Origin of the sequence: Roseicyclus salinarum, from assembly GCF_029624655.1 — a bacterium.
Lineage (GTDB): Bacteria > Pseudomonadota > Alphaproteobacteria > Rhodobacterales > Rhodobacteraceae > Roseibacterium > Roseibacterium salinarum.
Genome location: NZ_JARRSA010000010.1, coordinates 56,506 through 112,422 on the forward strand (window position 1 = coordinate 56,506; position 55,917 = coordinate 112,422).

51 protein-coding genes (1 of these 51 only partly in view) are annotated in these 55,917 nt (G+C 69.6%); 28 read left to right on the forward strand and 23 right to left on the reverse strand.

The features are described from left to right. Both P6F26_RS08840 and P6F26_RS08845 read right to left on the reverse strand, forming a co-directional pair. A protein-coding gene (locus P6F26_RS08840) for an aspartate kinase (RefSeq protein WP_278028313.1) crosses the window boundary here: on the reverse strand, positions 1-664 show its 5' portion. Its footprint begins 575 nt before the window's first position; the window shows 664 of its 1,239 coding nt (coding positions 1-664); it begins with the start codon at positions 662-664; the stop codon falls past the left edge of the window. A gap of 179 nt (positions 665-843) precedes the next feature. Next, positions 844-1,485 carry an SDR family oxidoreductase gene (locus P6F26_RS08845; RefSeq protein WP_278028314.1) on the reverse strand — a complete coding sequence of 214 codons (642 nt, stop codon included), beginning with the start codon at positions 1,483-1,485 and terminating at the stop codon, positions 844-846. Between the two features lie 115 nt (positions 1,486-1,600). Here P6F26_RS08845 and P6F26_RS08850 point away from each other — a divergent pair, with 115 nt between their 5' ends. Then, the gene (locus tag P6F26_RS08850) at positions 1,601-2,572 is read left to right on the forward strand and encodes a threonine dehydratase (RefSeq protein WP_278028315.1); all 972 of its coding nucleotides are present in this window, start codon (positions 1,601-1,603) and stop codon (positions 2,570-2,572) included. Positions 2,573-2,575: 3 nt separating this feature from the next. Here the strand turns inward: P6F26_RS08850 and P6F26_RS08855 are convergent, their stop codons facing one another. Genes P6F26_RS08855 through glmU form a run of 4 tightly spaced genes read right to left on the reverse strand, consistent with a single transcriptional unit; the run spans position 2,576 to position 7,028 of the window. After that, positions 2,576-3,259, reverse strand: a complete 684-nt coding sequence (locus P6F26_RS08855) for a DNA alkylation repair protein (RefSeq protein WP_278028316.1) — start codon at positions 3,257-3,259, stop codon at positions 2,576-2,578. Further along, positions 3,256-3,852 (reverse strand): GNAT family N-acetyltransferase, encoded by a 597-nt coding sequence (locus tag P6F26_RS08860; RefSeq protein ID WP_278028317.1) that lies wholly within the window; start codon positions 3,850-3,852, stop codon positions 3,256-3,258. Before P6F26_RS08860 ends, P6F26_RS08855 begins: the two co-directional genes overlap by 4 nt. Then, a complete protein-coding gene (glmS, locus tag P6F26_RS08865; RefSeq protein ID WP_278028318.1) occupies positions 3,849-5,657 on the reverse strand; it encodes a glutamine--fructose-6-phosphate transaminase (isomerizing) in 1,809 nt (602 codons plus the stop codon). Before glmS ends, P6F26_RS08860 begins: the two co-directional genes overlap by 4 nt. A 3-nt stretch (positions 5,658-5,660) precedes the next feature. Continuing rightward, entirely contained in the window at positions 5,661-7,028 is a 1,368-nt protein-coding gene (gene glmU / locus P6F26_RS08870) for a bifunctional UDP-N-acetylglucosamine diphosphorylase/glucosamine-1-phosphate N-acetyltransferase GlmU (RefSeq protein ID WP_278028319.1), read from the reverse strand. A 136-nt stretch (positions 7,029-7,164) separates the two neighbouring features. Here glmU and P6F26_RS08875 point away from each other — a divergent pair, with 136 nt between their 5' ends. Both P6F26_RS08875 and P6F26_RS08880 read left to right on the forward strand, forming a co-directional pair. Continuing rightward, positions 7,165-7,833: an HAD-IA family hydrolase gene (locus P6F26_RS08875; RefSeq protein ID WP_278028320.1), complete on the forward strand. Its 669-nt coding sequence runs from the start codon at positions 7,165-7,167 to the stop codon at positions 7,831-7,833. Positions 7,834-7,876: 43 nt separating this feature from the next. Next, a complete protein-coding gene (locus tag P6F26_RS08880) occupies positions 7,877-9,085 on the forward strand; it encodes a DegT/DnrJ/EryC1/StrS family aminotransferase (protein WP_278028321.1) in 1,209 nt (402 codons plus the stop codon). 12 nt (positions 9,086-9,097) lie between these two features. Here the strand turns inward: P6F26_RS08880 and pyrG are convergent, their stop codons facing one another. Both pyrG and secG read right to left on the reverse strand, forming a co-directional pair. Beyond that, positions 9,098-10,741 (reverse strand): CTP synthase, encoded by a 1,644-nt coding sequence (pyrG, locus tag P6F26_RS08885; RefSeq protein ID WP_278028322.1) that lies wholly within the window; start codon positions 10,739-10,741, stop codon positions 9,098-9,100. A gap of 208 nt (positions 10,742-10,949) precedes the next feature. Next, positions 10,950-11,318 carry a preprotein translocase subunit SecG gene (gene secG / locus P6F26_RS08890; protein WP_278028323.1) on the reverse strand — a complete coding sequence of 123 codons (369 nt, stop codon included), beginning with the start codon at positions 11,316-11,318 and terminating at the stop codon, positions 10,950-10,952. A gap of 364 nt (positions 11,319-11,682) precedes the next feature. On the opposite strand from secG, the gene P6F26_RS08895 reads away from it, so the two are divergent. After that, on the forward strand, positions 11,683-12,975 hold the full coding sequence (locus P6F26_RS08895) for an adenylosuccinate synthase (protein WP_278028324.1): 1,293 nt from the start codon (positions 11,683-11,685) through the stop codon (positions 12,973-12,975). A 41-nt stretch (positions 12,976-13,016) separates the two neighbouring features. After that, entirely contained in the window at positions 13,017-13,280 is a 264-nt protein-coding gene (locus P6F26_RS08900) for a DUF2842 domain-containing protein (protein ID WP_278028325.1), read from the forward strand. A 27-nt stretch (positions 13,281-13,307) separates the two neighbouring features. On the opposite strand, the gene P6F26_RS08905 is transcribed toward P6F26_RS08900, so the two are convergent. After that, complete coding sequence (locus P6F26_RS08905) at positions 13,308-16,151, reverse strand: hypothetical protein (RefSeq protein WP_278028326.1); 2,844 nt, start codon at positions 16,149-16,151, stop codon at positions 13,308-13,310. Between the two features lie 131 nt (positions 16,152-16,282). Between P6F26_RS08905 and P6F26_RS08910 the strand changes: the two genes are divergently transcribed. The 7 genes from P6F26_RS08910 to P6F26_RS08940 all read left to right on the forward strand — a co-directional run bounded on the left by P6F26_RS08910 (position 16,283) and on the right by P6F26_RS08940 (position 23,622). Beyond that, entirely contained in the window at positions 16,283-16,990 is a 708-nt protein-coding gene (locus P6F26_RS08910) for a thiamine diphosphokinase (protein WP_347403036.1), read from the forward strand. A gap of 96 nt (positions 16,991-17,086) precedes the next feature. Beyond that, positions 17,087-17,875 (forward strand): ribose-5-phosphate isomerase RpiA, encoded by a 789-nt coding sequence (gene rpiA, locus P6F26_RS08915; RefSeq protein ID WP_278028327.1) that lies wholly within the window; start codon positions 17,087-17,089, stop codon positions 17,873-17,875. A gap of 41 nt (positions 17,876-17,916) precedes the next feature. Beyond that, positions 17,917-19,365, forward strand: coding sequence for an FAD-dependent oxidoreductase (locus tag P6F26_RS08920; protein ID WP_278028328.1), 1,449 nt, complete (start codon positions 17,917-17,919; stop codon positions 19,363-19,365). Positions 19,366-19,527: 162 nt separating this feature from the next. After that, positions 19,528-20,709, forward strand: a complete 1,182-nt coding sequence (gene hflK / locus P6F26_RS08925) for an FtsH protease activity modulator HflK (RefSeq protein ID WP_278028329.1) — start codon at positions 19,528-19,530, stop codon at positions 20,707-20,709. Then, a complete protein-coding gene (hflC, locus tag P6F26_RS08930) occupies positions 20,709-21,602 on the forward strand; it encodes a protease modulator HflC (RefSeq protein WP_278028330.1) in 894 nt (297 codons plus the stop codon). The genes hflK and hflC overlap by 1 nt, the downstream gene beginning before the upstream one ends. Before the next feature lie 57 nt (positions 21,603-21,659). Beyond that, positions 21,660-21,863 (forward strand): DUF2065 domain-containing protein, encoded by a 204-nt coding sequence (locus P6F26_RS08935; protein ID WP_278028331.1) that lies wholly within the window; start codon positions 21,660-21,662, stop codon positions 21,861-21,863. 286 nt (positions 21,864-22,149) lie between these two features. Next, positions 22,150-23,622: a DegQ family serine endoprotease gene (locus tag P6F26_RS08940; RefSeq protein WP_430736733.1), complete on the forward strand. Its 1,473-nt coding sequence runs from the start codon at positions 22,150-22,152 to the stop codon at positions 23,620-23,622. An 88-nt stretch (positions 23,623-23,710) separates the two neighbouring features. Here the strand turns inward: P6F26_RS08940 and P6F26_RS08945 are convergent, their stop codons facing one another. Next, the gene (locus P6F26_RS08945; protein ID WP_278028332.1) at positions 23,711-24,091 is read right to left on the reverse strand and encodes an OB-fold nucleic acid binding domain-containing protein; all 381 of its coding nucleotides are present in this window, start codon (positions 24,089-24,091) and stop codon (positions 23,711-23,713) included. Positions 24,092-24,253: 162 nt separating this feature from the next. Here P6F26_RS08945 and P6F26_RS08950 point away from each other — a divergent pair, with 162 nt between their 5' ends. The 3 genes from P6F26_RS08950 (at position 24,254) to aspS (ending at position 27,379) form a co-directional block, all read left to right on the forward strand. After that, complete coding sequence (locus tag P6F26_RS08950) at positions 24,254-24,577, forward strand: 2Fe-2S iron-sulfur cluster-binding protein (RefSeq protein ID WP_278028333.1); 324 nt, start codon at positions 24,254-24,256, stop codon at positions 24,575-24,577. A 71-nt stretch (positions 24,578-24,648) separates the two neighbouring features. After that, positions 24,649-25,431 carry an FG-GAP repeat domain-containing protein gene (locus P6F26_RS08955; protein ID WP_347403037.1) on the forward strand — a complete coding sequence of 261 codons (783 nt, stop codon included), beginning with the start codon at positions 24,649-24,651 and terminating at the stop codon, positions 25,429-25,431. 166 nt (positions 25,432-25,597) lie between these two features. Further along, entirely contained in the window at positions 25,598-27,379 is a 1,782-nt protein-coding gene (gene aspS / locus P6F26_RS08960) for an aspartate--tRNA ligase (RefSeq protein WP_278028334.1), read from the forward strand. Between the two features lie 604 nt (positions 27,380-27,983). On the opposite strand, the gene P6F26_RS08965 is transcribed toward aspS, so the two are convergent. Continuing rightward, positions 27,984-28,691: a response regulator gene (locus P6F26_RS08965; protein WP_278028383.1), complete on the reverse strand. Its 708-nt coding sequence runs from the start codon at positions 28,689-28,691 to the stop codon at positions 27,984-27,986. A 254-nt stretch (positions 28,692-28,945) separates the two neighbouring features. On the opposite strand from P6F26_RS08965, the gene mce reads away from it, so the two are divergent. Together mce and P6F26_RS08975 are read left to right on the forward strand one after the other, a co-directional pair. Further along, positions 28,946-29,350, forward strand: a complete 405-nt coding sequence (gene mce, locus P6F26_RS08970; RefSeq protein WP_278028335.1) for a methylmalonyl-CoA epimerase — start codon at positions 28,946-28,948, stop codon at positions 29,348-29,350. Continuing rightward, on the forward strand, positions 29,350-29,637 hold the full coding sequence (locus tag P6F26_RS08975) for a DUF1467 family protein (protein ID WP_278028336.1): 288 nt from the start codon (positions 29,350-29,352) through the stop codon (positions 29,635-29,637). The genes mce and P6F26_RS08975 overlap by 1 nt, the downstream gene beginning before the upstream one ends. Here the strand turns inward: P6F26_RS08975 and P6F26_RS08980 are convergent. The 6 genes from P6F26_RS08980 to tldD all read right to left on the reverse strand — a co-directional run bounded on the left by P6F26_RS08980 (position 29,600) and on the right by tldD (position 37,778). Beyond that, a complete protein-coding gene (locus P6F26_RS08980) occupies positions 29,600-30,313 on the reverse strand; it encodes an EI24 domain-containing protein (RefSeq protein WP_278028337.1) in 714 nt (237 codons plus the stop codon). The two genes, P6F26_RS08975 and P6F26_RS08980, sit on opposite strands and share 38 nt — an antisense overlap. After that, complete coding sequence (locus P6F26_RS08985; protein ID WP_278028338.1) at positions 30,310-30,918, reverse strand: nitroreductase family protein; 609 nt, start codon at positions 30,916-30,918, stop codon at positions 30,310-30,312. Before P6F26_RS08985 ends, P6F26_RS08980 begins: the two co-directional genes overlap by 4 nt. 126 nt (positions 30,919-31,044) lie before the next feature. Continuing rightward, positions 31,045-31,464: a hypothetical protein gene (locus P6F26_RS08990; protein WP_278028339.1), complete on the reverse strand. Its 420-nt coding sequence runs from the start codon at positions 31,462-31,464 to the stop codon at positions 31,045-31,047. A 242-nt stretch (positions 31,465-31,706) separates the two neighbouring features. Then, entirely contained in the window at positions 31,707-34,337 is a 2,631-nt protein-coding gene (topA, locus tag P6F26_RS08995) for a type I DNA topoisomerase (protein ID WP_278028340.1), read from the reverse strand. 760 nt (positions 34,338-35,097) lie between these two features. Continuing rightward, positions 35,098-36,255, reverse strand: a complete 1,158-nt coding sequence (gene dprA / locus P6F26_RS09000) for a DNA-processing protein DprA (protein ID WP_347403038.1) — start codon at positions 36,253-36,255, stop codon at positions 35,098-35,100. Between the two features lie 101 nt (positions 36,256-36,356). Then, complete coding sequence (gene tldD, locus P6F26_RS09005) at positions 36,357-37,778, reverse strand: metalloprotease TldD (RefSeq protein WP_278028341.1); 1,422 nt, start codon at positions 37,776-37,778, stop codon at positions 36,357-36,359. Between the two features lie 205 nt (positions 37,779-37,983). On the opposite strand from tldD, the gene coxB reads away from it, so the two are divergent. The 10 genes from coxB (at position 37,984) to P6F26_RS09055 (ending at position 47,068) form a co-directional block, all read left to right on the forward strand. After that, positions 37,984-38,874, forward strand: a complete 891-nt coding sequence (gene coxB / locus P6F26_RS09010; RefSeq protein WP_278028342.1) for a cytochrome c oxidase subunit II — start codon at positions 37,984-37,986, stop codon at positions 38,872-38,874. Between the two features lie 58 nt (positions 38,875-38,932). Next, positions 38,933-39,877 carry a heme o synthase gene (gene cyoE, locus P6F26_RS09015; protein WP_278028343.1) on the forward strand — a complete coding sequence of 315 codons (945 nt, stop codon included), beginning with the start codon at positions 38,933-38,935 and terminating at the stop codon, positions 39,875-39,877. 4 nt (positions 39,878-39,881) lie between these two features. After that, entirely contained in the window at positions 39,882-40,076 is a 195-nt protein-coding gene (locus tag P6F26_RS09020) for a hypothetical protein (RefSeq protein ID WP_278028344.1), read from the forward strand. Then, positions 40,073-40,639 carry a cytochrome c oxidase assembly protein gene (locus P6F26_RS09025; protein ID WP_278028345.1) on the forward strand — a complete coding sequence of 189 codons (567 nt, stop codon included), beginning with the start codon at positions 40,073-40,075 and terminating at the stop codon, positions 40,637-40,639. Before P6F26_RS09020 ends, P6F26_RS09025 begins: the two co-directional genes overlap by 4 nt. A gap of 22 nt (positions 40,640-40,661) precedes the next feature. Further along, complete coding sequence (locus tag P6F26_RS09030; protein ID WP_278028346.1) at positions 40,662-41,480, forward strand: cytochrome c oxidase subunit 3; 819 nt, start codon at positions 40,662-40,664, stop codon at positions 41,478-41,480. A 154-nt stretch (positions 41,481-41,634) separates the two neighbouring features. Beyond that, complete coding sequence (locus tag P6F26_RS09035; protein ID WP_278028347.1) at positions 41,635-42,306, forward strand: SURF1 family protein; 672 nt, start codon at positions 41,635-41,637, stop codon at positions 42,304-42,306. Positions 42,307-42,315: 9 nt separating this feature from the next. Further along, positions 42,316-43,713, forward strand: coding sequence for a threonine synthase (gene thrC / locus P6F26_RS09040; protein WP_278028348.1), 1,398 nt, complete (start codon positions 42,316-42,318; stop codon positions 43,711-43,713). Next, positions 43,710-44,972, forward strand: coding sequence for a M16 family metallopeptidase (locus tag P6F26_RS09045; RefSeq protein WP_278028349.1), 1,263 nt, complete (start codon positions 43,710-43,712; stop codon positions 44,970-44,972). Before thrC ends, P6F26_RS09045 begins: the two co-directional genes overlap by 4 nt. Then, entirely contained in the window at positions 44,972-45,556 is a 585-nt protein-coding gene (locus P6F26_RS09050) for a GNAT family N-acetyltransferase (protein ID WP_278028350.1), read from the forward strand. The genes P6F26_RS09045 and P6F26_RS09050 overlap by 1 nt, the downstream gene beginning before the upstream one ends. 111 nt (positions 45,557-45,667) lie before the next feature. Further along, positions 45,668-47,068, forward strand: a complete 1,401-nt coding sequence (locus P6F26_RS09055) for an FAD-binding oxidoreductase (RefSeq protein WP_278028351.1) — start codon at positions 45,668-45,670, stop codon at positions 47,066-47,068. Here P6F26_RS09055 and P6F26_RS09060 read toward each other — a convergent pair. From P6F26_RS09060 to P6F26_RS09085, 6 genes are all read right to left on the reverse strand, one after another. Next, a complete protein-coding gene (locus P6F26_RS09060; protein ID WP_278028352.1) occupies positions 47,065-47,877 on the reverse strand; it encodes an alpha/beta hydrolase in 813 nt (270 codons plus the stop codon). The genes P6F26_RS09055 and P6F26_RS09060 overlap by 4 nt on opposite strands. After that, a complete protein-coding gene (locus P6F26_RS09065) occupies positions 47,874-49,829 on the reverse strand; it encodes a 3-hydroxyacyl-CoA dehydrogenase NAD-binding domain-containing protein (RefSeq protein ID WP_278028353.1) in 1,956 nt (651 codons plus the stop codon). The genes P6F26_RS09060 and P6F26_RS09065 overlap by 4 nt, the downstream gene beginning before the upstream one ends. A 10-nt stretch (positions 49,830-49,839) precedes the next feature. After that, positions 49,840-51,561 carry a methionine--tRNA ligase gene (metG, locus tag P6F26_RS09070; RefSeq protein ID WP_278028354.1) on the reverse strand — a complete coding sequence of 574 codons (1,722 nt, stop codon included), beginning with the start codon at positions 51,559-51,561 and terminating at the stop codon, positions 49,840-49,842. 86 nt (positions 51,562-51,647) lie between these two features. Continuing rightward, positions 51,648-52,394 (reverse strand): SDR family NAD(P)-dependent oxidoreductase, encoded by a 747-nt coding sequence (locus P6F26_RS09075; RefSeq protein ID WP_278028355.1) that lies wholly within the window; start codon positions 52,392-52,394, stop codon positions 51,648-51,650. A gap of 97 nt (positions 52,395-52,491) precedes the next feature. Continuing rightward, positions 52,492-53,712 carry an MFS transporter gene (locus P6F26_RS09080; RefSeq protein ID WP_278028356.1) on the reverse strand — a complete coding sequence of 407 codons (1,221 nt, stop codon included), beginning with the start codon at positions 53,710-53,712 and terminating at the stop codon, positions 52,492-52,494. Positions 53,713-53,931: 219 nt separating this feature from the next. Beyond that, positions 53,932-54,561 (reverse strand): ImuA family protein, encoded by a 630-nt coding sequence (locus tag P6F26_RS09085; RefSeq protein ID WP_278028357.1) that lies wholly within the window; start codon positions 54,559-54,561, stop codon positions 53,932-53,934. A 104-nt stretch (positions 54,562-54,665) separates the two neighbouring features. Here P6F26_RS09085 and P6F26_RS09090 point away from each other — a divergent pair, with 104 nt between their 5' ends. Then, complete coding sequence (locus tag P6F26_RS09090; protein ID WP_278028358.1) at positions 54,666-55,712, forward strand: aldo/keto reductase; 1,047 nt, start codon at positions 54,666-54,668, stop codon at positions 55,710-55,712. The last annotated feature ends 205 nt before the right edge of the window (positions 55,713-55,917 follow it).

Sequence of the window (55,917 nt, forward strand, 5' to 3'; positions counted from 1 at the left end):
GCATGGCAAGCTCGACGGATCGCGTCTGCAAGACCTTGGCCCCGAGGGATGCCAGCTCCAGCATTTCCTCGAAGGCGATCCGGTCGAGCTTGCGCGCCTTGGACGTTATGCGCGGATCGGTCGTGTAGACGCCGTCCACATCGGTGTAGATGTCGCAGCGCTCCGCGCCGAAGGCCGCGGCGAAGGCCACCGCCGTCGTGTCCGATCCCCCGCGCCCGAGCGTCGTGATCCGCCCCTCGGGGCTAACGCCCTGGAAGCCCGCCACGACGGCGACGCGCATCCCCTCGGCGAACTTCGCCAAGATGTTCTCGGGCGGGATCTCCTCGATCCGGGCCGAGGCGTGGGCAGACGTGGTCTTCAGCGGGACCTGCCAGCCCTGCCAGCTCCGAGCGGGCACGTCCATTTCCTGGAGCGTCAGCGCCATCAGGCCTGCCGTCACGTTCTCGCCCGAGGACACGACGGCGTCGTATTCCCGCGCGTCGAACAGCGGCGAGGTCTCCTCGACCCACCCGACCAGCTCGTTCGTCCGGCCCGCCATCGCCGAGACGATGACGATCACGTCGTAGCCGTTGGCCACCTCGCGGCCCACGCGCTTGGCGGCCCGCCTGATCCGGTCGAGCGTGGCGACGGAGGTGCCGCCGAATTTCATCACGAGTATGGGCATCCGCCCCGTCCCCCGCATCCCGGCCACTTCAGGGCCCCGCTTGTCGATCGCCGCGCGTCTTACGGCCCGGCGCACGATGCCGCAAGGGCCACGCGCGTCACGGCCGGATAAGGGCCCGCTCCTTCATCTTTCTCCAAATACGCGTCTCCCGCGCGCCACAGGCCCCCGGGCCGCGCGTTTCAGTACGGGTGCTCCCGCCCGTCCCAGGTCAGGAAGGCCCCCGTCGTCTCGAGCGACAACGCGTCGAAGCGCGCCACGAGCCCCGCCACGCTTTCCTCCAGCGCGATGTCCGCGTCCGAGCCGCCCATGTCCGTCCGCACCCAGCCGGGATGGTAGATGCCGACGGCGATCCCGCGCGGGGCAAGGTCCCGCGCGAGGTTGCGTCCCAGGTTGGTCGCCGCCGCCTTCGACGCACGGTAGATGTAGCTCCCGCCGTTGGCGCGCATGTTGGATCCCATCTGGCTCGACACGATGGCGATGCGCGGCGCGGCGGCCCGCGCGAGGTGCGGCACCAGGGCCTGCACCGTCAGGAAGACGCCCGTGACGTTGACCGCGAACGTCTCGGCCCACATCTCGGGCGCGAACCCGTCCGCCAGGCGCTCGCCCTTGTCGGCATAGACGCCCGCGTTGCAGATCAGAAGCTCGACGGCCCTGTCGCCCAGCCCGTCGGCAAGCGCCGCGACCGAGGCCGGGTCCGTGACGTCCAGCGTCACGTCGCCCCCCGACCGCGCCGCCGCGATCACCGCCTCGCCGCGTGCGCGATACGCCTCGGCAAGCCCGGCTCCGATCCCGCGGTTCGCGCCCGTGATCACGATTGTCATGGAAGGCTTCCCCGGTGTCGTGGTGGCATGTTGCGCAATGGCTAGGCGGTCGCGGCGAGGCTTGCAACCTCCCGCCGCCCGCGCGAGGCTCGGTCCAGCCATCACGGAGCGCGCGATGCACTTCACGAAAGACGACCTCGAGGCCGCCCACCGCCTCGTCACGGCCGCAATGCCGCCGACCCCTCAGCACGCCTGGCCTCTCCTTGCCGGGCGCACCGGCGCGCAGGTCTTCGTCAAGCACGAGAACCATACGCCCACGGGCTCGTTCAAGGTGCGCGGCGCGCTGACCTTCATCGACTGGCTGACACGCACGCACCCGGAGGCGCGCGGCATCTGCACGGCGACCCGGGGAAATCACGGCCAGGGACAGGCCTGGGCCGCGACATCCGCGGGGCTCGCCGCGAAAGTCTACGTCCCGCGCGGCAACTCCACCGAGAAGAACGCGGCGATGCGCGCCTTCGGCGCCGAGCTGATCGAGTTCGGCGAGGATTTCGACACCGCCCGCGAGGAGGCCTACCGCGTGGCCGCCGAGGAGAACCTGTTCATCGTCCCGCCCTTCCACCAGGAGCTGGTGCGCGGCGTCGCGACCTATGGCTACGAGCTGTTCTCGGCCGTGCCCGACCTCGACGCCGTCTACGTTCCGATCGGCTGCGGCTCGGGCATCTGCGGCACGATCCTTGCCCGCGACGCGCTCGGCGCGAAGGCCGAGATCGTCGGCGTCGTCTCGGAACATGCGCCGACCGCTAAGCTTTCGGCCGAGGCGGGGCGGCTCATCGAGACCGACAGCGCGCGCACCTTCGCCGACGGAATGGCGGTCCGCGTGCCGATGGCCGAGGCCCTCGAGATCTACGGAAGGAAGGCCGCCCGCATCCTCGCCGTGTCTGATGCCGAGGTCGCCGAGGCGATCCGCATCTACCACACCGACACCCACAACCTCGCGGAGGGCGCGGGCGCGGCGCCGCTGGCCGCGCTCCTGCAGGAACGCGAGCGGATGCGGGGCAGGAAGGTCGCCGTCATACTGTGTGGCGGAAACATCGACCGGGAGTGGCTCGTGACCGTCCTGCAGGGCGGGGTGCCGCAGGTCTGACGCCTAGGCGGGGAGATGCCGCGCCGCCTCCTTGCGGGCCCAGGGCTTCATGCGTGCGCCATGCGCCTCGAGGAAGGCGCGGGCGCGCGCCTCGTCCTTCCTCGACAGATCGCGCACCCACCACGCGACGGCCTTCTGCACGAAGCGGTCCGGGTCATCGGCGAGCGACGCGCACCAGCCCAGCACGCGGTCCCGCGCGGCCTCCTCGTCGGGCCGGGGATGGCGCGACTTCGTGAAGGGCAGGGCGAAGACGAGGGCCGCGCGCCGCGTCCACATGTGGTCCGACGTCGTCCGGCCCTCGATCTCGTCCAGCCGCGCCGGCCGCGCGGCCACGCGCTTCTGGCCCGCCTGCGCGACGGCATCCGCGATGGCCCAGCTGTCGAAGTCCGGCACGAAGCCCGTCAGGCAGTCCCAGGCCGGGCCGTCGTCGGGGCGGATGCGCGCCTGCACAAACAGCTTCCCCGCCGCGATGCGCGCCTCGAAGATGTCGGTTTCCCAAAGGCCCCGGGCCAGCGCCACGCGCTCGGGAAGTCCGAGCGCGCGGCGCCACTCCGTCGCAAGGTCGGTCACGGCGGTGTTGGAAAGCCCCAGATAGACCCGGTCGGCCTTGTGGTAGGCCCGCATCCCGGCGGCGCGGTCAGGGTCGGCCTGCGCGCGAAGGGCCGCCAGTGCCTCGTCCAGGGTCATCGCGGCCGCGCGATCTGCCAGTCCAGATGCGCGCGCACCGCCGGCCATTCGGGCGCGGTGATCGAATAGACCGCAGTATCCCTGATCGTTCCGTTCGGCAGCCGCATGTGCGCGCGCAGGATGCCGTCGAACTGCGCGCCCAGCCGCTCGATCGCGCGCCGCGACTGAAGGTTCAGCCGGTGCGTCCTGAATTCCACGGCGGTGCAGCCCCAGACGTCGAAGGCATGGCCCAGCATCAGCCGCTTGGCCTCGGTGTTCAGCGGCCCGCGCTGCGCCGAGGGTGCGATCCAGGTCGAGCCGATCTCGACCCTCGGGGTGGCGTGGTCGATGTTCATGAAGGTCGTCATGCCGACCGGCCGGCCGCCCGCGTCGCAGGTCGCGAAGGGGATCATCGATCCGACCGCGCGCAGCCGAAGCCGCCTGTCGATCTCGGCGGCCATGCCCTCGCGGGACGGCACGCTGGTGTACCAAAGCTCCGACAGCCGCCCCTCGGCGCTCGCCTCCGACAGCGCTGGCGCATGGGCGGGGTCGAGCGGGACGAGGCGCACATGGCGCCCCGAAAGGGTCAGGTCGGGCGGCCCGAGGCGGCTCATTCCACCGTCACGGATTTCGCCAGGTTGCGCGGCTGGTCCACGTCAGTGCCCTTGTGCAGGGCCGTGTGATAGGCGATCAGCTGCGCCGGCACGGCATAGAGCATCGGGGCGAAGATCGGGTCCACGCTCGGCATCACGAGCGTCTCCCACGCGTCGGCGCCCGCCGCACCGATCCCGTCCGCGTCGCTCACCAGCCACACGCGCCCGTCCCGTGCGAGAACCTCCTGCATGTTCGACACCGTCTTGTCGAACAGCCCGTCGCGCGGGGCGAGGACGATCACCGGCACGGTCTTGTCGATCAGCGCGATGGGCCCGTGCTTGAGTTCGCCGCTGGCATAGCCCTCGGCGTGGATGTAGCTGATTTCCTTCAGTTTCAGCGCGCCCTCCAGCGCCATCGGATACATCGGGCCACGACCGAGGAACAGGACGGTCTGCGCCTCGGCGATGCGGCCGGTCTGCGTCTTGATGCGGTCCTCGAGCGCGAGCGCCTGGTTGATCAGCGCCGGCAGCGAGCGCAGTGTGGCGACCAGCTCCGCCTCCCGCTCGGCGGTGAGGTGCCCGCGCTGGCGGCCCGCCAGGATGGCGAGGTTCGCAAGCGCGCCGAGCTGGTTCATGAAGGCCTTGGTCGAGGCCACGCCGATCTCGACGCCGGCCATGATCGGCAGCGCGACGTCGCTGTCGCGCGCGATCGAGCTTTCGGCCACGTTCACCAGCGACATCACCGTCCGCGCCTTGCCGCGCACGTAGCGGAGCGCCGCGAGCGTGTCCGCCGTCTCGCCGGACTGGCTGACGAAAAGCGCGGTGGAACGGTCCGATACCGGCGGCTCGCGGTAGCGGAATTCGGATGCGATATCGACGTCGCAGGGCAGGCCCGCAAGCTGCTCGAACCAGTATTTCGCGACGAGACAGGCGTAGTGGGCGGTGCCGCAGGCCACCATCACCAGCCTGTCTGTCTGGCTGAAATCGACGTTCTCCTGGATCTCCACGCGGTCGCCGGGCGCGTAGTAGGACAGGCATTCCGACAGGACGGTCGGCTGCTCGAAGATCTCCTTGGCCATGAAATGCTTGTGTCCGGCCTTGTCGACCATGGCCGCCTGCGCGCGGATCGCGCGCGCCTCGCGGTTGGCGAGCTTGCCGTCGGCGTCGCGGATCTCGGCGCCGTCCCGGGTGACGAAGGCGTAGTCGCCCTCCTCGAGGTAGGTGATCGTATCGGTCAGCGGGGCGAGCGCGATGGCGTCCGAGCCCACGAACATCTCGCCGTCGCCATGCCCAATGGCGAGCGGCGAGCCCTTGCGCGCCGCAACGATCAGATCCTCCTCGCCCTCGAACAGGAAGGCCAGCGCGAAGGCGCCCTCGAGGTGCTTCAGCGTCTCGGCGGCCGCGGCCCGCGGAGACATCCCGGCGGCGATGAAGCTTTCGCACAGATGCGCGACCGTCTCGGTGTCGGTGTCGCTTTCGAAGCTGCGATCGCCGAGGCGGGCCTGAAGCGCCCGGTAGTTCTCGATGATGCCGTTATGGACGACGACGACGCTGCCCGCGCGGTGCGGATGGGCGTTCTTCACCGTCGGGCCGCCATGCGTCGCCCACCGCGTATGGCCGATCCCGACCCGTCCGGGCAGGGGATCGTAGACCAGAAGGTCGGACAGGTTGTGCAGCTTGCCGACCGCCCGGCGGCGGTCCAGCGCGCCGTTCTGCACCGTGGCGATGCCCGCGCTGTCGTAGCCGCGGTATTCCAGCCGTTTCAGCGCCTCCAGCAGGACCGGCGCGACCTCGTGGCTGGACAGGATTCCGACGATACCGCACATGGCTCAACCCTTCTTTTTACTTGCCTTGATCGCCCGGAGGCGGTCCATCAGCCGAATGGCGAAGCCCGGCTTGTTCACCTGTTTCGCGCGCGCCAGCGCCAGCGCGCCGTCGGGCACGTCCTGCGTGATCACCGACCCCGAGGCGGTCATCGCCCGGTCGCCCACGGTCACGGGCGCGACCAGCATCGTGTCCGAGCCGATGAAGGCGTTGCGGCCCACCACGGTGCGATGCTTCATCACGCCGTCGTAGTTGCAGGTGACGGTGCCCGCGCCCACGTTCGCGCCATCGCCGATCTTGGCGTCGCCGATGTAGCTGAGATGGTTGACCTTTGCGCCGTCGCCGATGGTGGCGGACTTCACCTCGACGAAGTTCCCGATCCGCGCGTCGTTGCCGATCTCGGCGTCGGGGCGCAGCCGGGCGTAGGGGCCGACCACCGCCCCCGCCGAGACGTGGCAGCCCTCGAGGTGCGAGAACGCGCGGATGCGCGCGCCGCTTTCGACGGTGACGCCGGGCCCGAAGACGACATGCGGCTCGACGATCGCGTCGCGGCCGACGATCGTGTCGGCGGCGAAGATCACGCTGTCGGGCCATGTCAGGGTCACGCCGCATTCCATCATCCCGGCGCGCATCGCCGCCTGAAGCCGCGCCTCGGCCTGCGCCAGCTCGGCGCGCGAGTTGATGCCGAGCGTCTCGGCCTCGGGACAGAGGATTGCGGTCGCCGAAAGCCCCTCGGCCACGGCCAGTTCCGCAAGATCGGTCAGGTAGTATTCGCCGGCCGCGTTGTGCGGCTCGATCCGCGCGAGAAGGTCCATCAGGACGCGCGCATCCGCGGCCAGAAGCCCCGAGTTGCAGCGCGTGATCGCGAGTTCGGCGGGCGTCGCGTCCTTCGCCTCGACGATGCGCAGAAGGCGCTCGCCCTCCATCACGAGGCGCCCGTAGCGGCCCGGATCGTCGGCCTCGAACCCCAGCACCACGACATCGTGCGCATCCCGTGCGGCGCGCATCCGCGACAGGGTCTCGGCGGTGACGAAGGGCGTATCGGCATAAAGGACGACGGCGTCGCCTTCGAAGCCCGCAAGCGCGGGGGCGGCCTGAAGCACCGCGTGCCCGGTGCCCAGCTGCTCGGTCTGGCGCACGCAGACGGCCTCGGGGGCGGTGTGCGCCACCATGGCCTCGACCGCATCGGCGCCGTGGCCCGTGACCACGACGGTGCGCGACGGCTCCAGCGCGAGGCCAGCGTTCAGGGCGTGTGCGAGGATCGGCAGGCCACCCAGCTCGTGCAGCGGCTTGGGAAGCTCGGAGTTCATTCGCGTGCCGGCACCCGCGGCCAGCACCACGAGGGCGGCGGGGCGGTCGGACGTGTCTGCCATGAAAGCTGCTTTCCCTCGTTTTCCAAGCGTCCTAACAAGGGGCCGGATGGCAGGCAATAAGCCCGCCGGTAACTTTGCCCGACAGGGTGTTTCAGAAATGCGCGAAAGGCCGCCTATGGCGGTCCGGCGAGGGACCATGCGGCGAACGGTGATCTTCGATCTCGACGGGACCCTGGCGGACACGGCGGGCGACCTCATCGCCTCGGCAAACGCCGCCCTCGGGGCGCTGGGCCATGCGCCGCAGCTGCTCGCGGGCCGGGACGACGCCACCGCCTTCCGGGGCGGGCGCGCGATGCTGGCGCTCGCCGCGCGTCGGCTGGCGCTGGCGGACGCCGAGGCGCTGGTCGAGCGCGGCTACCCGCTCCTGCTCGAGGCGTATGGCGCGGCGCTGAACGTCCACACCCGCCTCTATCCCGGCGCGGCCGAGGCGGTCGCCCGTCTGCGCGAGGCGGGCGTGGCGACGGGCATCTGCACCAACAAGCCCGAGGGCCTTGCGATCCGCCTTGTCGAGGCGCTGGGCCTCGCGCCGCTGTTCGACGCGCTCGTGGGCGCGGACACGCTGCCCGTGCGCAAGCCCGACCCCGCACCCTACCTCGCGGCGGTGGAGCGGGCGGGGGGCGTGCCAGAACGCTCGTTCCTCGTGGGCGATACCGAGACCGACCGCAACACCGCGCGCGCGGCCGGCGTTCCTTGCGCGCTCGTCACATTCGGGCCCGACGGCGAGGGCGTCCGCCAGTTCGGCGCCGAGGCCCTTCTCGGGCATTTCGACGAACTCGAAGCCCTTGTGGCCCGCCTTCTGCCCTGAGACGGGCTTGACCGCGCCGGTGCGCCTGCGGATTGTGCGGAGCATGGAAGAACCGGTCTTCAAAGGCAGCTTCACCCAGCAGGAGCCGATCCCGGACGCCGCCATCGAGGCGGCGGTCGCGGTCATGCGCTCGGGGCGGCTTCACCGCTACAACCTCGCGCCGGACGAAGCGGGCGAGACCGCGCTTCTGGAGGAGGAATTCGCGGCCTTGACGGGCGCGCGCTATTGCCTCGCCGTCGCCTCGGGCGGTTACGCGATGTCCTGCGCGTTGCGGGCGATGGGCGTCGGCCACGGCGACCGTGTTCTGTCAAACGGCTTCACGCTCGCCCCGGTGCCCGGCGCCATCGCGAGCGTCGGCGCCGAGCCCGTGTTCGTCGAGACGACCGGGGCGCTGACCATCGACATCGACGACCTCGCGGGCAAGGCGGCGGCGAGCGGGGCGAAGGTGCTCCTGCTCAGCCACATGCGTGGCCACATCTGCGACATGGATCGTCTCATGGAGCTGTGCACGAGGCTCGGCGTCGAGGTCGTTGAGGATTGCGCCCACACGATGGGCGCGACGTGGAACGGCGTGCCCTCCGGGCGGCACGGGCGGGTCGGGTGCTACTCGACCCAGACCTACAAGCACATCAATTCGGGCGAGGGCGGGCTGCTTGTCTCGGACGATGCGGAGCTGATGGCGAGAGCGATCATATTGTCGGGAAGCTACATGCTTTATGCCCGACATCGCGCCCGACCCCCTGTGGATACGTTCGAAAAGGTAAAGCTTGAAACGCCCAACGTATCTGGCCGGATGGACCATCTGAGGGCCGCGATCCTGCGCGTGCAGCTGCAAGGCCTGTCGGATCGGGTGGCGCGCTGGAACGCGCTTTATGCCACGGTCGAGGAGGGACTTCGCAACACGCCCGGCCTGCGCGTGATCGAGCGCGACCCCCGTGAGGGCATCGTCGGCTCTTCGATCCAGTTCCTTCTGCCCGGCTTCACCGAGGGCCGGATACGCGACATCCTTGCGGCCTGCGCCGCGCGCGGGGTCGAACTGAAGTGGTTCGGCGCGGCGGAGCCGGTGGCCTTCACCTCGCGCTACGACAGCTGGCGCTACGCCCCGCCGCAAAGGCTGCCGCGCACCGACGAGATCCTCGCGGGACTGATCGACATGCGCCTTCCGCTGACGTTCACGGTCGAGGACGCGGGCCTGATCGCCACGATCATCCGCGACGAGGTGCAGGCCTCGTTCCGCCACGCGGCCGAGTGACGCCCGCGCCGGTCAGACCAGACGCGAGTTTTCCTTGGCCGCGCGCACGAAGTCGCGGAACAGGGGATGAGGCTCGAAGGGTTTGGACTTCAGTTCGGGGTGGAACTGCACGCCGATGAACCAGGGGTGATCCTTCACCTCGACGATCTCGGGAAGGCGGCCGTCGGGCGACATCCCCGAGAAGACGAGGCCTTTATCCTCCAGCGCGTCGCGATACTTGATATCGACCTCGTAACGGTGGCGGTGGCGTTCCTCGATGGCGGTCGTCCCATAGACCTCGGCGACGCGCGAGCCCTCCGTCAGAACGGCGTCATAGGCGCCGAGGCGCATTGTCCCGCCCTTGTCGTCATCGGCCTTGCGCGTGACCTTGTAATTGCCCTGAACCCATTCCTTCAGGTGGTAGACCACTGGCGTGAAACGCTTTTTTCCGGCCTCGTGGTCGAATTCCTCGGATCCCGCGTCGCCCAGTTCCGCAAGGTTCCGCGCCGTCTCGATGACCGCCATCTGCATCCCGAGACAGATCCCGAGATAGGGCACCTTGCGCGTGCGCGCGAATTCAGCGGCCTTGATCTTGCCCTCGGTGCCGCGCTCGCCGAAGCCACCGGGCACGAGGATCGCGTCGAATTCCTCGAGATAGGGCGCGGGGTCCTCGCGCTCGAAGATCTCGGCGTCGATCCATTCCGAGATCACCTTGACGCGGTTGGCCATGCCGCCATGGGTCAGCGCCTCGGCGATCGACTTGTAGGCGTCCTCGAGCTGCGTGTACTTGCCGACGATGGCCACGCGCACCTCGCCCTCGGGGTTGTTGATACGGTCGGCCACGTCTTCCCACCGCGAAAGGTCGGGCCGGGGCGCGGGGCTGATCTGGAAGGCGTCGAGCACCGCCTGGTCCAGCCCCTCGCGGTGATAGGCAAGCGGCGCCTCGTAGATCGAGGCCAGGTCCTGCGCGGCGATCACGGCATCGGGCCGCACGTTGCAGAACAGAGCGAGCTTCTCGCGCTCCTTGGCGGGGATCACGCCTTCGGACCGGCAGACGAGGATGTCGGGCGCCAGTCCGATCGAGCGAAGTTCCTTGACCGAATGCTGCGTGGGCTTGGTCTTCAGCTCGCCCGAGGCCTTGATGTAGGGCAGGAGCGTGAGGTGCATGAACAGGCATTGGCCGCGCGGTTTTTCCTGCGCGAATTGCCGGATCGCCTCGAAGAAGGGCAGGCCCTCGATGTCGCCGACGGTGCCGCCGATCTCGCAGAGCATGAAATCGACCTCGTCCTCGCCGATGCGGATGAAGTCCTTGATTTCGTTGGTGACGTGCGGAATGACCTGGATCGTCTTTCCCAAATAGTCGCCGCGCCGCTCCTTCTCGAGCACGTTGGAGTAGATGCGCCCGGAACTGACGGAATCGGTCTTGCGCGCCGCGACGCCGGTGAAGCGTTCGTAATGGCCGAGGTCGAGGTCGGTCTCCGCGCCGTCGTCGGTCACGAAGACCTCGCCGTGCTCGAAGGGCGACATCGTGCCGGGATCGACGTTCAGGTAGGGATCGAGCTTGCGGAGGCGCACCGTATAGCCGCGCGCCTGCAGAAGGGCGCCAAGCGCCGCCGACGCCAGACCCTTGCCCAGAGAGGAAACCACCCCGCCGGTGATGAAGATGAAACGCGCCATGTCTTGTCTGGTCTCCCCGTGTCAGGCCGGTAGCAACTGTCTTCGGCCCGATTCAAGACCTTGTCCGAAATCGTCGACCACGGGATTTGAGAATATCAGGATTCGGACGAAGTCCGCAAGCCATCCCGCTACATGCTGTAAGGTAAACCCGGGCAAGCCCCAGATGTGTGATCTGTCGTGGCAGGGCCGCGACCTTGCAGGCCGTCGTCTAGTCCGCGCGGGGCGGCAGCACCGGGGCGTCGCTCGACGCGGGGGGCAGCAGGTCGCTTGCCGGGGGGAGGGCCGGCCCGTCGCCGCCATCCGTCGCGGGCAGGCTGTCGGCGCCGATCCGGTCCAGAACCGACTCGCCCGCCGAATTCTGCGCCGCGATGATCGTCAGGGTCACCGAGGTTGCGAGAAACGCGATCGCGAAGGCCCATGTCAGCTTGCCGAGCGCCGTGGCGGCCTGTCGGCCGGTCATCACGCCGCCGCCGCCGCCGCCCATTCCCAGCCCGCCGCCTTCGGAACGCTGCAATAGCACGACCCCGATGAGGCAGATCGCGAGGATCAGGTGGACGACGAGGATGACGTTTTCCATCTGCGGGTCCCTGTTCAGGTGCCGTGCGGTTCGCGGCTACTTATGAGATGCGACAGGCCGCCGCAAGGCCGGATCGCTCAACCATAAGGCGAAATGCGGGATACCTTTCAAGCATTTCCTCACGGCTGGCCGCAAAACGTAGGCCGCGCGGCATCCCATGGCATACACGGCTTCGTGACCCTCGGCGCGCCGGGCCGGTCAGTGCCGAATCACATCCGGGTCTTCCGGGCCGCTCCTTCACCGCCGGCAGGCGCCGCTGCGCGACGTCCCCGGGGCCGCGACGGACGCGGTTTCCCACGATTTCGGTTTCGCCCGCATTTGCCCTTGGATATACCCGCCTCGGTTTCAGACAGGAGACGGGTCAGTGGCGAACGTGGCGGTGATCGGCGCGCAGTGGGGCGACGAGGGCAAGGGCAAGATCGTCGATTGGCTCAGCGAGCGGGCGGACGTGATCTGCCGCTTCCAGGGCGGCCACAACGCGGGCCATACGCTGGTCATCGACGGCGAGGTCTACAAGCTGCACGCGCTGCCCTCGGGCGTGGTGCGTGGCGGCAAGCTGTCGGTCATCGGAAACGGAGTGGTGCTCGACCCGTGGCACCTCGTGCAGGAGATCGAGACGATCCGCGCGCAGGGTGTCGACATCACCCCCGAGACGCTGATGATCGCCGAGAACACGCCCCTCATCCTGCCTTTTCACGGCGAGCTGGATCGCGCCCGCGAGGGCCAGAACAGCGTCGCCAAGATCGGCACGACCGGCCGCGGGATCGGCCCGGCCTACGAGGACAAGGTGGGCCGTCGCGTCATCCGCGTGGCCGACCTCGGCGACGACGCCACGCTGATGCTGCGGGTGGACCGCGCGCTGGTGCATCACAACGCGCTGCGGGCGGGGCTCGGGCTCGAGCCCGTGGACCGCGACGGCCTGATCGCGCAGCTCAAGGAGATCGCGCCGAAGATCCTTCCCTACGCGGCGCCGGTCTGGAAGGTGTTGAACGAACGCCGCCGCGCGGGGCACCGCATTCTCTTCGAAGGGGCGCAGGGCGCGCTTCTGGACATCGATTTCGGCACGTATCCCTACGTCACCTCGTCGAACGTGATCGCGGGGCAGGCGGCGACGGGTGTAGGCATCGGTCCCGGCGCGGTCGACTACGTTCTTGGCATTGTGAAGGCCTACACGACCCGCGTGGGCGAGGGGCCCTTCCCGACCGAACTGCACGACGGGGATGGCCAGCGCCTCGGCGAGCGGGGGCACGAGTTCGGCACCACCACGGGCCGCAAGCGGCGCTGCGGCTGGTTCGACGCGGCCCTCGTGCGCCAGACCTGCGTGACATCAGGCGTCAACGGCATCGCGCTGACGAAGCTCGACGTGCTCGACGGGTTCGAGACGCTGAAGATCTGCGTCGGCTACGACCTGGACGGAACCATGCTGGACTACCTGCCCACGGCCGCCGACCAGCAGGCGCGCTGCGTGCCCGTCTACGAGGAGATGCCGGGCTGGACGGAGTCGACCGAAGGTGCGCGCAGCTGGGCCGACCTTCCGGCGGCGGCGATCAAGTATGTCCGCCGCATCGAGGAATTGATCGCGTGCCCCGTCGCGCTACTGTCCACCTCGCCCGAGCGGGAGGACACGATCCTCGTGACCGATCCGTTCTCGGACTGACGGCGTCGCTTGCGCGGCGGAATGCAGGAGGGAAACGCGTCATGGAGCTGAGCTACAAGACACGCCGCAGGCTGTCGCTTCTCGTGCTCGTGGTGGGCCTTCCGGCCTACATCGCCCTCGCCTGGTACATCGTCAGCCTGTTCGAGCGGCCCTCGCTCCTGGTCGAGCTTGGCGTCTACGTCGTGCTCGGCATCCTCTGGGCGTTTCCACTGAAGGCCGTCTTCAAGGGGGTCGGGCAGGCGGACCCTGACGCCGCAGACACGCAGACACCCGCCCTTTCGCGGCGGGAGGGCGACGGGTCCTGACGCGGCGAGCCCCCGACGGGCGCGGCCTCAGCTGTCCTGGTGCGCCTCGCTGCGGCGCACGAGCCGGTAGCGCCCGTTCGGGCTTTCGGAGAGGATGCCTTTTTCGGACAGACCCGTGATCGCGGCCATCGCGGCGTCGCGGCCGATGCTGTCGTCGGTCGCCATCCGCACGAGGCGGATCAGCTGAACGCGCTTGAACTCGGTCTTGCCGAGGTCCTGCGTGATGTAGTCCGCGCCCATCTCGACCACTTCCTCGATCTCTGTCGCGTCGCTTTTCTCCAGCAGGGTGGCGAAGCGCATCACGAATTCCGGCAAGTCGCCCTCGCCCGTCGCGGTGCCGAGCGTGTCCTTGCGGGCTTCGGACCGACCGGCGGCGTCATTGTCCGCGGGCGTGGTCCGCGGGGCCTCGGCGAAGTCCTCGGCCGGGCGGGTCTGCGTCTGTTCCGGGGCGGGGGTTCCCGCCTCCGCCGGGCGGTCCGCCTTGTCGTCAGAGCCGCGCACCATGAACCCCGCGCGCTTGGCCAGAAGGGCCAGGGAGCGCACGATCTTCTTGGGCGGCGCGGCGGGCACGAAGGCGGTTGGGGATTGCGCGAACTTGCCCTCCGCCGAGGCGACGCGGCGATCTTCCTCGTGGACGAACTCCTCGGTCAGCGTCTCGTCGTCGGCGCCCGCGTTGACGCGGCGCGGCCGGACCGTAGCCATCTCGGCGGGCGTTTCCTCCTCGCGGTCGATCCGCTGCTCGGACACCAGAACGAGCGGGGCGGGGCGTGCGTCGCGGCGGCGGCTCACATCGACGCGCACGCGCGTCGGGCGCATCACGCGGGCGAGGTCGGCGCGGTATTCCGCGGTGGCATCGACAGGCTCTTCGCTGTCGCGGACGCCAGCCTCCACGAGGCGGCGCTCGGCGACGCGGGCGGCGACGGCGGCCTTGAGGTGCTGGATGTTGGCGCGGCGGCGGCTGGTCTCGACATTGGCGAGCTTGGTGTCGGTCGCGTCGAACAGGCGGTCCATGTCGCCTGCGAGGGCGGGACCGGTCGTCATCCCGAGCTTCGAGGCCTTCCGGCCCGGTTCGGCGTCGCCGGTCTTGTGCCCGGACTCGGCTGGGGCTCCGGGCGCTTCGGCCTCGGTCTCTTGGTCTTCGGGCGCTTCGGCTTCGGTCTCCGGCGCTTCGGCGTCGGCCTCGGTCTCCTGGTCTTCGGGCGCTTCGGCTTCGGTCTCCGGCGCTTCGGCGTCAGCCTCGGCCTCGGTCTTGGGCAGGTCGGTGCCTTCGGCCTCGCGCGCAATCTCGTCGAGTTCCGCCTGAAGCGCCGCTTCCTCGTCATCGGGCAGCCTTGCCGCGACCTCGCTTTCGATCGCGGACAGATCGGCCTTCAGCGCTTCCTCTTCCTCGTCGGACAGCCGGCCGAACCAGTCCTCGTCGTCATCCTCGTCCGAGCGCGTTTCGTCCTCATCCTCGTCCGAGGTCCCCTCGGGCGTCTCGGACGCGGACGTATCGGCGCGTGCCTCGGCATCCTCGGCGGGCGCAACTCCGTCCTCTTCAGGCTCGGCGTCCGGCTGCAAGGCGGCCTCGTCGTCGTAGCCCTTGTCCGTGAACGCCTCGTCCCCGAGCTGCGCCTCGGCCCTCGCGGCCTCGCGAATGCGCGCAAGACGGAAGGCGACGGAATCGGCGTCGCCGTCGTCGATCGTGTCCAGAAGCAGCTCCGGCGTATCCTCGTGCCACGCCGGGCCGGCTTCGGCGAAGAACGCCTCGATGCTGTCCTCGCCGGTCGGCGCACCGCGATCCGCGTCCTCGTCGTCCGACAGCGCGGCATCCGAAAGCGCAACGGCGGCTTCGCGGCCGCCTTCCTCGTGATCGGCGTCCTCGACTTCGACCTCTTCGCGTTCGCCGTCTTCGTGAAGGCCGACGTCGCGGGCTTCGTCGTCGGCTTCGCGATACTCGGTTTCGTCCTCGTCGTCTTCGCTGTTGGCCGCGGCAAGGGCGGCGGCGACGGCGCCAAGGGCGCGGACGCCATCCTCGTCCTCTTCCGCGGGCTCCTCGGCTTCGTCAGGGATGACCGTTTCCGCGGCGATGCCCGTCTCGACCATCTCGACCGTTTCGACCGTCTCGGTCAGGGCGGGAGTGATTTCCTCTGCGGCCTCGAGCGCCTCGCTCGCGTCGGCGGTTTCGGCCTCGTCCATTGCCGCCGGCCCGACTTCCGCGAGGTCGATCTGCTCCGTGGCAGGCTCCTCGTGCTCGGAGATGTCCTGCGAGGGTTCCGCGGGGGCGGGCGCGCCGCCGATCCGGAAGATCTCGGCCGAGGGCGCGGGTTCCTCCCACGCCTCTTCCGGCTCGGGATAGGGCGCGGGTTCGATTTCCTCTTCGGCGGTCTCTTCGGCAGCCTCGGCGCGGTCATCGGCCGGCGCAGGGATGGCCGCCTCAGGCTCCTCTGGGGCGGCCGCTTCGGGCTCGGCGGTTTGCGGTTCCGCAGGCTCGGCGGGCTCTTCCTCCTCCACCGGCTCCTGCGCCGTGGAGGGTGCGCTTTCGCGCTGTCTCGGGAAGGGGGTGGTGTCGGCGGTCTGGCGCAGGGTGTCGCGGCGGGGCGCGGCCTGTTGCGTCTCGCCCGTGTCGGCCATCTCGCCCTGCGGACGCAGGAGAAGGCCATGTTCCATGATGCGCGCCTCGACGCGGCGCTGGATCGCGGCCTCGGTGATGCGGTGAAGCATGTCGGTGTCGGGTGTCGGCGGCTCCGCCCCGAAGAAACGGTCCTCGGCCGCGAGATCGCGGAAGTATTCCGCGATCGCCTTCATCGCGTTGAAGGGATCCTCGAAGCCCTCCAGCGTGCACGAGAAGGTCCCGTAGGACACCGTAAGGATCTTGTTCGCGTCACCCATGTCGATCTTCACTCTGCCTTCATTGGTCTCGCTCGGCCGACTGCCGGACGGTATCACTTCGCCGTTGCGTGCTCCAAACTGATTCCAGAAGAACGCGACGGGAATAGGGCCAATACATGGAGATTGTTTTCTTGAACGGCCAGAAAATGCCACCGGAAAGACCTGTCGTCGACGGATCGGAGCCGGTGACGCTGCTTGGTGGAGGGGCGCTCGGGCCGGGGGATCTGGCCGAGGCGATGGCGCTCGCGCCGCGTCTCGTGGCCGCCGACAGCGGGGCTGACGCGGCCCTCGCGGCGGGCTTGCGCCCGGACGCGGTGATCGGCGATCTCGACTCGATCTCGCCCGCCGCGCGCCGGACGCTTCCCGAGGACCTTCTGCACGAGGTCGCCGAACAGGACAGCACGGATTTCGACAAGGCGCTGCGTCACGTCGCGGTGCCGCTCACGCTTGCGGTCGGGTTCACCGGCGCGCGCCTCGATCATCAGCTTGCCGTCCTTCACACCCTCGTCGCGCGGCCGGCGCACAGATGCATCGTCCTCGGCGAGCGCGACATCATGTTCAACGCGCCCCGGCGCATCCGGTTGCAGCTGGAGGAAGGCACGCGCGTCTCGCTGTTTCCGCTCGCGCGCGTCACGGGGCGGTCGCGCGGGCTGCGCTGGCCGATCGACGGGCTGGAGTTCCACCCCGCCCGCCGGATCGGCACCTCCAACGAGGCGACGGGCGCCGACGTCGAGATCGAGGCCGACGCGCCGGGCCTCCTGACGATCCTGCCGCGCGCCGCGCTGGCCATGGCGGTCGCGGCGCTTCTCGATCCGCGCACGGAGGGCTGGAGCGTTTAACCCTCGCGCCCGGACGCCGCCTTCGTTAAGAACGGGCGCGTATCGAGACGAAAGTCACCACCGCTCTCGGACAACGAACTGTATACGGAGCAAGCGATGCCGGCCGACCTGTCCCCGATCGACAAGGCGAAATACGTCGCCGCCCGCCGCGCCGTCGACTATGTCGAGGACGGAATGCGCGTGGGCCTCGGCACCGGATCGACTGCGGCCTGGATGGTGCGCTGCCTGGGCGAGATGGTGCGCGAGGAGGGCCTGATGGTCACCTGCGTCGCGACCTCGACGCGCACGGCCGAGCTGGCGCGCAAGGTCGGCCTCGTGGTCAAGACCCTCGACGACGTTCGCTGGCTGGACCTGACGATCGACGGCACGGACGAGTTCGACCCCGACCTCAACCTCATCAAGGGCGGAGGCGGCGCGCTTCTGCACGAGAAGATCGTGGCCACGGCGTCGGACCAGATGATCGTGATCGCCGATCTGTCCAAGCAGGTGGACCGCCTGGGCGCCTTCCCGCTTCCGGTCGAGGTCGTGCCCTTCGGGATGCAGACCACCAAGGCGCTGATCGAGGAGATGCTGTCGAACGTCGAGGTCATGGGCCGTTCGGCCGACTTCCGCATGAACGGTGACGATCTGTTCCGCACCGACGAGGGCAACCTGATCCTCGATCTGCACCTTCGGCGCATCACCAACCCCGCGCAGCTCAGCCTCGTGCTCAACCAGATCCCGGGCGTGGTGGAGAACGGGCTGTTCCTCGACGTCTGCGACGTGGCGGTCATCGGCAATGCCGACGGCACGGTCGAGATCCGCGACATCAACGCGGGCACCGTCTCGCACGAGCGCATCGACCTCGTGGAGGGGGACAACCTCTTCGTCGACATCGTCGACTGAGACGTGCGGGCGGGAACGGCAGGCAGGAACGGGGTGACGGCATGGCTTTCGACTACGACCTTTTCGTGATCGGCGGCGGATCGGGCGGCGTGCGCGCGGCCCGCGTCGCGGCGGCGGGGGGCGCGAAGGTCGCCCTGGCGGAGGAAAGCCGGATGGGCGGCACCTGCGTGATCCGCGGCTGCGTTCCCAAGAAGATCATGGTTTTCGCCAGCGCCTACCGCGAAGGCTTCGCCGACGCGCGCGCCTACGGCTGGGACGTGGAGGACGGATCGTTCGACTGGCCACGCTTCCGCTCGCACCTTCATGCCGAGCTCGACCGCCTCGAAGGGGTCTACCGCAAGCTGCTTTCGGGCTCGGGCGTGACCACCTTCGACCAGCGCGCCGCGCTCGACGATCCGCACACCGTGCGGCTGGCGGACGGCTCGACCCACACGGCGAAGCACATCCTTATCGCCACCGGCGGCCGCCCCGAGCGGCCGGGCCTGAGGAATGACCATCTTGGCATGGTGTCCGACGACATCTTCAACCTCGAGGATCTGCCCAAGCGCCTTCTGATCGTGGGCGGCGGCTACATCGCCTGCGAATTCGCCTGCATCCTGAACGGGCTGGGCGTGGAGGTGACGCAGTTCTACCGCGGCGCGCAGATCCTGCGCGGCTTCGACGGCGAGGCGCGCGGACTGATCTCGGAGATGATGGAGGAGAAGGGCGTCAACCTGCACGTCGGCACCAACATCGTCGACATGGCCCCCGCCGGGTCCGATGTCGCGCTGTCGGCGGCCGATCCGGGGGCCGACGCCGCGATGGGCGCCCCCGCCGAGGTGCGCGCCGAGAGAGCCGAGGCCTCGGGCGGTCCGGTCTGGGTGAAGGCTTCGAACGGGCACGAGCAGGTCTTCGACGCCGTCCTCTTCGCCACCGGCCGCAGGCCCAACAGCGACGGCATGGGCCTTGCCGAGGCGGGGATCGAGATCGGACGCCGGGGACAGGTCGTGGTCGACGAGTATTCCCAGACCTCGGTGCCCTCGGTCTACGCCATCGGCGACGTGACGAACCGCGTGAACCTGACGCCCGTGGCGATCCGCGAGGGCATGGCCTTCGTCGAGACGGTGTTCAACGGCAACCCCACGCCGGTGGATCACGACCTGATCCCCTCGGCCGTGTTCACGCAGCCCGAATTCGGCACCGTGGGCCTGAGCGAGGAAGAGGCGCGCGAACGCGAGCCGGTGGAGATATACTGCACGTCGTTCCGGCCCATGCAGTCGGCTTTCGCGCGACGGCCCGACAGGGTTCTGATGAAGCTGGTGGTCTCGAAGGAGACGCAGAAGGTGCTCGGGTGCCATATCGTGGCCCCGCAGGCCGGCGAGATGATCCAGATGGCTGGCATCGCCGTGAAGATGGGCGCGACGAAACAGGATTTCGACCGGACGGTCGCCGTTCATCCGACCATGTCGGAGGAGCTGGTGACGATGAGGTCTCCGGTCCGGACCGCATGAGGCCGGTCGGCGACGCCGGCCTTACGGGGCCCGGATCCCGCCCGGCAGCGTCAAATCTGCGCAGGGGCGGGTGCAATCGGCACGCCTTGCCCCATATACACCTTCGAGGCTTGTCGAATACACATGACCGAGACCTGTGATAAGTGAGGGGAACGACGATACATGGCTGGCAATAGTGGCGGACCCTGGGGCGGCGGTGGCGGCTCCGGGGGCGGAAACCGCGGAAACAATGGCTCCAACGGGAAGGGCGGTCCTGGCGGCCCCCGGCGTCCCGGCGGGGACCAGCAGATCCCGGAGATCGACGAGATCGTCCGCAAGGGCCAGGAACAGCTGCGCGTCCTGATGGGCGGCCGCGGCGGGCGCGGCGGCGGCGGCGGAGGCGGCGGGGACGGCTTCAAGTTCACCCGCGGCACCTTCGGGATCGCGGCGCTGCTCGTCTTTGCGCTGTGGGCCTTCCAGTCCTTCTACACCGTGCGGCCCGAAGAGCAGTCGGTCGAGCTTTTCCTCGGCGACTTCTCGTCGATCGGGGGGCCGGGCCTGAACTTCGCGCCATGGCCGGTCGTGACGGCGGAAGTCGTGAACGTGACCTCGGAGCGGACTGAATCGATCGGCGCGGCGCGCTCGGGCGGCTCGGATACCGGCCTGATGCTCACCACCGACGAGAACATCGTGGACATCGATTTCGAAGTGGTCTGGAACATCTCCGACCCGGCGGAATTCCTGTTCAACCTGCGCGACCCCGAGGCGACGATCCGCGCCGTCTCCGAAGCCGCGATGCGCGAAGTGATCTCGGCCAGCCAGCTGGCGCCGATCCTCAACCGCGACCGCGGCGTGATCGCGGACCGGGTGCAGACGCTCATCCAGCAGACGCTCGACAGCTACGACTCGGGCGTGAACATCGTTCGCCTCAACCTCGACCGCGCCGACCCGCCGGCCGAAGTGATCGACGCCTTCCGCGACGTTCAGGCAGCCGAGCAGGAGCGTGACCGGCTCGAGCGGCAGGCGGACGCCTACGCCAACCGCGTGCTTGCAGGCGCCCGAGGCGAGGCAGCCCAGCTTCTGGAAGAGGCCGAAGGTTACAGGGCGCAGGTCGTGAACGAGGCTCAGGGTGAAGCCAGCCGCTTCCTCGCCGTTCTCGGCGAATACGAACAGGCGCCCGATGTTACACGCCGGCGTCTCTATCTCGAAACCCTCGAACGGGTGCTCGGCGACGTGGATCTCGTGATCCTCGACGGGCAGCAGGGCTCGGGCGGATCGGGCGTCGTGCCCTATCTGCCGCTCGACCAGCTGCGCCGCGGCAACGGCGCGACCGGCACCACGACGACGACGGGGAGCAGCAACTGATGAAACGCATTACCTTCCTGATCCCGGTGCTCGTTCTCGCGATCGCCGTCCTTCTCAGCTCGGTCTTCGTGGTCGACGAACGTCAGCGCGCGCTCGTGCTGCAGTTCGGTCAGATCCGCCAGGTGATCGAGGAGCCGGGCCTGAACTTCAAGATCCCGTTCATCCAGGACGTGGTCTACTACGACGACCGGATCCTGTCGCTCGATACGGCGGCCATCGAGGTGACGCCTTCCGACGACCGCCGGCTGGTCGTGGACGCCTTCGCACGCTACCGGATCTCGGACGTGGTCCAGTTCCGGCAGGCCGTCGGCGCGGGCGGGATGCGGGCCGGCGAGGCGCGCCTTGAGGGCATCATCAACCCGCAGATCCGCGAGGTCCTCGGCTCCGAGGGCGTGACGTCCAACACCATCCTCTCCGAGGAGCGCGCGGCGCTGATGGACCAGATCACCGAGCAGGCGCAGGTGCGCGCCGCCGATCTCGGTCTCGAGGTGCTCGACGTGAGGCTGAAGCAGACCAACCTGCCGGCGCAGAACCTCGAGGCGACCTTCGCCCGGATGCGCGCCGAGCGCGAGCGGGAGGCCACGGACGAGATCGCCCGCGGCAACGAAGCCGCCCAGCGGGTCCGCGCGCAGGCCGACCGGACGGTGGTGGAGCTGGTGTCCGAGGCGCAGCGCGAGGCGGAGATCACCCGAGGCGAGGCCGACGCGCAGCGGAACCGCATCTTCGCCGAAGCCTTCAGCCAGGACGCCGAGTTCTTCGAGTTCTACCGCTCGATGACGGCCTACGAGCGTGCCCTGCGGCGCGACAACTCGACGATGGTGATCTCGCCCGACAGCGAGTTCTTCGAGTACCTCGGCGGGTCCGGCTCGGGCTCGGCCGCGACAGGCAACTGAACCTAACGGGCCGGGACGCTGCGACGCCCCGGCCCCCTTTCTGCCCCGGTGTGGTGAATGACGATCGGCTTCGCCCTTCTGCTCGGCTTCGGAATGGTCCTCGTGATCGAGGGGATCACCTTCGCCCTCCTGCCCGGACGGCTGGAGGACCTGCTGCGCCTTCTCGCTGGAATTCCGCCGGGGACGCGCCGCGCGATCGGCCTGTCCGCCGTCGTGCTGGGCATCGTTCTCGTGGCGCTGGCGCTGCGCGGCGGCCTCTAGGCCTTCGGCGGATCCTTGCCGGCCCCTTCACGCCCGCAAGCCCTTTTCTGTCATGGCATCGGCGCCCGCGATCCCGCTTCGTCACGCGCATGTGACGCGCCGCGCGCAGCCGCAAACCGCGAAAAGGTTGATCCCGCGGCTGGCCGCGCAAATATGCTCTGCACGTGACCGGTGCGTTCCGCACCGCGCTTCATGCTCGACAGGAGGTGAGTTCGTGACATCCCAGATGACCAGAAGGCGGCAGTCCGCCGTGCGCGCCGAGGCCCGCGCCGGGGGTGCCGTCGCCATGGCGGCCCATGGTGATGCGGCCGCGATCGGCAGGTTCTACCGGCTCGCGACCGCGGCGATGATCGCGCTGCTGGTGGCGGTAGCGACCATGGTTTCGGCCACGCAGTCGCGCGCCCAAACCGCGCCGCCCTCCTTCGCCGACCTCGTCGACCAGGTCGGCGATTCCGTCGTGAACATCACCACCTCCGCGGTGGTCGCCGCGCGCCAGGGCCCAGGTCCCGACGTGCCGCCCGGCAGCCCGCTCGAGGATTTCTTCAACGATTTCATGGACCGCCAGCAAGGGCAGGAACGCGCGCCGCGCCGCAGCCAGGCGCTGGGCTCGGGTTTCGTGATCTCCGAGGACGGCTACATCGTCACGAACAACCACGTCATCGAGGGCGCGGACGAGATCCTGATCGAATTCCGCTCGGGCCGCGAGATCGAGGCCGAGATCATCGGGACCGACCCCAACACCGACATCGCCCTCCTGAAAATCGATGCGGACGAGGCGCTTCCCTTCGTGCCCTTCGGCGACAGCGAGGCGATGCGCGTGGGCGACTGGGTCATGGCCATGGGCAACCCGCTCGGCCAGGGCTTCTCGGTGTCCGTCGGCGTCGTCTCGGCGCGCGAGCGGGCGCTGTCGGGAACCTATGACGACTACATCCAGACCGACGCCGCGATCAACCGTGGCAACTCCGGCGGGCCGCTCTTCAACATGTCGGGCGAGGTCATCGGCGTTAACACCGCCATCCTGTCGCCTACCGGCGGCTCGATCGGCATCGGCTTCGCCATGTCCTCGACGGTCGTGACCAACGTGGTGGACCAGCTGCGCGAGTTCGGCGAGACGCGCCGCGGCTGGCTGGGCGTGCGCATCCAGGACGTCAACGACGAGATCGCCGAGGGCCTCGGCCTCGAGGAGGCGCGCGGCGCCCTCGTCACCGACGTGCCCGAGGGGCCTGCGCTAGATGCCGGAGTCGAGGTCGGTGACGTGATCCTCAGCTTCGGCGGCGAGGATATCGCAGACACCCGCGAGCTCGTCCGGATCGTGGGCGACTCGGGCGTTGGCGACACGGTGCGGATGCTGGTCTATCGCGACGGCGAGACGCAGACGCTTCTGGTGACGCTCGGACGCCGCGAGACCGCCGAAGGCGCCGGCGCGGCCACCCCGGGCGCCGAGCCGATGCCCGAGCCGAGCGGCGAGGTGCTCGGCCTCACGGTCACGCCGCTCACCGACGATCTGCGCGAGCAGCTCGGCGCGCAGGGCGTCGCGGGCGGCCTCGTCATCGAAGAGGTCGATCCGGCTTCGGACGCGGCGGGCAAGGGCCTTCAGGCGGGCGACATCGTCACCGAGGTCGCGCAACAGCCCGTCGGAAGCGTCGGGGATTTCCGCGACCGCGTCCAAAGCGCGGAGGAGGCGGGGCAGAAAAGCATCCTCCTCCTGATCCGCCGCGCCGGGAACCCGCGCTTCGTGGCGCTTGCCCTCGGCGAGTGAGGCGGCCCTTCGCGGCCCTCTAGACCGGCCCCCGGCGCAGCTTTGCGCCGGGGGCCGTCTTCTTGGCGCCAGCCGCGCCGCCCGCGGCTCAGGGGCCGTCCGCGGCGCGCGCCGGTTCATGCAGGCGCACGAGGTCGTCCAGCATGTCCGAAACATCCTCGATCCGCTCGGCCACGACATGGGCCACGCCCGCCTGCCGCTGCACGCGCCCCGTGACCCTCAGCATCCGCCCCGCGATCACGGCGCGGCGGAAGGTCTGGTAGACCTTCTGCCAGACCACCACGTTCGCCACGCCGAACTCGTCCTCCAGCGTGAGGAAGATGACGCCCTTCGCCGTGCCGGGCCTCTGGCGCACGAGCACGAGCCCCGCCACCGCCACGCGCGCCCCCTCGGGCGGCAGGTGGAGCAGGTGATGCGGAAGGCAGTCTGGCGGCCTCGGCCAGTCGGGCGCGCGGATATCGGGCTCCATGAGAACGAAGATAGAACATTCAGCCGCCAGCGCAAGCCTTCCATCGGCGCCCGGAATTCGGGCTGGAAAGCGCGGAGACCCCGTATTACCTACACCTCCGGACAGGCGGGCCGCAAAGCGACGGCCCCCGCAGGGCACGGCCTCGTACAGGAAAGGCAGGACATGGCGAAGATCACCTACATCGAGCACAACGGAACCGAACACGTGGTGGACGTGCCGACCGGCCTGACCGTCATGGAAGGCGCGCGCGACAACAACATCCCCGGTATCGAGGCCGATTGCGGCGGCGCTTGCGCCTGCTCGACCTGTCACGTCTACGTCCACCCCGACTGGGTCGGCAAGCTGCCGGACATCGATCCGATGGAAGAGGACATGCTGGAATTCGCCTACCAGCCCGATCCCGAACGCTCGCGCCTGACGTGCCAGCTCAAGGTCTCCGACGCGCTCGACGGTCTCGTCGTGCAGATGCCCGAGAAGCAGATCTGATCCTGCGGCGCCGCCTCGCGGCCCCGGCGCGGGTCATCCTCGCGCTCGGCCTCTGGCTCACGGCATCTGCGGTGGCGCCGGCGGCGGCACAGGGGACCGCGTCCGGCACCGCATCCGGCGCGGAGCCCGCCTGCGCAACCGCCCCCTGGGAGGCTGCGATTCCGGGCTCCCGCGCCACCACGGACCTCGCGCAGGGGCCCGTCGCCGCCTGGTACGAGGACCCGACCACGCGCTACGCGCACGGCGTCCTGGGCGACGCGATCGAGGCGGGCACCCTCGCGGTGCAGCTCGGCCCCTCGGAAGACTGCGCGACGGCGCGCCTGGTCCTGCCCGAGACCGAGGTCTTCGAGGACATCGCACCGCGCCTCTCCGACATCGACGGCGACGGCCGGGCCGAGATCATCGTGGTGCGAAGCCACCTGGACCGCGGCGCGCGCCTGGCCGTCTACGCCGCCGATGCGCGCGGTCTCCGCCTTCTCGCCGCCACGCCCGCCATCGGCCGCCCCAACCGCTGGCTCGCCCCGATCGGCGCGGCCGATCTCGACGGCGACGGCGCGGTCGAGATCGCCTATGTCGACCGCCCGCACCTCGCCATGATCCTGCGGGTCTGGCGCTACGACGCCGGCCGGCTGACCGAGGTGGCGGCAGCCTCGGGCCTCACCAATCACCGCATCGGCGAGGCCTTCCTCTCGGGCGGCCTGCGCGACTGCGGCCGCGGGCCCGAGATCGTCACCGCCGATGCAGGCTGGACCCGCCTCGTGGCGACGCGCCTGACCCGCGACGGCCTCGTCGCGCGCGACATCGGCCCATGGAGCGCGCGCGCCCTTCGCGCCGCGCTCTCCTGCGCAGGCTGAGCCCCGCACCTTCATCTTTCCCCAAATACGCCTGCCGGAGGCACGCGCCGGCGCGGGGGCTCGATGCCCCCGTGCGGGCGGTCCCCCGGGGTTGACTTCGCCCCCCGCGCGCGCTCTATCGCCGCGACGCCCGCCGGCCCGAGAACAGCGCGAAGAAGGACCCGACATGCACGCCTATCGCAGCCATACCTGCGCCGATCTCACCAAGGAAAACGTCGGCCAGACGGTCCGGCTCGCGGGCTGGGTGCACCGTCGGCGCGACCATGGCGGCGTGGTCTTCATCGACTTGCGCGACCATTACGGCATCACCCAGGTCCTCTGCGATCCCGACAGCCCGGTCTTCGCCCAGGTCGAGAAGCTGCGTTCCGAAGTCTGCATCCGCATCGATGGCGAGGTGAAGGCGCGCCATCCCGAGCTGGTGAACCCCAGGCTGCCGACCGGCGAGATCGAGGTGTTCATCCGCGACATGGAGGTTCTCGGCGGCGTCGACGGCGACCTTCCCCTGCAGGTCTTCGGAGACCAGGAATACCCCGAGGAGACGCGGCTGCGCTATCGCTACCTCGATCTTCGCCGCGCGGCCATGCAGGAGAACATGAAATTGCGCTCCGATGTGGTGGCCTCGATCCGGCGGCGCATGTGGGACATCGACTTCCGCGAATACCAGACGCCGGTGATCACAGCATCCTCGCCGGAGGGCGCGCGCGACTTCCTCGTCCCCTCGCGCCTGCACCCCGGCAAGTTCTACGCCCTTCCGCAGGCGCCGCAGCAGTTCAAGCAGCTCCTCATGGTGTCGGGCTTCGACAAGTACTTCCAGATCGCGCCGTGCTTCCGCGACGAGGACCCGCGCGCCGACCGTTCGCCCACCGACTTCTACCAGCTCGACATGGAGATGAGCTTCGTCGAGCAGGAGGACGTCTTCGCCACCATTGAGCCCGTGCTCAAGGGTCTGTTCCACGAGTTCGGAAACGGCCGCAAGGTCGACGAGGTCTGGCCGCGCATCTCCTATCGCGACGCCGCGCTGTGGTATGGCACCGACAAGCCGGACCTGCGGAACCCGGTGAAGATGCAGGTCGTCTCCGAGCATTTCGAGGGGTCGGGCTTCGCCATCTTCGCGAAGATCCTCGAGCACGAGGGCACCGAGGTGCGCGCCATCCCCGCACCCGGCGGCGGCTCGCGCAAGTTCTGCGACCGGATGAATTCCTGGGCGCAGGCGCAGGGCCTGCCGGGAATGGGCTACATCTTCTGGCGCGAGGGCGAGGACGGCGCACTCGATGGGGCCGGGCCGCTGGCCAAGAACATCGGCCCCGAGCGCACCGAGGCCATCCGCAGGCAGCTGAACCTGCACAAGGGCGACGCGGTCTTCTTCGTCGCGGGAAAGCCGCACGAGTTCGAGGGCGTGGCGGGCCGGGCGCGCGACGAGATCGGGCGCGAGTTGAAGCTCATCGACGAAAACCGCTTCGCCTTCGCGTGGATCGTGGACTTCCCGATGTACGAGAAGGACGACGAGACCGGACGTGTCGATTTCTCCCACAACCCCTTCTCGATGCCGCAGGGCGGGCTCGAGGCGCTGCAGGGCGATCCGCTGGACGTGCTGGGATACCAGTACGACCTCGCCTGCAACGGCTACGAGCTCGTTTCGGGCGCCATCCGGAACCACAAGCCCGAGATCATGTTCAAGGCCTTCGAGCTTGCGGGCTATGGCGAGGACGAGGTCCGCAAGCGTTTCGGCGGCATGGTCAATGCCTTCCGCTACGGCGCGCCGCCCCACGGCGGATGCGCGGCGGGGATCGACCGTATCGTGATGCTGCTGGCGGACACCGCCAACATCCGCGAGGTGATCCTCTTCCCGATGAACCAGCGCGCCGAGGACCTGATGATGAACGCACCGTCCGAACCTTCGGCGGAGCAGTTGATGGAACTCGGCCTCAGGGTGCTGCCCCGCGAGTGAGAATGTCGGGAAATTCCGAATACCTGTGAGTTGATCGCCGATTTTCGGAAAAATGAATCTAGAAATGTTGCAAAAGTTCTAACCTGTGGAGGCGCCTGCGCTTTGTCGGCCCTGCGGACTTCGGTCTCTATCGGCCGCCCTCGCGGAGGGCTTGCCGCCGACACGCGCGAGCCTCCGCCGGGCCGGACGTGCAAGCGGACCTCTGTCCCTCTCGAGAGGGTCAGGGTGTATGGTGGCTCGCCACGAAGATCCTGCACTTCGGCGAAGGCGCTGACATCCGAATATTCGCCCGCCCCGAATGGCCGTCCACCTCGACGGCCCCCGGGACGCCCGGATGCCCGGCGCGTGCAGACTTTGGCCCGGACGACCGTTCATCTGGGTGGCGCCGCTGACGCCCCCGGATGCCGGCCGCGGCCGGACGCTCGAGCGGAGGGTGGTCCCCCTCGGGGCGGTCCTTGGCCACTGAAAGTCGGGCCGAGGGGACTTCGACCTGATGTCCTTCCCGCGACCGGACGCCGCCGCGCTTTGGCAAACCCCCGCTCCGACATCCGCCTCTTTCGGCCACAGCCCCGACACCTGCGGCCTTCCGGCTGCGCGGAGGGCGTCAGATCGGCGAGGGCAGGTCCTCGATGCGCCTCGACAGAAGGGCGCGCAGGTCGTTGCGATCGTCGCCCGCCGCCCCGCCATCCAGCGTCATCGCCGCGCGTTCCAGCAGGCCGTCGCTGGCGGTGCGCGCGAGCCCGAGAAGGAACCGCCTGAGATAGCCCAGGGGCGGTGCGTCCATGGCAAGAAGGTGCATCGCGTGCGCGAGGTCCTCGCGCAGCGCCACCGGGTCTGGGCGCACGTCCGAGATGTCGGCATCGCGCGGGCCGTTAGGGCGGAGCGCCTCGGGAAGGTGTTCGAGGATCGCCGACTGGAAGGCCGCGAGGGAGGAGACGGGTTTGGGCAGGAACCCGTCCGCCCCCGCTTCGGCGCAGCTTCGCGCAGCTTCCTCGCGCTCCGCGCCCGAGGTTCCGAGGAGGATCGGCACCCGTGGCCGCGCGCGGTGCATCTGCGCCAGCAGATCGAGGCCGGAGCCGTCCGGCAGCCCCAGATCGACGATGGCGACGGAAGGCCGGTAGACGTTCAGATGCCGCCGGGCCGAGGCGACGCAGTCCGCACGCCGGATCCGCGCGCCGGAGCGCAGGCACATCAGGCGCACCGCCTCCGAGCTGAAGCGGCTGTCCTCCACCACCAGCACGGTCAGGCCGAGCAGTGGCCGCGCAGCTGTCGGCCTTGGGTGAAAGTCGATCCCGTTCACGTCGTTGCCCATGGCATGTCCCGCCGCATGTCCTGCCGCATGTCCTGCCGCAGATCCCCTCGAATAGTCCGTCGCGTGTCCCATTCCCCGTTCCCTTCTGGTCCGATTGCGCATCGCCGCCGACCGCGGCGCGAATCCCCTTCGACCTGTCCGATTGAACAGGGGCAGGGTTGATCAATCGTTAAGTTGCGGCCCCTTGCCGCTTGGCAATCGCGCGGCGCGCGGGCCATATCTGCGGCAACCGCGGATCGCCGAAGGGAAGTGCCATGATCGGACGCCTCAACCACGTCGCCATCGCCGTGCCGGACCTCGAGGCGGCGGCGGCGCAGTATCGCGACACGCTTGGCGCGAAGGTCGGCGCGCCGCAGGATGAGCCCGATCACGGCGTCACGGTCATCTTCATCGAGCTGCCGAACACGAAGATCGAGCTCTTGCACCCGCTGGGCGAGGCCTCGCCCATCGCGGGTTTCCTTCAGAAGAACCCCTCGGGCGGGATCCACCACATCTGCTACGAGGTCGAGGACATCCGCGCGGCCCGCGACAAGCTGCAGGACGCGGGGGCCCGGGTTCTCGGCGACGGCGAGCCGAAGATCGGCGCGCATGGCAAGCCGGTCCTGTTCCTGCATCCCAAGGACTTCACCGGCACGCTCGTCGAGCTGGAGCAGGTGTGATGGGCGTCGTCACGGGCATCGTGCTTTACGCGATCATCTGGTTCCTGACGCTGCTTGTCGTCCTTCAGACCGGCGTCGTCAGCCAGGACGAGGCGGGCGAGCGCGTGAAGGGCACCCACGGCTCGGCGCCGGCGGACCTTAAGTTCGGCCGCCGCGCGCTGGTGACGACCGGGGTCGCCTTCGCGATCTGGGCCGTCATCGCCGCCGTGATCCTGAGCGGCGCGATCACGATCGAGGATATCGACCTCTTCACGCGCTTCGGACTGGGGGCGCCGCCGCCGCGCTGAGGCGCTGGTGCAGGTGCGTGAAGGTCGCCACGCCGAGGATCGGCACGAGGATGTTCACCACCGGGATCGTCAGCGGAACGGCCATCAGGACGCCTGCGGCGAAGATCGCCGGGCGGTGTCGCCTGCGGAAGGCAGCCGCGCCGGCGGCATCCGTGCGCCGCAGCGCCACGAGCTGTGCGTATTCCCGGCCGAGAAGGATGCCGTTCACCGCCCAGAACAGGAACGGCGCGATCGGCGCGAACAGGACATAGAGCACGAGCGCGGCGAGGTTCACCGCCAGCAGCACACCGAGGAACTTCAGCGCGTCGACCAGCCCCTCGCCAAGTCCGATGGTCCGCGGCGGCGGAAGGTCGGGGTAGTGCCTGCGCTCGACCGCGGCCGCGATCGTCTCGAGGAAAAGTCCGATGAAGGCCGAGGCCACGGGGACCATCAGGAAGACCGAAAGCAGCAGCATCAGCGGCACGCCCGCCCAGGTCAGCGCATCGTCCACCCACGCGATCTCGCCGATCCAGGGCAGCGTGAGGCTTTCGGGCACGAGCCAGCCCACGACCGCGACGAACAGGGCGTAGAACCCCGCCAGCAGCGCGACGGTCAGGCCGAGGCCCGCGGCGAGGACGCCGAGGAACCGGCCGTCGGTCATCTGGCCGAGGGCCTTGAGGAAATCGCCCAGGATCATTCCGCCATCCAGGTCGTGATCGCGTCCATGTCGGGGCGGGGGCGTTCCTGCGGCGGGCGCGTCTCGGTCCCGATGTGGACGAAGCCCGCGACGCTTTCGTGGTCGGCAAGGTCAAGGCCCCGGTCGCAGAAGGCGCGGTTGCGCGCGCGCCACCCGGTCAGCCAGCCCGCGCCCCAGCCCGCCGCGAGGCAGGCGTTCACCAGCGACAGGCACACGGCGCCCGCCGACATCTCCTGTTCCCATTGCGGGATCCGGTCCGCGGGTTTCGGCGACAGGACCACCGCGACGACGAGGTGTGCGTCCGCGAAGGACGCCACGTCCTTGGCGAGCGCGTCCGCGTCGCGTCCCTCGGCCGGGCCGATCTCGGCGGTGAGCGCGGCCAGCCGTTCGCAGGCCGCCCGCTCCAGCACGACGAAGCGCCACGGCTCCAGCTTGCCGTGGTCGGGAACGCGCGCGGCCGCCAGCAGAAGCGGGGCAAGCGCGCTGCGGTCCGGCACCGGCAGGCCAAGCGTCTTGGGCGGCCGCGAGCGTCGCGTTAGCAGGAAGTCGAGCGTTTCGGGTCGGGGCGAAAGCGGTGCGGCGATCGCCGGCTGCGTGTCGGTCATGGGCATCCGTCGGGAAGGTCAGGGATCCACCCTGATGTCGTCGGCTTCGCAGCGAAGATCAAGGGTGCGGGCGAACGTGCCGCGCAAAGCGGGCGCCAACAGGGCCTGAAGCGCGGCCTCTCTGTCTCAGACCGTCCCCTGAAGCGCCACGAGACCCCAGACCGCGACCCCTCCGGCGAGCATCAGAAGCAGCACCGAGGCCCGCGTCGCCACGCCGATCAGCCATGCGGCCAGAAGTGCGATCATGAAGCCGACCGCGTAGGCGAAAAGGCCGAACATGCCCATCGCGATCCATTCCACGACGCCGCGCGGCAGGCCGCCCAGAAGCGCCAGCGCGAACCACAGGCCGGTCAGCGCGGTGAGGGAAGCGATGGCGTGGAAGGGCCAGGCGGGCATCCTGTCGAGGAACTGGTCGAACACGGCGAACAGGCCCGTCCCGCCCTCGTCCTGAAGCTCGGCGTCATCGGACCGGAGCGCGAGGGGGAGGTCCTGCGCCCGCATGTCTGACGGGTGCGCCCATGGCGCGCTGTGGTCGTTTGCGAGCATCTAATCACCCCCAGGGGTCGAGCGGACAACGGGTGCGGGATACCCGAGTCGCGGCCCTGCGGGGTATGGCGGGAATCCCGACCGGAGGAGCGAGGTGACAGAAATGTCACGCGAAAGCGGGCGTGACCGGCGATTCCCTGCCGATGGGCCGCGGGCGCGCGCAAGATCGCGCCAGCCGCAGCAGTCCCGGTCCTGCCTGCTGCGAGGCGAGGCGCGCGAACGCGCCTGCCCGCCACGCGGTGTCAGCCGGCCTTGCGCTTCTTCGCGCTGCCGCCCTTGCTGCCCTTGCCGCCCTTCGACTTCTTCTCGGCGATGAGTTCGACGGCGCGCTCCAGCGTCACGTCCTGCGGCTCGAGGTCCTTGGGCAGCGTCGCGTTGACCTTGCCCCATTTGACGTATGGCCCGTAGCGGCCGCTCATGACCTGCACCGGCCCGCCCTCGCCGGGGTGATCGCCCAGCTCTTTCAGGGGCGCCGCCGCCGTGCCCCGCCCGCCGCGTCCGGCCGCCTTGGCCGCGATCAGTTCCACCGCGCGGTTCATGCCGACGGTGAAGACCTCCTCCACGTCGGGCAGGTTCGCGTAGATGCGCCCGTGCTTGACGTAGGGGCCGTAACGGCCGATCCCCGCCTCGACGGGTTCGCCGTCCTCGGGGTGCTCGCCGATCCTGCGCGGCAGGTTCAGCAGAAGAAGCGCCTTTTCGAGGTCCATGTCGCCGGGTGCCCAGCCCTTCGGCAGCGAGGCGCGCGGCGGCTTGGGGACCTCCTCGGTGACGTCGCCGCGCTGGACGTAGGGGCCGAAACGGCCGGTCTTCAGCCAGATCGCTTCCGAGGTGTCGGGATCGACGCCCAGCATCCGTCCGTCCGGCCCGATGCCATCGGCGGCACCGTCCCCCTCCATGCCCGGCGGGCCGAAGGGGCGGGTGTAGCGGCATTCGGGATAGTTCGAGCACCCGATGAAGGCGCCGCCCGACCGCGCCGTGCGCATCGAAAGGCGTCCCGCGCCGCAATGCGGGCAAAGCCGCGGGTCCGATCCGTCCTCGGTCGGCGGGAAGAGGTGCGGCTCGAGCACCTCGTTGATCTTCTCCAGGACGTCCGTGATGCGCAGCTCCGACGTCTCGGCCACGGCGGCGGAGAAGTCGCGCCAGAACCGTTCGAGCACGTCCTTGTAATGCTTCTCGCCCGCCGACACGTCGTCGAGCTCGCCCTCGAGCTTGGCGGTGTAGTCGTATTCGAGGTAGCGGCGGAAGTAGTTCGTCAGGAACGCCGTCACCAGCCGTCCCTTGTCCTCGGGGATCAGGCGGCCCTTGTCCTTTGTGACGTAGCCCCGCGCCTGGATCGTGTCGAGGATCGAGGCGTAGGTGGACGGCCGCCCGATGCCGAGCTCTTCCATCCGCTTGACGAGCGTGGCCTCGGTGTAGCGCGGCGGCGGCTGGGTGAAATGCTGCTGGCCGAGCACCGCGCCGTCATCGGACAGGAGCGCGGCTTTCGCGCCGTTGGCCTCGGTCAGCTTGGCGTGATCGGGCGTCAGCCCGCCGCCCTGCGGCTTCAGCGCGTCGCCTTGCGAGACTTGCGGCAGGCGGCGGCCATCCTCGTCCTCGCCCGCATCGTCGCGCCCTTCCTCGTAGACCTTGAGAAAGCCGTCGAAGAGGACGACCTGTCCCGTCGCGCGCAGTTCCACCTCGCCGTCGCGGCTGGCCACGGTGACGGTCGTGCGCTCCATCCGGGCGGCTTCCATCTGGCTTGCGATCGTGCGCTTCCAGATCAGGTCGTAGAGCTTGCGCTGGTCGTCCTCCGACAGCTTCAGCTCGTCGGGGGCCTTGCTCATGTCGGTGGGCCGGATGCACTCGTGGGCTTCCTGCGCGTTCTTGGCCTTGTTCTTGTACATCCGCGGGCTGTCGGGGACGTAATCCTTGCCGTAGCGCGTCGCGATGGCGTCGCGGGCGGCGTGGACGGCTTCGGGCGCCATGTCGATGCCGTCGGTCCGCATGTAGGTGATGTGGCCGGCCTCGTAGAGGCGCTGGGCCGCCGACATCGTCTGCTTGGCGCCGAAGCCGAACTTGCGGCTGGCCTCCTGCTGCAGGGTCGAGGTCATGAACGGCGGCGCGGGGTTGCGGGTGGCGGGCTTGGCTTCGACGTTGGTGACGGCGAGCGCGCGGGAGGAGACGGCCTTGACCGCGAGGCCCGCCTCGGCCTCGGTCGCGAGGTCGTAGCGGTCGATCTTCCGGCCGCCCATGGCCACGAGGCGGGCCTCGAAGCTCTGTCCGCGCGGGGTCTGCAGGATCGCGCGCACCGACCAGTATTCGCGCGGGCGGAACGCCTCGATCTCCATCTCGCGCTCGACCACGAGGCGCAGGCATACGGACTGCACGCGGCCGGCCGATTTCGCGCCGGGGAGCTTTCGCCACAGGACGGGCGACAGGTTGAACCCCACGAGGTAGTCGAGCGCGCGGCGCGCGAGGTAGGCCTCGACCAGTTCCATGTCGACGTCGCGCGGCTGGGCCATGGCCCGGGTCACGGCGTCCTTGGTGATCGCGTTGAAGGTGACGCGCCTGACGGTGGAGTCCTTCTTCAGGGCGCGGCGCTTCTCGAGCGCTTCCTTGAGGTGCCAGCTGATCGCCTCGCCCTCGCGGTCGGGGTCGGTGGCGAGGATCAGGTCGGGGTCGTCCTTGAGCGCGTCGGCGATCGCCTTGACGTGCTTCTTGCTGTCGTTCGCGATCTCCCAGGTCATGTCGAACCCGTGTTCGGGATCGACCGAGCCGTCCTTCGAGGGCAGGTCGCGGACATGCCCGTAGGACGCGAGAACCGTGTAGTCGGACCCGAGGTACTTGTTGATCGTCTTGGCCTTGGCCGGGGATTCGACAACGACGACTGGCATGGCACGGGCACCTTGACGGGAGGGAGGGGTTGTGGCGGCGGAACATGTGGGCGGGTAGGGGCCTTGTCAATGCGTCACGGCCCCGGCGGGTTCGCCGCCACCCGCCCCGAGCCGGGGCCGCCGACAGTTCGGTCCGGGGGCGCGAGGGCGCAGGCGCGGTGCCGTGATCCGCTCGGAACAGGGACGCGGCGACCCCGGCCGCGCCTGACGGGAGGGCCTTCTGGAGGACGCTGAACGGGATATGGCGGGGGCGGTGCCAGCCTGCGGTTGTGATGGCGGACGGCCGGCGCGATCCGTCTGCGGCGGGGTCGAGGGCAGAGTGCGCGCGGCGCTCGTTCCGGCGGGGGTATGGCTCACGTCCCGCGCCGCGCCTTGGCGGAAAACGCGCGCGCCGTTCGTTCCGTGGCGGGGCCCTCGCGCCCTTGTGGGACCCGGTGAAGAACGCCAGCTGCGATCCTGATCGTGCCTGACGGGAAGGGCTCCTGGCGAAACCTGCGCCCCGCTCGGCCCGGCGAAACCGATGCCTCGCTGCCCGCATGTGGTGCGCTGGCGGAAGGCTCCCGCCATCCGGGATGCGGTGGGGCCAAGGGGAGGCGATGACCTCGAAGGGGACACGTGGAAGGGGACACGGGCGGGAGAGGCGCGGCATCGTCCGAGCCTCTTTCGACCATCGCGGCAGGGGCAGGCCGCCGCGGCGGATCATGCAGTCGTCGTGCGCGACGCACGGCCGCGGCGCGCACGGGGACGCCGCTTCGGCGCGTCAATCGGCGCGCGCGACCGTGCCTCCGGCGCTTCGCGTGATGCGCCCCGACATCTCGAGAACCGCGAGCGCCTGTGACACCTCCCGCGACGGGCGGCCCGTGTCGCGCACGAGCTGGTCCTCGGCAAGCGGGCTCGCGCCGAGAAGGCTGAGGATGAGCGCCTCGAGCCCGCCCTCGGGCAGGGGGGGCGCCGCGCGTGGACGCTCCGTGGCGGGGCGGGGCGCGGCCGCTGCGGGCCGCAGGACCGCCGCCCCCAGAAGCTCGATCACGTCCTCCGCGCCGCGGATCAGCGTCGCGCCGTCGCGCAGAAGGATGTTGCCGCCCGAGGCCCGGCTGTCGAGCGGGTGGCCCGGCACGGCCATGACCTCGCGGCCCTGGTCCAGAGCCGCGCGCGCGGTGATGAGCGAGCCCGACCGCGCCGCGGCCTCGACGACGACGACGCCTCTCGCGAGGCCCGAGACAATGCGGTTGCGGCGGGGAAAGTGCCGTGCCTGCGGCTGCAGGCCGAAGGGCATCTCGCTCAGCCGCAGGCCGTCCTTGCCGATGCGAGCGGCAAGTTCGGCGTTTTCGGCGGGGTAGACGACGTCGAGGCCGCCTGCATGGACGGCCACCGTGCCCGTCCCGAGCGCGGCGTCGTGCGCGATGGCGTCGATCCCGCGGGCAAGGCCGGAGACGACGACGAACCCCGCCTCGCCGAGGTCGCGGGCCAGCCGGCGCGTCATCCGCGCCCCGAGCGCGGAGGCGTTGCGGGTGCCCACGATGGCGACGGCGGGTCGTCCGAGCAGCTCCGCACGCCCCGAGATCCACAGGATCGGCGGCGGGTCGGGGATGTCGGCGAGCATTGGCGGATAGTCGGCGTCGCCAAGGCAGACGATGCGCGCCTTCACACGCGCCGCCGCCCGCAATTCTGCGGTGGCCACCGCCTCGGGGCAGGCGGCGTAATCGGTCACGCCAGCCTGCCGCGCGATGCCGGGAAGGGCCGCGAGCGCCGCCTCGGCATGGCCGTGCTCGGCCATCAGCCTCAGGTAGGTGGCGGGTCCCACGCGCCGCGAGCGGATCAGCCTGAGCCGCATGAGGCGTTCGCGCTCGTCCGTGGCGGGCGGCGGCGTGAAGTCGAGCGGTGGTTCCGCGAATCCGGGGTCGGGCCAGTCGGACATGGACGCGAGCCTAGGGTGTGAATGGTTAACGGGGCGTTACCGCCCACCGCCCGCCAGCGGCGGGACCGTCCACTGCCCGCCAGCGGCGGGACCGCCCGGTGTCAGCTCGCGGCGGAGCCGCCCACCGTCAGACCGCCGATCATCAGCGTCGGCTGGCCCACGCCCACCGGCACCCATTGGCCGGCCTTGCCGCAATTGCCCATGCCGGGGTCGAGCGCCATGTCGTTGCCGATCGCGCGGATGTTCTGCAGCGCCGTCGCGCCGTCGCCGATCAGGGTCGCCCCCTTCACCGGCGCGCCGACCTTGCCGTTCTTCACGCGGTAGGCCTCGGTGCAGGAGAACACGAACTTGCCGTTGGTGATGTCGACCTGCCCGCCGCCGAAGCCCACCGCGTAGATGCCGTCCTTCAGGTCCGCGAGGATCGCGGCGGGGTCGCTGTCGCCGCCGAGCATGTAGGTGTTGGTCATCCGGGTCATCGGGGCGTGGGCGAAGCTCTCGCGCCGTCCGTTGCCGGTGGGCTCCACGCCCATCAGGCGGGCGGACTGGCGATCCTGCATGTAGCCCACGAGGATGCCGTCCTCGATGAGCGTCGTCCGGCCCGCGGGCGTGCCCTCGTCGTCGACGGTGATCGAGCCGCGGCGGTCGGGGATCGTCCCGTCGTCGAGCACGGTGACGCCGGGCGCGGCGATGCGCTGGCCCATCAGGCCGGCGAATGCCGACTGCTTCTTGCGGTTGAAGTCGCCCTCGAGGCCGTGACCGATCGCCTCGTGCAGCAGGATGCCGGGCCAGCCGGGGCCGAGGACGACGTCCATCACGCCTGCGGGCGCGGCCTCGGCGGACAGGTTCACGACCGCGATCCTGAGCGCTTCGCGGGCCGTGGCCTCCCAGTGGGCGCGTTCCATGAGCCCGGTCAGCCCGATCCGGCCGCCGCCGCCCGCATTGCCCGATTCCCGGCGGCCGTTCTCTTCGACGATGACGTTCACGTTCAGGCGCACCATCGGCCGGATGTCGGCGACCCGCGCGCCGTCGGGGCGCAGGATGACGACCTCCTGGTGCGACGCGGCGAGGCTTGCGCTGACCTGCACGACGCGGGGGTCGAGGTCGCGTGCGAAGGCGTCGATCTCGCGCAGGGTCTCAAGTTTCACGCCGAAGCCCGCGTCGGCCATCGGATCGGCATCGGTATAGAGGCGCGCGTTCGTGCCCGCCGGGCCCTCGGCGAGGATGCCTCCGCCGTCGCCCACCGCAAGGCGTGCCGTCTCGGCGGCGCGCAGAAGCGCGGCCTCGGAGATGTCGGTGGAATGCGCATAGCCCGCGACGTCGCCCCGCACCGCCCTCAGGCCGAATCCCTCGCCCGCGTCGTAGCTCGCGTTGCGCACGCGGCCGTCGTCGAATACCAGCGCCTCGGACCGCCGGCGTTCGAGGAAAAGCTCGCCATCTTCGGCGCCGTCGGTGGCTGCGCGCAGGATGCGCAGCGCCGCCGCTTCGTCGAGATGCGTGTCGAAGGGGCGAAAGGGATCGGACATCGGGGGGAACTCCGCTGCGCGTGGACGCTGGAACAAATGATCGAGGTCAAGTTTCGGCCGGGTGAGACACTTTTGACCAATGTCTTGGCTCTCGCGTAGCTATATGGTTCACGGAGCTTGGAACGCAACGGTCGACCGGACGAGGGATCCCAGGGCTCTTTGCCTGGCGCGAGACGGTGGCCGCGAGACAACAGGACAGATCAGAATGGCACTTCGGACGAAGATCGGCGGCCTGTGGGCCGCATTCGGCGCAACCATCGCGGCGGGCGCGGCATCGGCCCAGACGGCGGGCCTGCGCGAGGGGCTCGACATCATCGGCGCGCCCGAGCCGGGCAGGATGGGCTTCCAGCCCGGCGTGACCTCGCTGGCGCTCGACATCCGCGCGCTCGACACGCTGCTGCTGGTGATCGTCACGGCGATCGTGCTGTTCGTGACGGGCCTGCTGATCTGGGCGATGGTGCGCCACAACGAGCGCGCGAACCCGACCCCCGCGACCTTCACCCACAACACGAAGATCGAGATCACGTGGACCGTCGTGCCGCTTCTGATCCTCGTGGTCATCGGGGCGTTCTCGCTGCCGGTGCTGTTCCGCCAGCAGACCATTCCCGAGGCGGACGTCGTGGTGAAGGCCACCGGCTACCAGTGGTACTGGGGCTACGAGTATCCCGAAGAGGGCATCGACTACCTGTCGATCATGCTCGCCGAGGACCAGCTGGCCGAATACGGCTATTCCCGCGACGAGCACCTGCTGGCCACCGACGCGGCAATGGTCGTTCCGACCGGGCAGACCATCGTGGTGCAGGTGACGGCGGCTGACGTGATCCATTCGTGGACCGTCCCGGCCTTCGGCGTGAAGCAAGATGGCGTGCCCGGCCGCCTCGCCGAGCTGTGGTTCGAGGTCGAGCCCGGCCAGGAGGGCGTGTATTTCGGCCAGTGCTCGGAACTGTGCGGCTCGTCCCACGCGTTCATGCCGATCACGGTCTTCGCCGTCACGCCCGAGGAATACGAGGCGTGGCTGGCCGGAGACGCCCAGGAATTCGCGAGCGCGGGTGGCGTGCGCGCGCCGCGGCCGCTGGAACTGGCCTCCGCGGAGTGACATGGGCGGCGGGCCGGCATGGCCCGCACGCCTCCGCCCATCGCTGCAGGATGACCCGATGACCGACGCGACCACGAACCCCAGCCTTCAGACCGGCGCCCCCGAGGCGCGGTTCGCCGACTACGTGCTTCTTCTGAAGCCGCGGGTGATGTCGCTGGTGGTGTTCACCGCCCTCGTGGGCCTTCTGGTCGCGCCCGGGCCGATCTCGCCGATGGTGGGCTTCACCGCGATCCTGTTCATCGCGCTGGGCGCGGGCGCGTCAGGCGCGCTCAACATGTGGTACGACGCGGACATCGACCGGATCATGAAGCGCACGCGGGGCCGTCCTGTTCCCGCGGGCCGCGTCGAGCCGGGCGAGGCGCTTTCGATCGGCGTGGCGTTGTCGGCGATTTCAGTCGCGATGCTGGGCCTCGCCACCAACTGGATCGCCGCGGGCCTGCTGGCCTTCACCATCTTCTTCTACGCCGTCGTCTACACGGTTTGGCTGAAGCGGGCGACGCCACAGAACATCGTGATCGGCGGCGCGGCGGGCGCCTTCCCGCCCGTCATCGGATGGGCTGCGGTCACGGGCGACGTGAGCCTCGCCGCCGTGCTCATGTTCGGCCTGATCTTCATGTGGACGCCACCGCACTTCTGGGCGCTGGCGCTGTTCATGAAGGCCGACTACCACGAGGCGAAGGTCCCGATGCTGACGGTGACGCATGGCCGGGCCGAGACGCGCCGGCAGATCTGGATCTACTCGCTGATCCTCGCGCCCGTCGCGGTGGGCCTGGGGCTGACCCCGGTCGGCGGGCCCGTCTACCTCGCATCCGCCATCGTGCTGAACGCGGTCTTCCTGCTGCGCGCCTTCGCCGTGTGGCGCCGCGACGAGGTGGCCGCCGAGGCCGACGGCTATGCCGCCGAGAAGCGCCTGTTCCGCTTCTCGCTTTCGTATCTTTTCCTGCATTTCGGCGCGCTTCTGGCCGACGAGATGCTCCGACTGACCGGCCTCTGGGGGGCCTGACATCATGCCGATCGCTCAGACACACGAGATGCACAAGCGCCGCTTCGGGCGGAACCTCGGCGTCGCGCTGAGCCTTGTGGGCTTCGCGGCCATCGTCTTCGGACTGACCATCGCGAAGATCCAGGAGGGCGCGTCGATGGAGGCCTACGACCACCAGCCGCGCGTCTCCGTCACGCCGCTGGTGGAGGACGGCCGATGACGCGGAACCAGAAGGTCGTCACGCAGCTTCTGGGCGTCGTGACGGTGATGGGTGCGCTCGCCTGGGCGTCGGTGCCCCTCTACGACCTGTTCTGCCGCGTCACTGGCTTCGGCGGCACCACGCAGGTCGCCACCGAGGAAAGCGAGACCGTCCTCGACGAGACGATCCGCGTCCGCTTCGACGCCTCGCTCGCGCGCGACATGCCGTGGGAGTTCCGTCCCGTCGAGCCGCACATGGACATCCGCATCGGCGAGACGGGCCTTGCCTTCTACGAGGCGCACAACCCGACGGACCGGCCCATCGCGGGCACCGCAAGCTTCAACGTCGCGCCCTACGAGACGGGCGCCTATTTCGTGAAGATCGCCTGCTTCTGCTTCGAGATGCAGGTGCTGGAGCCCGGCGAGACCGTGCTCATGCCCGTCACCTTCTTCGTCGACCCCGAGATCGTGAACGATCCCGAGACCGTCGGCATGCCCGCCATCACCCTGTCCTACACGTTCCACGTCACGGACATGCCCGAGGACTACGCCGCGCTCGTCGACGAGACGCCGGCCGCGAACTGACGACCCACCGGAGGACCCGCCCATGGCCCAGGCCAAACGACACGACTACCACATCCTTCCGCCCTCGATCTGGCCCGTCATGGGTGCTGCGGGCGCCTTCGCCATGCTGTTCGGCGCGGTCAACTGGATGCACGGCTCGGGGCCGTGGCTGTTCCTGATCGGCTTCGCCGCCGTCCTCTACGTCATGTACGGCTGGTGGGCCGATGTCGTGGTGGAAAGCCAGCAGGGCGATCACACGCCCGTCGTGCGGCTCGGCCTGAAATACGGCTTCATCATGTTCATCATGTCCGAGGTCATGTTCTTCGTCGCGTGGTTCTGGGCCTTCTTCAAGCACGCCCTCTACCCGATGAACACCTACGAGGCCTCGGCCTACGTCCCGCCCGAGATCTATGCCGTCGATCCCTTCCACCTGCCGCTGATCAACACGCTCGTGCTGCTTCTGTCGGGTTGCGCGGTGACCTGGGCGCACCATGCCCTCGTGCACAACGAAAGCCGCAAGGACGTGGAGACCGGGCTTGCCCTGGGCATCGTGCTCGGCCTCATCTTCACGGGTTTGCAGGCCTACGAATACTGGGAATTGATCGCCCACAAGCACTGGACCTTCGGCGGCGACAAGTTCTTCTCGACGTTCTTCCTCGCCACGGGCTTCCATGGCCTGCACGTCATCATCGGGACGATCTTCCTCGGGGTCTGCTGGCTGCGGGTGCGCTCGGGCCATTTCACCGCCGAGAAGCACATCGGCTTCGAGGCCGCGGCGTGGTACTGGCACTTCGTCGACGTGGTCTGGCTGTTCCTGTTCCTCGCCGTCTACATCTGGGGCCAGGCGACGGTGCTGGCCTGAGCGTGGCAGGGGGGCGCCGCCCCCCGCGCGTTCCGCGCTCCCCCCGGCGGTATTTGGGGAAAGATGAAGGTGCGGGTCCGCCCGCGCCCGAGACCGGAGGCCCGCCGCGAGGCGGGCCTTCTTCCTTGGCAGAGAACGAGAACGGAGCGGCGACATGACGCGCAGGATGATCTGGCCCGTCCTCTTCGGGATCGGCGGCGTCGCCATACTCGTTTCGCTCGGCGTCTGGCAGGTCCAGAGGCTCGGCTGGAAGGAGGCCGTCCTTGCCGATATCGAGACCCGGATCTCGGCGCCACCGGTGGCCATCCCCGAGGCGCCCGACGCCGAGGCGGACGCCTATCTGCCGGTCGAGGCGACCGGACGGCTGGGCGCGGACCACGTCCGCGTCCTGGTGAGCCAGCGCGGGCAGGGAGCGGGCTACCGCGTGATCTCGGCCCTCGACACGGGCGCGCGGCGCATCCTCGTGGACCGGGGCGTCATGCCGACCGAGGCTGCGCCGCCGGTCCACCAGGGTCGCGTGACCGTGACCGGCAACCTGCACTGGCCCGAGGAGGTCGACCGCTTCACCCCAGGAAACGACCTTGCGCGCAACATCTGGTATTCGCGCGATGTCGATGCGCTGGCCGACCGCCTCGGGACGGAGCCTGTCCTCGTGATCGCGCGCGGCATGTCGGAAACGGACGCTCCGGTGACGCCCCTGCCCGTGGACACGAGCGCCATTCCGAACGATCACCTGAACTACGCCATCACCTGGTTTTCGCTGGCGGCCCTTTGGTTGGGGATGACAGTGTATCTTCTGTGGCGTATCAGGCAGCGAACCGTCTGAAGGAATTCCATGCGTTACGTGTCCACGCGGGGGCAGGCCCCGGAGCTGACATTCGAGGAAGCGATGCTGACGGGCCTTGCCCGTGACGGCGGCCTCTACGTGCCGGCGGAGATCCCGCGCATGTCCACGGGCGACATCGCGGCGCTTGCGGGACTTTCCTACGAGGAGGCCGCGTTCCGCGTCATGCGCCCCTTCATCGGCGACGCCTTCGCCGACGACGAGCTTGCGGGCGCGATCGCGCGGGCCTACGCGGGGTTCGGCCACGAGGCGCGGGCGCCGCTGAAGCAGCTGCAGCCGAACCATTTCCTGCTCGAGCTGTTTCACGGACCCACGCTGGCCTTCAAGGATTTCGCGATGCAGCTGATCGGCCAGCTTTTCGAGCTGGCGCTGAAGCGCCGCGGCGAGCGCGTCACGATCGTGGGCGCGACCAGCGGGGATACCGGAAGCGCCGCGATGGAGGCGTTTCGCGGCCTCGATGCGGTGTCGATCTTCATCCTGTTCCCCCACGGCCGCGTGTCCGACGTGCAGCGCCGGCAGATGACCACCGTGACCGAGGGCAACGCCCATGCCCTCGCGCTGAGCGGGAACTTCGACGACTGCCAGGCGCGCGTGAAGGACATGTTCAACGACTTCGCCTTCCGCGATCGCGTGCGGCTGGCGGGCGTGAACTCGATCAACTGGGCGCGCGTGCTTGCGCAGGTGGTCTACTACTTCACCGCCGCCGTCAGCCTCGGCGCGCCGCATCGCCCCGTGAGCTTTTGCGTGCCCACCGGCAATTTCGGCGACGTCTTCGCGGGCCTGATCGCCAAGCGCATGGGCCTGCCGATCGAGAAGCTGATCGTGGCCACGAACCAGAACGACATCCTGCATCGGGCGCTGTCGTCGGGCGACTACGTGCCCGACGGCGTGACGCCCTCGATCAGCCCGTCCATGGACATCGAGGTCTCGTCGAACTTCGAACGCGCGCTCTTCGACGCCTACGGGCGCGACGGGCGGGCGGTGGCGCAGCTGATGGACGAACTGAAGGCCGGCGGCTTCCGCATCAGCCAGGGCGCGCTCCAGACGCTGCGCGAGGACTTCGCCTCGGGTCGCGCATCGGAGGCGGAGACATCCGCCATGATCGCCCGCGCGATGGCGGACATGGGCGAGCTTCTGTGCCCCCATTCCGCGGTTGGCGTCCACGTCGCGCAGTCCTTCGCGGGCAGCACGCCGCTCGTGACGCTGGCCACGGCCCATCCCGCCAAGTTTCCCGACGCCGTCGAGGCGGCCACGGGCCTGCGCCCGCCGCTGCCGGCGCGCATGGGCGATCTTTTCGAACGGCCCGAGCGCGTGGCGCGCGTCGACAACGATCTTGCCGCGATCGAGGCCGCGATCGAGGCGAAGGCTGCGGAGAGCGTCCACGCATGAGTGTCGAGCTGCATACTCTTTCCAATGGCCTGCGCATCGTGGTCGAACCCATGCCGGGCCTGCAATCGGCGTCCGTCGGCCTCTGGGTCGGCGCGGGCGGGCGGCACGAGCGCGCCGAGCAGAACGGCATCGCCCATTTCCTCGAGCACATGGCCTTCAAGGGCACGGCACGGCGCAGCGCGCTGCAGATCGCCGAGGAGATCGAGGACGTGGGCGGCTACATCAACGCCTACACCTCGCGCGAGGTCACGGCCTACTACGCCCGCGTCCTGAAGGAGGACGTGGCGCTCGCCGTCGACCTGATCTCGGACATCGTCCTGAACCCCGCCTTCGAGCCGGCCGAGATCGAGGTCGAGCGCGGCGTCATCCTGCAGGAGATCGGGCAGGCCGCCGACACGCCCGACGACATCATCTTCGACTGGCTCCAGGAAGAGGCCTATCCCGAGCAGCCGCTGGGGCGAACGATCCTCGGGCCGGCCGAGCGCGTGCGCGGCTTCGGGCGCGGCGACTTCGACCGTTTCGTGGCCGAGCATTATGGCCCCGGACAGCTGATCCTGTCGGCGGCCGGCGCCGTGGACCCCGCCGAGATCCTGCGCCTCGCCGAAAGGGCCTTCGGGCATCTGCCACCCAGCGCCCCCGCGACGGCCGAGCCCGGTCGCTTCGCCGGTGGCGAGAAGCGGGTGGTCAAGGACCTCGAACAGGCGCATTTCACGCTGGGTCTCGAGACGCCCGGCTACCGGTCGGACGACATCCACACTGCGCAGATCTACGCCATCGCCCTCGGCGGCGGCATGTCCTCGCGGCTGTTCCAGGAACTCCGCGAGCGGCGCGGCCTGTGCTACACGATCTACGCGCAGGTCGGAGCGTTTGACGATACCGGTCTGCTCACGATCTACGCCGGCACCTCGGGCGAGCAGGTCGGCGACCTCGTGAACCTGACGCTCGACGAGATCCGGCGCTCGACCGAGGACATGAGCGCGGCCGAACTCGACCGCGCGCGGGCGCAGATGAAGGCTGGCCTTCTGATGGGGCTGGAAAGCCCCTCGGCGCGGGCCGAGCGCAACGCGCGGCTCGTCGCGATCTGGAACCGGGTGCCTCCGCTCGAGGAAACCGTGGCGCGCATCGACGCGGTCACGCTGCAGACCCTGAGCGATCACGCGATCGCCCTCGCCTCCTCGGGACAGGCGGCGATGGCGCTCTACGGGCCGGTCTCCGGTGCCCCGGACCTCGGCCGGGTGAGGGAGCGTCTGGCCGCCTGATGCTGAGCCGTAAGCGGCATCTGAGGATCGAGACCGAGCGGCTCACTCTGCGGCTGCCGCGGCATGTCGATTTCCGCCCGTGGGTCGCGCTGCGCGGCGCGAGCCGGGATTTCCTCAGCCCCTGGGAACCGTCCTGGGCGCCCGACCACCTCACGCGCAAGGCGTTCACCAACCGCGTCTACTGGGCGCAGCGCGCGATCGGCCAGGGCTCTGCGGTGCCGCTCTTCATCCACCATCGCGACGACGACCTGCTGCTCGGCGCCATCACGCTCGACAACATCCGCCGCGGCCCCGCGCAGGCCGGAACGCTCGGCTACTGGATCGGCGAGGCCCATGCGCGCCAGGGCTACATGCGCGAAGCGATCGAGGCGGTCGTGCACCATGCGTTCCGCACCCTCGACCTCAGCCGCCTCGAGGCCGCGTGCCTGCCCGAAAACGTTGCCTCGCGCGGCGTTCTGGAGAAATCGGGCTTCAAATATGAAGGCGTCGCGCAGAGCTATCTCCAGATCGACGGCCGCTGGCGCAACCATGTCCTCTACGCCAACCTGCGCTCGGACCGGCGCGGGCGCACGGATGCCGGGTGATGCCCGCCCCCGCTTCATCCTTGCCTGAAAACTCCGGGGGAAGGCGCCGGCAGGCGCCGCGGGGGCGGAGCCCCCGTGTCAAGGATCGCAAATCGCGCTAGACCGGGTCCCATGAGCGACATTCTTCCAGCACTCGAGGCCGCCGGCCTTCCGCCCGCGGCCCTTCGCCCGCCCGAGCCGCGCTATCTCGAGGAGCCGCGCGGCCGCTGGCAGGGCCGCGCCGCCGCCGTCGTCGCGCCTGCCTCCACCGAGGAGGTCGCGGCCACGATCCGCGCCTGCGCCGCGACCGGCACGCCCGTCATCCCCTATGGCGGGGGGACCGGCCTCGTCGGCGGGCAGCTTGCGGGTGACGGCCCGCTTCCGGTGATCCTGTCGCTCGAGCGGATGCGCGCGATCCGCGCGATGGACGCCGAGGCGGGCACAATGACCGTCGAGGCCGGGGCCATCCTCGCCGATGTCCATGCCGCCGCCGAGGCCGAAGGGCTGATCTTCCCGCTGACGCTCGCCTCGCAGGGCTCGGCGCGGATCGGCGGGCTGCTCGCCACCAACGCGGGGGGCGTGAACGTGCTGCGGTATGGCAACGCCCGCGACCTCTGCCACGGGATCGAGGCGGTGCTGCCCGACGGGTCGGTCATGCGCACGCTTTCCGGCCTGCGCAAGAACAACATGGGCTACGACCTGAGGCATCTGCTGATCGGCGCCGAGGGGACGCTCGGCGTCATCACGGCCGCCACGCTGCGCCTGTTCCCGAAGCCCGCGGCGACCGGGGCGGCGCTCATGGTGGTTCCCGACCCCGCGGCCGCGCTTTCGCTTCTGCGCCTCGCGCGGGCGCGTATCGGCGAGGGGATTTCTGCCTTCGAGATCATGCACCGCACCGGCTACGACTTCCTGCGCGAGGTCGGCCCCGAGATCAGGCACCCCTTCGAGGCGCCGCCGGACTGGAGCGTCCTGATCGATCTCGGCCTGTCGGAGGGCCAGGCCCCCGAGGCCGCCCTCGAGGCGCTGTTCGCCGAGGGGTTCGAGATGGGCCTCGTGACCGACGGCCTCGTGGCGCAGTCCGAGGCGCAGCGCGGCGAGTTCTGGACCCTGCGCGAGACGATCCCGCTGGCCAACCGCCGCATCGGGGCGATCTCCTCGCATGACATCTCGGTTCCGGTCGCCGCGATCCCGGGCTTCATCGCCGAGGCGCCGAGGCGGCTCGCGCAGATCGGCGCGTTCCGGATCAACTGCTTCGGTCATCTCGGGGACGGCAACCTGCATTACAACGTCTTCCCCGCGCCGGGCCGCACGCCCGCCGACCACGAGGCGGATCGTGCCGCGATCAAGCGCTGCGTCCACGACCTCGTCCACGAGCTTGGCGGATCGGTCTCGGCCGAGCACGGGATCGGGCGGCTCAAGGTCGACGACCTCGAGCGTTATGGCGACCCTACGAAGCTCGCGGCGATGCGCGCGATCAAGGCCGCGCTCGATCCCCGCGGCATCATGAACCCCGGCGCCGTCCTGCGCCCCTAGCCCAGAAGTGCCGCGACAAGGTCGCTTGCCGGGTCGGCCAGCGCTTCGATGATCGAGAAGTGGTCCTCGCCGGGGAGGTAGGCGTCGGCCACGTCTCCGCCCTTCAGGCTCCATGCCTCGGCGATGGCCCGCGTCTGGCGCAGAAGCTCGGGCCGCTCGGCCGCGCCGACCTGGAAGCGCAGGGCAAGGTCCGAGCGCGGCGTCAGAAGGGCCGGGCTCTCGGCGCGGGCCTCCGCTTCGGTGAGGTGCAGGACCTCGTTCATCTTCGACATCAGAAGCGGGCGGAGGTCGTGGATGCCGCTGATCGACAGGATGGCGACCAGCCGCGCGGCCACGTCCTGCGACAAGGGCCCTTCCACGCAGGCCATTCTCGACACGAGATGCCCGCCGGCCGAGTGTCCGGCCAGCCTGATCGGCCCCGCGACCCGCCGCGCCGCCGCTGCGATGCCGGCCGCGATGTCGGCCGTGATCTCCGCGATGCGCGCGTCCGGGGCGAGGCGGTAGCCCGGCAGCGCCACGGCCCAGCCGCGCGCCCGGGCCCCTTCCGCGAGATGCGAGAAGTCCGAGCGATCCATCTGCTGCCAGTAGCCGCCATGAACGAAGACGACGAGCCCTTCGGGCGTGCCGCCCGGATGAAAGAGGTCGAAGGCCTGCCGCTCGTGCGGTCCGTAGGGCAGCCCCTGTTCCTCCAGCCCCTTCGCGGCCAGCGCGGCCCGGTATTCGGAGGCCCGCCGCGCCCAGAGCGCGGGCAGCTCCGCGCTTCCCGGAACGTAGCTCGAGTTGTCGAAGGCGTCGGTCCAGTCGATCATTTCCGCCCCTCCATGAACATCGGCCCGCCGCGCCAGCGCGGGAAGCCGTAGCCGTTGATCATCACGACGTCGATCGCCTCGGGGCCCGCCGCGATGCCCTCGGCCAGCAGCCGCCCGCCTTCGTCCTGCATTGCGCCGAGGATGCGCTCCATGATCCGCGCGTCGTCGAAATCCTGTCGCGCGATCCCCTTGCGCGCGGCTTCGGCCTCGATCAGGGCCGTGATCCAGGGATCGGCGCGGCCCTCGGGATCGTCGGCGTAGTCATACCAGCCCTTGCCGGTCTTCCGCCCCAGCCGCCCGGCCTCGCAGATGCGATCGGCGATGGCGACATAGCGCTCGGCGGGGTCGCGCGTCGCGGCCTGCCGCTTGCGCATCGCCCAGCCGATATCGAGCCCGGCAAGGTCGGCCATCTGGAACACGCCTATCGGAAAGCCGAAATTCCGCATCGCCGCGTCGATCCCCTGCGGCAGGGCGCCCTCTTCCAGCATGCAGTCCGCCTCGCGCCGGTAGGCCGACATGACCCGGTTGCCGATGAAGCCGTCGCAGACGCCCGCGGGCACCGTGACCTTCCGCAGCCGCCTGCCAAGTGCGAGGCCGGTCGCGAGCGTCTCGGGCGCCGCGTCGCGGGTCACGACCAGCTCCAGAAGTTTCATCACATGCGCGGGCGAGAAGAAGTGGAGGCCGATCACGCGCGAGGGGTCGCGCGTTCCCGCCGCGATCTCGTCGATATCGAGATAGGAGGTGTTTGAGGCCAGCACGGCATCCGCTCGCGCCACACGGTCCAGTTCGGCGAAGACCGCGCGCTTGACGTCCATGTCCTCGAACACGGCCTCGACGATCAGGTCGCACTCCGCAAGCGCCCCGAGCTCGGCGCTCGCGCAGAGGGCGGTCCCGGCGGCCCTGCGCGCATCTTCGGAAAGCAGGCCGCGCCGGGCGCTTTCATCGAGGATTGCGAGCGTGCGCGCGCGTCCCGCCGCGGCTGCCGCCTCATCGCGCTCGGTCATCGCCACGGACAGTCCCGCAAGCAGGCAGGCGGCCGCGATGCCCGCGCCCATGGTCCCGCCGCCGACGACGCCGATGCGGGCAAGCGGGCGAGGCCGCGCTTCCGTCGCGCGGTCGATTTTCGAAACGGAGCGTTCCGCGAAGAAGACATGGCGCAGCGCCGCGGATTGTTCGCTGTCGCGCAGCCTGACAAAGGCCTCCCGCTCGGCGGCGAAGGCGGCCTCGGCGTCGAGGGCGAGCGCGCGCTCGACCGCCTCGATCGCGGCGACGGGCGACAGCTGCCCGCGGGCCTTCCTGCGAATGGCGGCCTTCCGGGCCTCGAAGTCCCGCGCGTCTGCGGGCGGGATCGCCGCGCGGCGCATCAGCGGGACGGGCATGGCCGCCTCGGCCGCCTCCAGCGCGAAGGCGCGCGCGGCCTCGGCCATCCCGCCGCCCGCGATCCGGTCGACAAGGCCCATCCCGGCGGCCGCGGGCGCATCGACGGGTCTTCCGCCCGCGATCATCTCCAGCGCGCGGTCCGCCGCCACGACGCGGGGCAGAAGGACGGTTCCGCCCGCGCCCGGAATGATGCCGAGGTTCACCTCCGGCAGGCCCAGTTTCGCGTCCGGCGCGGCGATGCGGTGCGAGCATCCAAGCGCCACCTCGAGCCCGCCGCCAAGCGCCACGCCCTCGATCGCGGCGATCCACGGCTTGCGCACGGCGTCGAGCATCCGCACCACTTCCGGCAGCGACGGTTCCTGCGGCGGATGCCCGAATTCGCGGATGTCGGCGCCCGCGATGAAGCTTCCGCCGGCGCCCGTCACCACGACCGCGCGCACGGCCGGCTCGTCCTCGAGCCTTGCGATCGCTGTGGCCAGTCCCGCCCTCATGGCATGGGACAGCGCGTTGACCGGAGGGTTCGACAGGGTGACGGTCGCGATCCCGTCCGCGATCCCGACCGTCACGCTCATGGGCGCGGCCTCACGTCCGGACGCCGGCGAACCGCCGCGCCCAACCCTCGCGCTCCTCGTCCTGGATCTTGGCGAAAAGGACGTCGGGCACCGTGAAGGCCTGGCCGCCGGGCAGGGCGGTCAGCGCCGACTGCGCGCTGTCGGGCCAGGACAGATCGACCGCCATCGCCTCGGCCATCGTGGCGGCCGCGTCGGGGATGAACGGCGCCGAGAGCCCGGCATAGAACGGGATCAGGTTCAACGCGAAGCGCGTGATGGCGGCGGCGCGTTCGGGGTCGGTCTTGAAGGCCGTCCACGGGGCGGCCTCCTGCAGATACTCGTTGCCCGCGACCCAGATGGCCCGCAGTTCGGCCGCGGCCTTGCGGATCTCGATGGCGTCCATGTGGCGCTGGTAGCGGGCCAGCCGCTCTTCCAGCTCGGCGATCACGGCCTCTTCCATCGGACCGAGGTCGCCGCCGTCGGGCACGACCTCGCCGAATTTCGAGCGGCAGAACTTGGTTATGCGGCTGACGAAGTTTCCAAGGACGTCCGCGAGGTCCTTGTTCACGTCCTGCTGGAAGGCCTCCCAGGTGAACTCGCTGTCCGAGGTTTCGGGCGCGTGGGACAGAAGCCACCAGCGCCAGTAGTCGGACGGCAGGATCTCCAGCGCCTGGTCCATGAAGACGCCGCGCCCCTGGCTGGTGGAGAACTGGCCGCCGTCATAGTTCAGGTAGTTGAAGGACTTGATGTAATCGACAAGCTTCCACGGCTCGCCCGAGCCGAGGATCGTCGCGGGGAAGGACAGCGTGTGGAACGGCACGTTATCCTTGCCCATGAACTGGACGTAGCGCACGTCGTCCGCGCCCTTGTCGGTGCGCCACCAGCGTTCCCAGCCCTTTTCCGATCCGGGGGCCTTGCCCGCGTCCACCCATTCGGCGGCGCAGGCGATGTATTCGATCGGCGCGTCGAACCAGACGTAGAAGACCTTGCCCTCCATGCCCGGCCAGTCCTCGTCGCCCTTCCTGACCGGGATGCCCCAGTCGAGGTCGCGGGTGATGCCCCGGTCGCGCAGCCCGTCGCCGTCGTCGAGCCACTTCTTCGCGATGGAGGTGGTCAGGACCGGCCAGTCGGTCTTGCTGTCGATCCACGCGCGCAGCTCGTCGCGCATGGCGGACTGGCGCAGGTAGAGGTGCTTGGTCTCGCGCACCTCGAGGTCGGTCGAACCCGAGATCGCCGAACGCGGCTCGATCAGGTCGGTGGGGTCGAGCTGCTTGGTGCAGTTCTCGCACTGGTCGCCGCGCGCCTTGTCGTAGCCGCAGTTGGGGCAGGTGCCCTCGATATAGCGGTCGGGCAGGAAGCGGCCGTCGGCCTTCGAGTAGACCTGCCTTTCGGTCACTTCCTCGATCAGGCCCGCCTCGGCGAGCCGGCCCGCGAAATGCTGCGTCAGCCTGTGGTTCTCGGGGCTGGAGGAGCGCCCGAAATGGTCGAAGGACAGACGGAAGCCGCGCCCAAGCTCGTCTTGCACGGCCCACATTTCGGCGCAGTAGTCCTCGACCGGCTTGCCGGCCTTGGCCGCCGCCAGTTCGGCGGGGGTCCCGTGCTCGTCGGTGGCGCAGAGGAACAGCACCTCGTTGCCCCGCGCGCGCATGTAACGGGCGTAGAGGTCGGCGGGCAGCTGGCTGCCCACGAGGTTGCCGAGGTGCTTGATCCCGTTGATGTAGGGGATCGCCGACGTGATGAGGATGCGCGCCATCTGAAGTCTCCGCCCCCGCCTGCGGGGTTTGCGTGTCTGGCGCCCCGTTTAGCGCCGCTCGCAGGCGGAGGCCAGAGGCCCCGAGGTCATTGCGCGGTGTAGCCCCCGTCCACGAGGTGGTAGGAGCCCGTGATGAAGCTTGCCCGGTCCGACAGCAGGTAGACCACCAGCGACGCGACCTCCGCGGGGTCGCCCATCCGGCCGAGCGCATGCAGACCCGCGAGGGCGTCCTGGGTCTCCGCATCGAGGTTTGCGTCGATCAGAGGCGTGTGGATGAAGCCCGGACCGACCGCGTTGACGCGGATGCCGTCGCTCGCGTGCTCCAGCGCCGCGGTCTTCGTCAGCCCCAGAAGCGCGTGTTTCGCCGCGACGTAGGCGACCGCGTTCGCGAAGCCGACGGCGCCGAGGATCGAGGAGATGTTCACGATCGCGCCGCCGCCCGTCTTCGTCATCTGCGGTATCGCGTGGCGCATCCCGTAGAAGACGCCGTGCAGGTTCACGTTCATCACCGCATGCCATCCGTCGATGGGATAGTCGCCCGTGCGCTCCATCGGCCCGCCGATCCCGGCATTGTTCACCAGCATGTCGAGACGGCCGGTCCGCTCCGTCGCGAAGGCGATCATCGCCTCCACCTCGTCGGGCTTCGCGACATCGGCCGTCGTGGCGAGCGCGCCGTGCCCTATCCGCTCCGCCGCATCGGCGGTCTTCTTGCCGTCGAGGTCCGCGGCGATCACCGTTGCGCCGCTCGCGGCAAGTTCCCCGGCGATCGCCAGCCCGATGCCCGAGGCTGCTCCGGTGACGATGGCGGTCTTGCCGTCGAAACGCAGGTCCATGTCGAATGCCCTCCTATCCCGCTTCGGACGCTCCGCGCGGCCGAGCCTACGCCTTCGGGACGTGCCGGGCCTTGCCGCGGATCAAGGGCGTGCCGGTTCAGTCCCGCTCGCCGCGCCGGAAGATGCGCCCGACGAGGAACGATGTGCGGGGGATCCAGACGTAGGGCGCCTTGGCCCCGGCAGGCGCGCGCCTGCGCATCCTGACGATGCCGAAAACCAGAAGGCCAACATGCGCGAGCGCGATGAACCAGAACAGCGCGCCGGGCCCGTAGGCCGCGATCAGGGCCGAGGTGGTAAGCGGCGCGACGATGGCGCCGAGCGCGTAGAAGAACATGAGCGCGGCCGACAATTCGACGCGCTGGCCGTCCTCGGCCCAGTCATGGGCGTGGGCGGCCGAGATCGAGTAGATCGGAAAGGAGGTCGCCCCGAAGATCAGCGCCGAGGCGAAGACCGCGGCGGTGCCCATCTGCGCGCTTGCCAGCGTCACCCCGCAGGCCGCGATGGAGGCGGCGGAGAACCAGATCAGGACCGTGCGCCTTTCGTGGCGGTCGGCAAGCCACCCCGCCGGCCATTGCGCAAGCGCGCCGCCGAGGACGAATGCCGCGAGGAACAGCGCGATCTGGTCGGCCGCCAGCCCGACCTGCGTGCCGTAGAGCGGGCCGATCATCCGGAACGAGGCGCCGGACACGCCCGCCACCACCACGCCCGCCACCGCCAGCGGCGACAGCGCCCATGCGAGGCCGGGCCTCAGCCGGGGGGCGGCGCCCGTCTCGGGCTGCTTCAGCCGCGTCAGCGTCAGCGGCAGAAGCGCGGCGCAGCAGAACAGCGTCAGGAGATTGTAGGAGACGTAGGAGGCCGGGGCGAGGACCCCGATCAGGAGTTGCGCGGCCAGCGACCCGCCGGTGTCCACCATCCGGTAGACGCCCATCGCGCGGCCCCGCGTCGCGTTCGTGACCTTGGCCTGGAGCCATGCCTCGATCACCGTGTAGCAGCCCGCGATGCACAGCCCCGAGGCCACCCGCATCAGGGCCCATGCGTATGCGTCGATCACCAGCATGTGCGCGAGCAGCCCGATCGCGCCCATGGCCGTGAAGGCCGCGAAGGCGCGCGAATGGCCGACCGAGCCCATCAGGCGCGGCGCCCACCAGCAGCCGATGAAGAAGCCCAGGAAATGCGCCGAGCCCAGAAGGCCGATCTGCCCCGTGGAGAAGCCAAGCTCGGTGCCCGACAGCACGTCGAGCGGGCCGACCCCGCCCGACGAGAGCTGCAGCAGGATGACCGACATGAAGAGGGCGGCGAAGGAGACCAGGAGGCGCATGGTGCAGTGGATGGGGGCAGGGGATGGGGGGGGCAGTGGATGGGGGCAGGTGTGCAGGGGGACCGAACAGGATTCCGGGCAGGCTCGACCAAAGCCTGCGCCGCGCCCCGGCGCCAGTCCCTTTGTGCCCGCAGGCCTTCGTTTCGTGCCCTTCGCGGCCGCAGGGCTGCGCGCGGGCTCGACGATCGGTCGCTGACACCCCTTTGGGCGCGGTCGCCGTCAGGCGGGGGCGAGGTCGCTCTCGGCCCGGCCCGCGATCTCGGGCGCGCCCGAGAGCCCCCGGCGCACCCGCCATGCGCCCGGCGGCGCCTCCCGCGCCCTGAGCCGGGCCAGTCTCCAGCCAGCCTCGTCGGGGCCGTCATGCGCCGGATCGAGGCGCCAGCGCGTCTCGACCCCCGGCGCCCCGCCATCGCCGGGCGTCAGCACAAGCGCCAGCGGCGCGCGTCCCGTCCGTTCCGCCCCGGCCTCGGCGGCGAGATGCAGCCGCCGCACCGGCGTCAGGCCCGGAGGGTCGGGCAGTTCCGCCACCACCAGCGGCACGATGCCCGCCCGCAGCGCCTCTTCCATGGACCATAGCAGGTCCTCCGGCCGCACCGGTTCCACGAAGACCAGCCTGCCCGGATCCACCTCGTCCCTGACGCCGGCCATGTGCAGCCGGTCGGGATGCCATGCGGGACGGATCCACATCACCGGCCCCGCGGTTGCCTGCATCAGCCACAGCGCCAGACGCCGCCGCGCAGGGCCGCACAGCTCGTGCGCGCGTCCCGCCGCCAGCCCGAAGCGGCCCAGAAGCGGCACGCCGGGCCGGTCGTTGCGGTGCGAGGCGCGGGTGATGCGGGTCGGATCCATGTCGCCAATCATAGATGTTCATCAAATGTTCTCAAGTGTCGTCTTGCCCTCGGCCACGGTCCGCCTAAGGTCCGGCCCGACGCAAGAAGAACAGGGACAGATCCATGCGCCGCATTCCGCTCGGCTCCACCGACGAGACCATCACCGATTACTGCCTCGGCACGATGACCTGGGGCAACCAGACCCCGCTTGAGGACGCACACCGGCAGATGGACATGGCGCTCGATGCCGGCATCGACATCGTGGACACCGCCGAGATGTATCCGGTGAACCCCGTCACCGCCGAGACGGTAGGCCGGACCGAGGAGATCCTCGGCGCTTGGAACGCGAAAAATCCTTCCCGGCGTAACAGTTACAAGCTCGCCACGAAGATCACCGGCAAGAACGCGGCGTTCGTGCGGACGGGGCAGGACATCACGGCTGCGACCTTCGCCGAGGCGCTCGACGCCTCGCTCGCGCGGCTGCAGACCGACCATGTCGAGATCTACCAGCTGCATTGGCCGAACCGGGGCAGCTACCATTTCCGCCAGAATTGGGACTACGACCCCTCCGCACAGGACAAGGCGGCCACGATCGGGAACATGATCGAGGTCCTCGGCGCGGCCGAGGACGCCCGGAAGGCGGGCAAGATCGGCCATTTCGCCCTGTCCAACGAAAGCGCGTGGGGCACGGCGCAATGGCTGCGGCTGTCGGACGAGCTGGGCCTGCCGCGGGTCCAGACGATCCAGAACGAATATTCCCTGCTCTGCCGGCTCTATGATACCGACATGGGCGAGCTTGCCGTCAACGAGCAGGTGACGCTTCTCGCCTATTCGCCGCTCGCCGCAGGACTTCTGACGGGCAAGTATCAGGGCGGCGCGATCCCGGCGGGCAGCCGGCGCGACGGCAACGCGACGCTGGGCGGCCGCGTCACCGACCGCGCCTTCGAGGCGGTCGATGCCTATGCCGCGATCGCCGCCCGACACGGCGTCGACCTTGTCCACATGGCGCTGGCCTTCACGGTGCAGCGCCCGTTCCCCGTCTCGACGATCTTCGGCGCGACGACGTCGGGGCAATTGGCGCACATCCTCGACGGGTTGGACGTGACGCTCTCGGACGAGGTCCTTGCCGACATATCCGCGGCGCACCGGGCCATGCCGATGCCCTACTAGCCTGCTGGGGATAGTTCAGGGGATGGATTGCGAGGAGATCGCAAATAATCAACCCTGAAGCGGTTTCTAGAGGGTCGCGACCCGTTTCGAGATTGAAAATGGAAAGTGGTTTGTGTCCCTCATGGCGTCTGCCGCGGTGGTTTACCGCTGGAAAACCCCGCTCTGCGCTTCGATCGGGCTTGACCGGCCGCGCCATGCGCCGCGA

Bases quoted from the DNA above. Each gene is read 5' to 3' on its own strand.
- P6F26_RS08845 (WP_278028314.1), bottom strand. From the start codon at position 1,485: ATGACAATCGTGATCACGGGCGCGAACCGCGGGATCGGAGCCGGGCTT.
- P6F26_RS08850 (WP_278028315.1), top strand. From the start codon at position 1,601: ATGCACTTCACGAAAGACGACCTCGAGGCCGCCCACCGCCTCGTCACG.
- P6F26_RS08855 (WP_278028316.1), bottom strand. From the start codon at position 3,259: ATGACCCTGGACGAGGCACTGGCGGCCCTTCGCGCGCAGGCCGACCCT.
- P6F26_RS08860 (WP_278028317.1), bottom strand. From the start codon at position 3,852: ATGAGCCGCCTCGGGCCGCCCGACCTGACCCTTTCGGGGCGCCATGTG.
- glmS (WP_278028318.1), bottom strand. From the start codon at position 5,657: ATGTGCGGTATCGTCGGAATCCTGTCCAGCCACGAGGTCGCGCCGGTC.
- glmU (WP_278028319.1), bottom strand. From the start codon at position 7,028: ATGGCAGACACGTCCGACCGCCCCGCCGCCCTCGTGGTGCTGGCCGCG.
- P6F26_RS08875 (WP_278028320.1), top strand. From the start codon at position 7,165: ATGCGGCGAACGGTGATCTTCGATCTCGACGGGACCCTGGCGGACACG.
- P6F26_RS08880 (WP_278028321.1), top strand. From the start codon at position 7,877: ATGGAAGAACCGGTCTTCAAAGGCAGCTTCACCCAGCAGGAGCCGATC.
- pyrG (WP_278028322.1), bottom strand. From the start codon at position 10,741: ATGGCGCGTTTCATCTTCATCACCGGCGGGGTGGTTTCCTCTCTGGGC.
- secG (WP_278028323.1), bottom strand. From the start codon at position 11,318: ATGGAAAACGTCATCCTCGTCGTCCACCTGATCCTCGCGATCTGCCTC.
- P6F26_RS08900 (WP_278028325.1), top strand. From the start codon at position 13,017: ATGGAGCTGAGCTACAAGACACGCCGCAGGCTGTCGCTTCTCGTGCTC.
- P6F26_RS08905 (WP_278028326.1), bottom strand. From the start codon at position 16,151: ATGGGTGACGCGAACAAGATCCTTACGGTGTCCTACGGGACCTTCTCG.
- rpiA (WP_278028327.1), top strand. From the start codon at position 17,087: ATGCCGGCCGACCTGTCCCCGATCGACAAGGCGAAATACGTCGCCGCC.
- P6F26_RS08920 (WP_278028328.1), top strand. From the start codon at position 17,917: ATGGCTTTCGACTACGACCTTTTCGTGATCGGCGGCGGATCGGGCGGC.
- hflK (WP_278028329.1), top strand. From the start codon at position 19,528: ATGGCTGGCAATAGTGGCGGACCCTGGGGCGGCGGTGGCGGCTCCGGG.
- hflC (WP_278028330.1), top strand. From the start codon at position 20,709: ATGAAACGCATTACCTTCCTGATCCCGGTGCTCGTTCTCGCGATCGCC.
- P6F26_RS08935 (WP_278028331.1), top strand. From the start codon at position 21,660: ATGACGATCGGCTTCGCCCTTCTGCTCGGCTTCGGAATGGTCCTCGTG.
- P6F26_RS08940 (WP_430736733.1), top strand. From the start codon at position 22,150: ATGGCGGCCCATGGTGATGCGGCCGCGATCGGCAGGTTCTACCGGCTC.
- P6F26_RS08945 (WP_278028332.1), bottom strand. From the start codon at position 24,091: ATGGAGCCCGATATCCGCGCGCCCGACTGGCCGAGGCCGCCAGACTGC.
- P6F26_RS08950 (WP_278028333.1), top strand. From the start codon at position 24,254: ATGGCGAAGATCACCTACATCGAGCACAACGGAACCGAACACGTGGTG.
- aspS (WP_278028334.1), top strand. From the start codon at position 25,598: ATGCACGCCTATCGCAGCCATACCTGCGCCGATCTCACCAAGGAAAAC.
- P6F26_RS08965 (WP_278028383.1), bottom strand. From the start codon at position 28,691: ATGGGCAACGACGTGAACGGGATCGACTTTCACCCAAGGCCGACAGCT.
- mce (WP_278028335.1), top strand. From the start codon at position 28,946: ATGATCGGACGCCTCAACCACGTCGCCATCGCCGTGCCGGACCTCGAG.
- P6F26_RS08975 (WP_278028336.1), top strand. From the start codon at position 29,350: ATGGGCGTCGTCACGGGCATCGTGCTTTACGCGATCATCTGGTTCCTG.
- P6F26_RS08980 (WP_278028337.1), bottom strand. From the start codon at position 30,313: ATGATCCTGGGCGATTTCCTCAAGGCCCTCGGCCAGATGACCGACGGC.
- P6F26_RS08985 (WP_278028338.1), bottom strand. From the start codon at position 30,918: ATGACCGACACGCAGCCGGCGATCGCCGCACCGCTTTCGCCCCGACCC.
- P6F26_RS08990 (WP_278028339.1), bottom strand. From the start codon at position 31,464: ATGCTCGCAAACGACCACAGCGCGCCATGGGCGCACCCGTCAGACATG.
- topA (WP_278028340.1), bottom strand. From the start codon at position 34,337: ATGCCAGTCGTCGTTGTCGAATCCCCGGCCAAGGCCAAGACGATCAAC.
- dprA (WP_347403038.1), bottom strand. From the start codon at position 36,255: ATGTCCGACTGGCCCGACCCCGGATTCGCGGAACCACCGCTCGACTTC.
- tldD (WP_278028341.1), bottom strand. From the start codon at position 37,778: ATGTCCGATCCCTTTCGCCCCTTCGACACGCATCTCGACGAAGCGGCG.
- coxB (WP_278028342.1), top strand. From the start codon at position 37,984: ATGGCACTTCGGACGAAGATCGGCGGCCTGTGGGCCGCATTCGGCGCA.
- cyoE (WP_278028343.1), top strand. From the start codon at position 38,933: ATGACCGACGCGACCACGAACCCCAGCCTTCAGACCGGCGCCCCCGAG.
- P6F26_RS09020 (WP_278028344.1), top strand. From the start codon at position 39,882: ATGCCGATCGCTCAGACACACGAGATGCACAAGCGCCGCTTCGGGCGG.
- P6F26_RS09025 (WP_278028345.1), top strand. From the start codon at position 40,073: ATGACGCGGAACCAGAAGGTCGTCACGCAGCTTCTGGGCGTCGTGACG.
- P6F26_RS09030 (WP_278028346.1), top strand. From the start codon at position 40,662: ATGGCCCAGGCCAAACGACACGACTACCACATCCTTCCGCCCTCGATC.
- P6F26_RS09035 (WP_278028347.1), top strand. From the start codon at position 41,635: ATGACGCGCAGGATGATCTGGCCCGTCCTCTTCGGGATCGGCGGCGTC.
- thrC (WP_278028348.1), top strand. From the start codon at position 42,316: ATGCGTTACGTGTCCACGCGGGGGCAGGCCCCGGAGCTGACATTCGAG.
- P6F26_RS09045 (WP_278028349.1), top strand. From the start codon at position 43,710: ATGAGTGTCGAGCTGCATACTCTTTCCAATGGCCTGCGCATCGTGGTC.
- P6F26_RS09050 (WP_278028350.1), top strand. From the start codon at position 44,972: ATGCTGAGCCGTAAGCGGCATCTGAGGATCGAGACCGAGCGGCTCACT.
- P6F26_RS09055 (WP_278028351.1), top strand. From the start codon at position 45,668: ATGAGCGACATTCTTCCAGCACTCGAGGCCGCCGGCCTTCCGCCCGCG.
- P6F26_RS09060 (WP_278028352.1), bottom strand. From the start codon at position 47,877: ATGATCGACTGGACCGACGCCTTCGACAACTCGAGCTACGTTCCGGGA.
- P6F26_RS09065 (WP_278028353.1), bottom strand. From the start codon at position 49,829: ATGAGCGTGACGGTCGGGATCGCGGACGGGATCGCGACCGTCACCCTG.
- metG (WP_278028354.1), bottom strand. From the start codon at position 51,561: ATGGCGCGCATCCTCATCACGTCGGCGATCCCCTACATCAACGGGATC.
- P6F26_RS09075 (WP_278028355.1), bottom strand. From the start codon at position 52,394: ATGGACCTGCGTTTCGACGGCAAGACCGCCATCGTCACCGGAGCAGCC.
- P6F26_RS09080 (WP_278028356.1), bottom strand. From the start codon at position 53,712: ATGCGCCTCCTGGTCTCCTTCGCCGCCCTCTTCATGTCGGTCATCCTG.
- P6F26_RS09085 (WP_278028357.1), bottom strand. From the start codon at position 54,561: ATGGATCCGACCCGCATCACCCGCGCCTCGCACCGCAACGACCGGCCC.
- P6F26_RS09090 (WP_278028358.1), top strand. From the start codon at position 54,666: ATGCGCCGCATTCCGCTCGGCTCCACCGACGAGACCATCACCGATTAC.